This window comes from Maricaulis sp. CAU 1757 (assembly GCF_054482675.1).
Map to the genome: position 1 here is coordinate 173,746 of NZ_JBTLRI010000005.1, position 51,235 is coordinate 224,980.

47 protein-coding genes (1 of these 47 cut by a window edge) are annotated in these 51,235 nt (G+C 66.2%); 32 read left to right on the forward strand and 15 right to left on the reverse strand.

Going from position 1 to position 51,235, the window contains the following annotated elements; translation table 11 throughout:
* A protein-coding gene (aceB, locus tag ACXYMR_RS13410; protein WP_458943404.1) for a malate synthase A crosses the window boundary here: on the forward strand, positions 1 to 1,563 show its 3' portion. Its footprint begins 81 nt before the window's first position; only the last 1,563 of its 1,644 coding nucleotides appear in the window; its start codon lies beyond the left edge, outside the window; its stop codon occupies positions 1,561 to 1,563.
* A 76-nt stretch (positions 1,564 to 1,639) separates the two neighbouring features.
* Here aceB and ACXYMR_RS13415 read toward each other — a convergent pair whose 3' ends face one another.
* The 5 genes from ACXYMR_RS13415 to ACXYMR_RS13435 form a co-directional block, all read right to left on the reverse strand.
* On the reverse strand, positions 1,640 to 2,158 hold the full coding sequence (locus ACXYMR_RS13415; RefSeq protein WP_458943405.1) for a hypothetical protein: 519 nt from the start codon (positions 2,156 to 2,158) through the stop codon (positions 1,640 to 1,642).
* Positions 2,159 to 2,227: 69 nt separating this feature from the next.
* Positions 2,228 to 4,180: an acetate--CoA ligase gene (gene acs / locus ACXYMR_RS13420; protein WP_458943406.1), complete on the reverse strand. Its 1,953-nt coding sequence runs from the start codon at positions 4,178 to 4,180 to the stop codon at positions 2,228 to 2,230.
* Between the two features lie 66 nt (positions 4,181 to 4,246).
* Positions 4,247 to 6,016: a SulP family inorganic anion transporter gene (locus tag ACXYMR_RS13425; protein WP_458943407.1), complete on the reverse strand. Its 1,770-nt coding sequence runs from the start codon at positions 6,014 to 6,016 to the stop codon at positions 4,247 to 4,249.
* Positions 6,006 to 6,875, reverse strand: a complete 870-nt coding sequence (locus ACXYMR_RS13430; protein WP_458943409.1) for an MBL fold metallo-hydrolase — start codon at positions 6,873 to 6,875, stop codon at positions 6,006 to 6,008. The genes ACXYMR_RS13425 and ACXYMR_RS13430 overlap by 11 nt, the downstream gene beginning before the upstream one ends.
* Before the next feature lie 70 nt (positions 6,876 to 6,945).
* On the reverse strand, positions 6,946 to 7,257 hold the full coding sequence (locus tag ACXYMR_RS13435) for an ArsR/SmtB family transcription factor (protein ID WP_458943410.1): 312 nt from the start codon (positions 7,255 to 7,257) through the stop codon (positions 6,946 to 6,948).
* A 292-nt stretch (positions 7,258 to 7,549) separates the two neighbouring features.
* Between ACXYMR_RS13435 and ACXYMR_RS13440 the strand changes: the two genes are divergently transcribed.
* Genes ACXYMR_RS13440 through ACXYMR_RS13480 form a run of 9 tightly spaced genes read left to right on the forward strand, consistent with a single transcriptional unit; the run spans position 7,550 to position 16,579 of the window.
* On the forward strand, positions 7,550 to 7,864 hold the full coding sequence (locus tag ACXYMR_RS13440; RefSeq protein ID WP_458943411.1) for a YerC/YecD family TrpR-related protein: 315 nt from the start codon (positions 7,550 to 7,552) through the stop codon (positions 7,862 to 7,864).
* The gene (hisG, locus tag ACXYMR_RS13445; RefSeq protein ID WP_458943412.1) at positions 7,861 to 8,742 is read left to right on the forward strand and encodes an ATP phosphoribosyltransferase; all 882 of its coding nucleotides are present in this window, start codon (positions 7,861 to 7,863) and stop codon (positions 8,740 to 8,742) included. The genes ACXYMR_RS13440 and hisG overlap by 4 nt, the downstream gene beginning before the upstream one ends.
* Positions 8,743 to 8,752: 10 nt before the next feature.
* Positions 8,753 to 10,648 carry a histidinol dehydrogenase gene (gene hisD, locus ACXYMR_RS13450; RefSeq protein WP_458943413.1) on the forward strand — a complete coding sequence of 632 codons (1,896 nt, stop codon included), beginning with the start codon at positions 8,753 to 8,755 and terminating at the stop codon, positions 10,646 to 10,648.
* Positions 10,645 to 11,244, forward strand: coding sequence for an imidazole glycerol phosphate synthase subunit HisH (hisH, locus tag ACXYMR_RS13455; protein ID WP_458943414.1), 600 nt, complete (start codon positions 10,645 to 10,647; stop codon positions 11,242 to 11,244). Before hisD ends, hisH begins: the two co-directional genes overlap by 4 nt.
* On the forward strand, positions 11,241 to 11,975 hold the full coding sequence (locus ACXYMR_RS13460) for a 1-(5-phosphoribosyl)-5-[(5-phosphoribosylamino)methylideneamino]imidazole-4-carboxamide isomerase (RefSeq protein ID WP_458943416.1): 735 nt from the start codon (positions 11,241 to 11,243) through the stop codon (positions 11,973 to 11,975). Before hisH ends, ACXYMR_RS13460 begins: the two co-directional genes overlap by 4 nt.
* Entirely contained in the window at positions 11,957 to 12,724 is a 768-nt protein-coding gene (gene hisF / locus ACXYMR_RS13465) for an imidazole glycerol phosphate synthase subunit HisF (protein ID WP_458943417.1), read from the forward strand. The genes ACXYMR_RS13460 and hisF overlap by 19 nt, the downstream gene beginning before the upstream one ends.
* Complete coding sequence (hisIE, locus tag ACXYMR_RS13470; protein ID WP_458943418.1) at positions 12,721 to 13,341, forward strand: bifunctional phosphoribosyl-AMP cyclohydrolase/phosphoribosyl-ATP diphosphatase HisIE; 621 nt, start codon at positions 12,721 to 12,723, stop codon at positions 13,339 to 13,341. Before hisF ends, hisIE begins: the two co-directional genes overlap by 4 nt.
* 1 nt (position 13,342) lies before the next feature.
* Entirely contained in the window at positions 13,343 to 15,361 is a 2,019-nt protein-coding gene (locus ACXYMR_RS13475) for a TonB-dependent receptor (protein ID WP_458943419.1), read from the forward strand.
* A 24-nt stretch (positions 15,362 to 15,385) separates the two neighbouring features.
* On the forward strand, positions 15,386 to 16,579 hold the full coding sequence (locus tag ACXYMR_RS13480; RefSeq protein ID WP_458943420.1) for a serine hydrolase domain-containing protein: 1,194 nt from the start codon (positions 15,386 to 15,388) through the stop codon (positions 16,577 to 16,579).
* Positions 16,580 to 16,598: 19 nt separating this feature from the next.
* On the opposite strand, the gene hutC is transcribed toward ACXYMR_RS13480, so the two are convergent.
* Positions 16,599 to 17,342, reverse strand: coding sequence for a histidine utilization repressor (gene hutC / locus ACXYMR_RS13485; RefSeq protein WP_458943422.1), 744 nt, complete (start codon positions 17,340 to 17,342; stop codon positions 16,599 to 16,601).
* A complete protein-coding gene (locus ACXYMR_RS13490) occupies positions 17,342 to 18,721 on the reverse strand; it encodes a formimidoylglutamate deiminase (RefSeq protein WP_458943424.1) in 1,380 nt (459 codons plus the stop codon). Before ACXYMR_RS13490 ends, hutC begins: the two co-directional genes overlap by 1 nt.
* 78 nt (positions 18,722 to 18,799) lie before the next feature.
* Between ACXYMR_RS13490 and hutI the strand changes: the two genes are divergently transcribed.
* From hutI to hutU, 4 genes are read left to right on the forward strand one after another with little or no spacing between them, the layout of a single operon-like run.
* Entirely contained in the window at positions 18,800 to 20,008 is a 1,209-nt protein-coding gene (gene hutI / locus ACXYMR_RS13495) for an imidazolonepropionase (RefSeq protein ID WP_458943425.1), read from the forward strand.
* Positions 19,999 to 21,531 (forward strand): histidine ammonia-lyase, encoded by a 1,533-nt coding sequence (gene hutH, locus ACXYMR_RS13500; RefSeq protein ID WP_458943426.1) that lies wholly within the window; start codon positions 19,999 to 20,001, stop codon positions 21,529 to 21,531. Before hutI ends, hutH begins: the two co-directional genes overlap by 10 nt.
* Complete coding sequence (hutG, locus tag ACXYMR_RS13505) at positions 21,528 to 22,352, forward strand: N-formylglutamate deformylase (RefSeq protein ID WP_458943427.1); 825 nt, start codon at positions 21,528 to 21,530, stop codon at positions 22,350 to 22,352. Before hutH ends, hutG begins: the two co-directional genes overlap by 4 nt.
* A gap of 8 nt (positions 22,353 to 22,360) precedes the next feature.
* Positions 22,361 to 24,037, forward strand: coding sequence for a urocanate hydratase (hutU, locus tag ACXYMR_RS13510; protein WP_458943428.1), 1,677 nt, complete (start codon positions 22,361 to 22,363; stop codon positions 24,035 to 24,037).
* Positions 24,038 to 24,297: 260 nt separating this feature from the next.
* Here hutU and ACXYMR_RS13515 read toward each other — a convergent pair whose 3' ends face one another.
* Positions 24,298 to 24,648: a GIY-YIG nuclease family protein gene (locus ACXYMR_RS13515; RefSeq protein WP_458943429.1), complete on the reverse strand. Its 351-nt coding sequence runs from the start codon at positions 24,646 to 24,648 to the stop codon at positions 24,298 to 24,300.
* Positions 24,649 to 24,999: 351 nt separating this feature from the next.
* On the opposite strand from ACXYMR_RS13515, the gene ACXYMR_RS13520 reads away from it, so the two are divergent.
* The 6 genes from ACXYMR_RS13520 (at position 25,000) to ACXYMR_RS13545 (ending at position 31,551) form a co-directional block, all read left to right on the forward strand.
* On the forward strand, positions 25,000 to 26,202 hold the full coding sequence (locus ACXYMR_RS13520) for a glycine C-acetyltransferase (protein ID WP_458943430.1): 1,203 nt from the start codon (positions 25,000 to 25,002) through the stop codon (positions 26,200 to 26,202).
* A 97-nt stretch (positions 26,203 to 26,299) separates the two neighbouring features.
* Entirely contained in the window at positions 26,300 to 27,733 is a 1,434-nt protein-coding gene (locus tag ACXYMR_RS13525; protein WP_458943431.1) for an amidohydrolase family protein, read from the forward strand.
* 104 nt (positions 27,734 to 27,837) lie between these two features.
* A complete protein-coding gene (locus ACXYMR_RS13530; protein ID WP_458943433.1) occupies positions 27,838 to 28,950 on the forward strand; it encodes an NAD(P)/FAD-dependent oxidoreductase in 1,113 nt (370 codons plus the stop codon).
* Complete coding sequence (locus ACXYMR_RS13535) at positions 28,935 to 29,849, forward strand: hypothetical protein (protein ID WP_458943434.1); 915 nt, start codon at positions 28,935 to 28,937, stop codon at positions 29,847 to 29,849. The genes ACXYMR_RS13530 and ACXYMR_RS13535 overlap by 16 nt, the downstream gene beginning before the upstream one ends.
* A complete protein-coding gene (tdh, locus tag ACXYMR_RS13540; protein WP_458943435.1) occupies positions 29,846 to 30,874 on the forward strand; it encodes an L-threonine 3-dehydrogenase in 1,029 nt (342 codons plus the stop codon). Before ACXYMR_RS13535 ends, tdh begins: the two co-directional genes overlap by 4 nt.
* A 2-nt stretch (positions 30,875 to 30,876) precedes the next feature.
* Entirely contained in the window at positions 30,877 to 31,551 is a 675-nt protein-coding gene (locus ACXYMR_RS13545) for a nitroreductase family protein (RefSeq protein WP_458943436.1), read from the forward strand.
* A gap of 514 nt (positions 31,552 to 32,065) precedes the next feature.
* On the opposite strand, the gene ACXYMR_RS13550 is transcribed toward ACXYMR_RS13545, so the two are convergent.
* Both ACXYMR_RS13550 and ACXYMR_RS13555 read right to left on the reverse strand, forming a co-directional pair.
* Complete coding sequence (locus ACXYMR_RS13550; RefSeq protein ID WP_458943437.1) at positions 32,066 to 32,257, reverse strand: superinfection immunity protein; 192 nt, start codon at positions 32,255 to 32,257, stop codon at positions 32,066 to 32,068.
* A gap of 182 nt (positions 32,258 to 32,439) precedes the next feature.
* Positions 32,440 to 34,092, reverse strand: a complete 1,653-nt coding sequence (locus ACXYMR_RS13555; RefSeq protein ID WP_458943438.1) for a long-chain-fatty-acid--CoA ligase — start codon at positions 34,090 to 34,092, stop codon at positions 32,440 to 32,442.
* Between the two features lie 154 nt (positions 34,093 to 34,246).
* Here ACXYMR_RS13555 and ACXYMR_RS13560 point away from each other — a divergent pair, with 154 nt between their 5' ends.
* The gene (locus tag ACXYMR_RS13560) at positions 34,247 to 35,248 is read left to right on the forward strand and encodes a threonine ammonia-lyase (protein WP_458943439.1); all 1,002 of its coding nucleotides are present in this window, start codon (positions 34,247 to 34,249) and stop codon (positions 35,246 to 35,248) included.
* Between the two features lie 23 nt (positions 35,249 to 35,271).
* On the opposite strand, the gene ACXYMR_RS13565 is transcribed toward ACXYMR_RS13560, so the two are convergent.
* Positions 35,272 to 37,341 carry a lytic transglycosylase domain-containing protein gene (locus tag ACXYMR_RS13565; protein WP_458943440.1) on the reverse strand — a complete coding sequence of 690 codons (2,070 nt, stop codon included), beginning with the start codon at positions 37,339 to 37,341 and terminating at the stop codon, positions 35,272 to 35,274.
* A gap of 145 nt (positions 37,342 to 37,486) precedes the next feature.
* Between ACXYMR_RS13565 and dapA the strand changes: the two genes are divergently transcribed.
* Positions 37,487 to 38,368 carry a 4-hydroxy-tetrahydrodipicolinate synthase gene (dapA, locus tag ACXYMR_RS13570; RefSeq protein ID WP_458943442.1) on the forward strand — a complete coding sequence of 294 codons (882 nt, stop codon included), beginning with the start codon at positions 37,487 to 37,489 and terminating at the stop codon, positions 38,366 to 38,368.
* Positions 38,365 to 38,835: an SsrA-binding protein SmpB gene (smpB, locus tag ACXYMR_RS13575; RefSeq protein WP_458943443.1), complete on the forward strand. Its 471-nt coding sequence runs from the start codon at positions 38,365 to 38,367 to the stop codon at positions 38,833 to 38,835. Before dapA ends, smpB begins: the two co-directional genes overlap by 4 nt.
* A 27-nt stretch (positions 38,836 to 38,862) precedes the next feature.
* On the opposite strand, the gene ACXYMR_RS13580 is transcribed toward smpB, so the two are convergent.
* From ACXYMR_RS13580 to ACXYMR_RS13595, 4 genes are all read right to left on the reverse strand, one after another.
* Complete coding sequence (locus tag ACXYMR_RS13580; RefSeq protein ID WP_458943444.1) at positions 38,863 to 40,884, reverse strand: hybrid sensor histidine kinase/response regulator; 2,022 nt, start codon at positions 40,882 to 40,884, stop codon at positions 38,863 to 38,865.
* A gap of 243 nt (positions 40,885 to 41,127) precedes the next feature.
* Positions 41,128 to 42,126, reverse strand: a complete 999-nt coding sequence (locus ACXYMR_RS13585) for a GlxA family transcriptional regulator (protein ID WP_458943445.1) — start codon at positions 42,124 to 42,126, stop codon at positions 41,128 to 41,130.
* Positions 42,127 to 42,256: 130 nt separating this feature from the next.
* A complete protein-coding gene (locus ACXYMR_RS13590) occupies positions 42,257 to 42,925 on the reverse strand; it encodes a uracil-DNA glycosylase (protein WP_458943446.1) in 669 nt (222 codons plus the stop codon).
* A complete protein-coding gene (locus ACXYMR_RS13595) occupies positions 42,922 to 43,461 on the reverse strand; it encodes a LabA-like NYN domain-containing protein (RefSeq protein WP_458943447.1) in 540 nt (179 codons plus the stop codon). The genes ACXYMR_RS13590 and ACXYMR_RS13595 overlap by 4 nt, the downstream gene beginning before the upstream one ends.
* A gap of 37 nt (positions 43,462 to 43,498) precedes the next feature.
* On the opposite strand from ACXYMR_RS13595, the gene folK reads away from it, so the two are divergent.
* The 9 genes from folK (at position 43,499) to ACXYMR_RS13640 (ending at position 51,074) form a co-directional block, all read left to right on the forward strand.
* Positions 43,499 to 44,005 (forward strand): 2-amino-4-hydroxy-6-hydroxymethyldihydropteridine diphosphokinase, encoded by a 507-nt coding sequence (gene folK, locus ACXYMR_RS13600; protein ID WP_458943448.1) that lies wholly within the window; start codon positions 43,499 to 43,501, stop codon positions 44,003 to 44,005.
* Positions 44,006 to 44,106: 101 nt separating this feature from the next.
* Positions 44,107 to 44,478, forward strand: coding sequence for a DNA-directed RNA polymerase subunit omega (rpoZ, locus tag ACXYMR_RS13605; protein ID WP_458943449.1), 372 nt, complete (start codon positions 44,107 to 44,109; stop codon positions 44,476 to 44,478).
* 6 nt (positions 44,479 to 44,484) lie between these two features.
* Positions 44,485 to 46,716 (forward strand): RelA/SpoT family protein, encoded by a 2,232-nt coding sequence (locus ACXYMR_RS13610; protein WP_458943450.1) that lies wholly within the window; start codon positions 44,485 to 44,487, stop codon positions 46,714 to 46,716.
* Positions 46,713 to 47,297, forward strand: a complete 585-nt coding sequence (pyrE, locus tag ACXYMR_RS13615; protein ID WP_458943451.1) for an orotate phosphoribosyltransferase — start codon at positions 46,713 to 46,715, stop codon at positions 47,295 to 47,297. Before ACXYMR_RS13610 ends, pyrE begins: the two co-directional genes overlap by 4 nt.
* Complete coding sequence (locus ACXYMR_RS13620; RefSeq protein ID WP_458943452.1) at positions 47,294 to 48,043, forward strand: pyridoxine 5'-phosphate synthase; 750 nt, start codon at positions 47,294 to 47,296, stop codon at positions 48,041 to 48,043. Before pyrE ends, ACXYMR_RS13620 begins: the two co-directional genes overlap by 4 nt.
* On the forward strand, positions 48,040 to 48,468 hold the full coding sequence (gene acpS / locus ACXYMR_RS13625; RefSeq protein ID WP_458943453.1) for a holo-ACP synthase: 429 nt from the start codon (positions 48,040 to 48,042) through the stop codon (positions 48,466 to 48,468). Before ACXYMR_RS13620 ends, acpS begins: the two co-directional genes overlap by 4 nt.
* On the forward strand, positions 48,461 to 49,147 hold the full coding sequence (gene rnc, locus ACXYMR_RS13630) for a ribonuclease III (protein WP_458943454.1): 687 nt from the start codon (positions 48,461 to 48,463) through the stop codon (positions 49,145 to 49,147). The genes acpS and rnc overlap by 8 nt, the downstream gene beginning before the upstream one ends.
* The gene (gene era, locus ACXYMR_RS13635; protein ID WP_458943455.1) at positions 49,140 to 50,087 is read left to right on the forward strand and encodes a GTPase Era; all 948 of its coding nucleotides are present in this window, start codon (positions 49,140 to 49,142) and stop codon (positions 50,085 to 50,087) included. The genes rnc and era overlap by 8 nt, the downstream gene beginning before the upstream one ends.
* A 726-nt stretch (positions 50,088 to 50,813) precedes the next feature.
* Entirely contained in the window at positions 50,814 to 51,074 is a 261-nt protein-coding gene (locus tag ACXYMR_RS13640; RefSeq protein ID WP_458943456.1) for an Imm27 family immunity protein, read from the forward strand.
* The last annotated feature ends 161 nt before the right edge of the window (positions 51,075 to 51,235 follow it).

Consider the following 51,235-nt stretch of genomic DNA (forward strand, 5'->3'; position numbering starts at 1 on the left):
CTGACCTTCCTCGCCGGGCTGCACCGGCGCTTCGAGAAACGCCGGCAGTCGCTGCTGCGTCACCGCACGGAGCGCCAGGCGGAACTGAATGAGGGCGCGCTACTGATGTTCCCGCACGAAACCGTGGACATCCGGTCGGGCGAATGGAAAGTGCGGCCGGCGCCGCAGGACCTGCAGGACCGCCGCGTCGAGATCACAGGTCCGGTTGACCGCAAGATGGTCATCAACGCGCTCAATTCCGGCGCCAACTGCTTCATGGCGGACTTCGAGGATGCGACCGCGCCGAGCTGGTCCAACGTGCTGGACGGTCAGGTCAATCTGCGTGACGCGAATGCCGGGGCGCTGTCCTATTCCGACCCGAAGTCAGGCAAGGACTATACGGTGGGCGACAATCCGGCGGTGCTGCTGGTGCGGCCGCGCGGCTGGCATCTCGACGAGCGCCACGTCCAGGTCAACGGGCACAGCCTGTCCGCCTCGCTGTTCGATTTCGGCCTGTATGCCTACCACAACCACGCTGCGCTGGCGGCCAAGGGCAGCGCACCGTATTTCTACCTGCCCAAGCTGGAAACCCGGCACGAGGCGCGGCTGTGGAGCCTGGTCCTCCAACATACCGAGGACGAGCTTGGCCTGGCGCGCGGCACCCTGCGCGTGACGGTGCTGATTGAAACCCTGCCGGCGGCGTTTGAACTGGACGAGATCCTGTACGAGCTGAAGGACCACATTGTCGGCCTAAATTGCGGCCGCTGGGACTATATCTTCAGCTATATCAAGCGCCTGCAGGCGCGGGCCGAGCATGTCCTGCCGGACCGCTCGCAGGTCACCATGGAAACCCCCTTCATGGCTGCCTATGCCCGGCGGGTGGTCAATGTCTGCCATCGCCGAGGCGCCCATGCGATGGGCGGCATGTCGGCCTTCATCCCGGTACGCGGTGACGCCGAGGCCAATGCGGCAGCGCTTGAGAAGGTGCGCCAGGACAAGCTGCGGGAAGTGAAGCTGGGCCACGACGGAACCTGGGTGGCGCACCCGGACCTGGTGCCGGTCGCGCGCGACGTGTTCGACGAGCACATGCCGGCCGCCAACCAGATCGACCGGCCGGCCGATCCGCACCAGCCGCCGGTGGCGGCGCGCGACCTGCTGGCAGTGCCGGAGGGCACCATCACGCGTGCCGGCGTTGCCGACAATATCGACGTGGCGATCCGCTATGTCGCTGCCTGGCTCGGCGGGCGGGGTGCCGTACCGATCCGCAATCTGATGGAGGATGCGGCCACGGCAGAGATCGCCCGTGCCCAGCTCTGGCAGTGGCGCCGGTTCGGATGCGAGACCGTGGAGGGCGATGCCATCGACGCGGCCAGTCTGGACAGCCAGATCCGCTCGGCGATGACCGAGATCCGGGTCGACCTGTCGGCCCGGCCGGACCTGCAGGAGCACGTGGAAACGGCCGGGCGCATCCTCGCCGGGCTGGTGCTGGACGACAGCTTCGCCGAATTCCTGACGGGGCCGGCCTACGAGGTCCTGACCTCGGACCTCAAGGCGCCGATGCGGTTGATGGAGTTCGAGGACTGATCGGCCCGATGCGCAGGGCCGGTTGTGCAGGAAATGTGCGCTCCGACCGGGGGCTTGGTGCCCCCGGTCGGGACCGCTAGCCGGTGACGGGTGTATAGGTACGCGGCGTGTAGCCGCAAAGATCGGCCAGCTTCCAGCCTTCTGACGTCTGCTCGAACCGGCAGGACAGGTAGTCGCGCATGTTGACGCCATAGGGCGGCGGGGCATCGGCGAGCGGGGTCTCGGCGGCCGGGCCGACGCGGTCGAAGCTGGCCTGCGGATAGACCAGAACATGGCGCACGGTTTCGGTGGCCGGCTGGGTCGGATCGTCGAGCACGCACAGCGGCGGGCGTGACAGAAGGCCGAGCATGGTGCCTCGGGTCTCGCCCTGACCCCCCCAGATATAGCTGCGCGTGGTCGGCTCGCGACTGGTGATGGCAGTGCGCATCGGGCCCGGTGCGACGGCCTGGGCGAGGGCGTTTTCGTTATGGCTGATGATGGCGGAAAAGGCCGCCATCTCGTGCGCCTGGGGAGCCCGGCAGGCAGGCACGGTTTCGGTTGCGCAACCGGTCAGGCCGAGGCCCAGGGCGATAAGGGCAGCAGTTTGATAACGCACGATCTTCTCCAATATCAGGTCGACATGTGGCGCGGCCGGCCGGGCTCTGCCAGATAGGGTTTCTCGGTCTCAATCGGCCATTCGGTTGGCCACCAGGTCATCCACCACACCCGGATCCGCGAGGGTCGAGGTATCCCCCAGATTGTCATAATCGTTTTCCGCGATCTTGCGCAGGATGCGACGCATGATCTTGCCCGAACGGGTCTTCGGCAGGGCCGGGGCAAACTGGATGCGGTCGGGCGAGGCCACCGGGCCGATCTCCTTGCGAACCCAGTCGCGCAGGGCCTGTCGGTCCTCGGTTTCAGGATCGCGTCCCCCCATCAGGGTCACGAAACAGTAGATGCCTTGGCCCTTGACGTCATGCGGGAAGCCGACGACGGCGGCCTCGGCCACGTCCGGGTGGGCGACCAGGGCGCTCTCGATCTCGGCCGTGCCGAGGCGGTGGCCGGAGACGTTGAGCACGTCATCGACACGGCCGGTGATCCACCAATAGCCGTCCGCGTCGCGACGGGCCCCGTCGCCACTGAAGTAATAGCCCGGATAGGCGGAGAAATAGGTCTCGACGAAGCGCTGGTGGTCGCCGAACACGGTGCGCATCTGGCCGGGCCAGGAGCGGGCGATGACCAGATTGCCCCGGGCCTCGCCGTCATCAGGCAGGCGCTGGCCTTCGCTGTCCATGAGAGCGGGTTCAACGCCGAAGAAGGGTTTGCTGGCCGAGCCGGGCTTGAGGGCGTGGGCACCGGGCATGGGGGTGATCATGAAACCGCCGGTCTCGGTCTGCCACCAGGTGTCGACGATGGGGCAGCGACCGTCGCCGACGACGTTGTAATACCAGTTCCAGGCTTCCGGATTGATCGGCTCGCCGACCGTGCCGAGAATGCGCAGTGACTTGCGCGAGTGCTTGCGCACCGGGGCGTCGCCCTCGCGCATCAGGGCGCGGATCGCGGTCGGGGCGGTGTAAAAGATGTTGACCTTGTGCTTGTCGACGACCTGCCAGAAGCGGTCCGGCCCGGGCGAGGTCGGCACGCCTTCGAACATCAGCGTGGTGGCGCCGTTGGCGAGGGGACCGTAGACGATGTAGCTGTGCCCAGTGACCCAGCCGACATCGGCGGTGCACCAGTAGATGTCGCCGCGGCGATAGTCGAAGACGTATTCATGCGTCATCGCCGCCCACAGGAGATAGCCGCCCGTGGTGTGCAGCACGCCTTTCGGTTTGCCGGTCGAGCCCGACGTGTAGAGGATGAAGAGCGGGTCCTCGGCCGACATTTCCTCCGGCTCGCAGGTGGCGGGCTGGGCGTCGACGAGCTCGTGATACCAGACGTCGCGCGCCTCGTCCCAGTCGACCTTGCCGCCGGTGCGGCGCACGACGAAAACGGTGTCGACGCCGCCGGCCTTGGCCACCGCCTTGTCGACATTGGCTTTCAACGGGATCGGCTTGCCGCCGCGCAGGCCCTCGTCGGCGGTGATCACGACATGGCTGTCGCAATCGGTGATGCGGTCGGCCAGGGCGTCGGGCGAGAAGCCGCCGAAGACCACCGAGTGCACGGCGCCGATGCGGGCACATGCCAGCATGGCGTAGGCCGCTTCCGGGACCATCGGCATGTACAGCGTGACGCGGTCGCCCTTGGTCACGCCACGCGCCTTCAGCGCATTTGCGAGGCGGCAGACATGGTCGTGCAGCTGGCGGTAGGTGATGCGGTCATCGACGTCCGGGTCGTCGCCTTCCCAGATGATGGCGGTGTCGTCGCCGTGGCGGTCGAGATGGCGGTCGATGCAATTGACCGAGGCGTTGAGCGTGCCGTCGGCGAACCAGCGGATGTGCACGTCGTCAGGCTGGAAAGAGCAGTCGCTGACTTCGCTGAACGGGCGCATCCAGTCGAGCCGCCCGGCTTCGCGGCGCCAGAAGGCATCCGGGTCGGCGAGCGAGTCGCGGTACATTGTCTCGTAGCGCCCGGCATCGATCAGGGCTGCTGCCTGCCAGTCCTCGGGCACGGGATGGATATCATTGCTGGTTTCGCTCATGGCACGCTCCGCGAAGGCCGGTCCCGGCACGTTAGCGCGGCTGCCTGCGGAGTAAAGCGGGAGCCGTCAGCCCGGGTGAGCCGGACCGGCTTCGGCGGATTGGGTGGTGGTCGGGTCTAGGGCTCGCATGGCGGCGTAATGGGACAGGAAGACCTCGCCGCTGAGCTCGTCGAACAGGCCGGCCCCGATCAGGCGGTCGGCCACCGGTCCCTTGACCTCCGACAGGTGCAGGCGGACATCGGCGTCGGCAAGGCGGCGGTTGATGGCGCGCAGGCTGCCCAGAGCACTGGCATCGACGAAATTGACGGCCGGGAACATCAGCACGATGTCGGTGGTGTCCGGGTTGTCGGCGACGGTGCGGGCCAGCAGGTCCTCGAGGAAACGGGCATTGGCAAAGTACAGCGCCTCGTCGATGCGCAGCGAGATGACGTGGGGCGAGACGATGACGTCATGCCGGTTCACATTGCGGAAGTGCTGGGTGCCCGGAACCTGGCCGACGCGGGCCCAGTGCGGGCTGATCGAGGCCTGCAGGACCAGGCCGACGGACACGGCGACGCCGATGGTCAGCCCGATCTCGACACCGAGGAACAGAACACCGAACAGGGTGAGGAATGCGGCCGCGCCATCGGCCTTCGAGTATTGCCAGGCATGCCAGGCAGCGCGGAAATCGGCCAGCTTCCAGATCGCTGCGAGGATGGTGGCCGCAAGGGTGGCCTTGGGCAGATGGTAGAAGGCCGGGGTGAACCAGGCGGCCACTGCAAGGATGACAATGGCGGTGAAAATGCCGGCAAAGGGAGTTTCGGCGCCCGCCTGTTCATTGACCACCGAACGGGCGAAGCCGCCGGTCACCGGGTAGCCTCCGGAAAGGGCCGCAGCGGCGTTCGAGGCGCCGAGGGCGACGAGTTCGCGATTGGGGTTGATGGTCTCGCGGCGCCGGGCCGCCAGGGACTGGCCCACCGAGACGCTTTCCACGAAACCGATCAGGGAAATCAGGGCAGCCGGCCCGATCAGGGCGCGCCAGGTCTCGAGAGGCACCAGCGGCACGGCGAAAGGCGGCAGTCCGGAGGGCAGGTCGCCGACAATGGCGAGGTCACTGCGGGCATTGAGTTGGAAATAGAAGGCGGCCAAGGCGGCAATGGCGACCAGGGCGGCGGGCGCGGCCCGCGAGATGCTGGTGGCGACAGTCCCGGGCACGCCGATACGGGTCAGTAGGGCGGGCAGGCTGGAACGCGCGGCGACCAGCGCCGCGAGGCTGGCCAGGCCGACGACTAGGGCGACCGGATTGATGCCGTCAAAGCCCGCGGCGAAGGAGACGGCCAGTTCGGGCAGGGTCGCGCCTTCCATCTCAACGCCCAGAAAGTGGCGCAGCTGGCTGGCAATGATGAGGACGGTCGAGGCGGTGATGAAGGCCTCGACTACAGGGCGACTGAGAAAGTTGGCAACACTGCCCAGGCGCAGCAGGCCGAAGCCGAGGAGGAAGACCGAGGAGAGCAGGGCCAAAGCGCCGGCTGCGGCGATCTGCTGGGCCGGGTTGTCGAGGCCTAGATTGCCAATGGCCGCAGCGGTCATCAGCGACACCACGGCGACGGGTCCAACCGCCAGCACCCGGCTGGAGCCGTACAGCGCGTAGGCGATCAGGGGCAGGATGGAGGCATACAGCCCGGCCTGCGGCGGCAGGCCGGCGAGCAACGCATAGGCCAGGCTCTGCGGGATCAGCAGGATGGCCGTGACCAGTCCGGCCAGCCCGTCGGCAGTGAGCTGACGGCGGCCATAGCCATCCAGCCAGGTCAGGGCAGGCAGCCAGGCGGCGAAACGGGCGCGCGGATCAGAGCTCATTGAGCGGGATCTTCAGATATCGCCGGCCATTGTCTTCCGGTTCGGGCAGTTCGCCGGCCCGCAAGTTCACCTGGACGGACGGCAGGATCAGCTTGGGCATGCCGAGCGTCGCGTCACGCGCCTTGCGCATGGCCACGAAATCGTCCTCGGCCGTGTCGGCGCGCACATGGATGTTTTTGGCCTTCTGTTCGGCCACCGTGGTTTCCCAGGCGAAGTAATTGCGGCCCGGGGCCTGGTAGTCGTGGCACATGAACAATCGGGTCTCGTCGGGCAGGGCGTAAATCTTCTGGATCGACCTGAACAGTTCGTGCGCGTCGCCGCCGGGGAAGTCGCAGCGCGCGGTGCCGAAATCAGGCATGAACAGGGTGTCGCCGACGAAGGCGGAGTCGCCGATATGGTAGACCATGCAGGCCGGTGTATGGCCCGGCGTCCAGATCGCTTCGGCCTCGATCGAGCCAATGGAGAAACGCTCGCCATCCTTGAACAGGTGTCCGAAGCGGCTGCTTATCCTGTCGAGGCCGGCGCCTTCGCCGAAGAGTTCGCCGAACACGTTTTCCAGCTGGGACACGTTTTCGCCAATGGCGATCGTGCCGCCGAGCTTTGACTGGACGTAAGGCGCGGCGGAGAGGTGGTCGGCGTGAACATGGGTCTCCAGCACCCATTCGACCTCGAATTCCTGCTCGCGCACGAAAGCAATGAGCTTGTCGGCGGAATCGGTGCTCGTGCGACCGGCGGCAGGATCATAGTCGAGCACCGAATCGATCACGGCCGCTTTCCTGGTCGCCGGGTCGGAGACGACATAGCTGACCGTGAAAGTGGCTTCGTCGAAGAAGGCTTTGATGTCGGGTTTGGCGGTCATTTCAGGTCTCTAATTCGCTTGGTCACGCAGACCATATAGGGAATGTGCGTAGTTGCGCAAGTTTGCATATTCATGGCTGCGATGCATCGGGATCGCAATAGGTCCTGTACAGGGTCTGCATGAGCTGGCGGATGCGGGCATCGGCCAGGCTGTAATAGATGGTCTGGCCGTCTCGCCGGGTCGTGACCAGTCCTTTGTTTCGCAGGATGGCCAGTTGTTGCGACATGGCCTGGGCGCGCAGGCCCGTGGTTTCGGCCAGCTCCCCGACAGAGTGCTCCCGGTCGATCAAGGCGCACAGGGCCAGAAGACGGCTGGGGTGGGCCAGCGTCTTCATCAGCTCGGCGACCTCGCCGGCGATCGGGATCATGTCATCGTGCAACATCGAGAAACTGCAAACTCCTGAACTTCTGTATCTACAAATTTCTGCAATTATGACTGCGACCCAGCGGCGTGTCCACTCTGATGGTCTGATTGTAGCGGACTTGGTGACCCGGGCATCGCGGTCACTGGCGAGCATTCCGGGGATTTCGGGCGACCAGATGGCTCCATGGAGGGGCGGCGGACGCTGTGAGATTGAGCCACGCACGCAGGAAAACCCGCCTTTCTGCGATTAATGCACATGTCTTCTTGTGTTAGTGCGCTAATACGTTATATCGGCGCTCAGGAGGCGTGACATGGACGCGAAACCGGACAAATCGACGATGGACGAAGACCTTGCCCTGCTGGGCGAGGCAATCCAGCTGGCCGATACGGGCGAGGAACTGAACCGGTTCCTGCGTGACCTGTTGACGCCGGGAGAAATCAAGACCCTGGCCGAGCGCTGGCGGGTCGCCCGCCTGCTCGACGAGGGCGGCAAGACCTATCGCGAGATCAGCGAGGCGACCGGGGCCAGCACGACCACGGTGACCCGGGTCGCTCGCTTCCTGTCGCAGGAACCCTGGCGCGGCTACCGCACCATTCTCGACCGAGTCAAAGGACAGAATTCATGACCCGTTTGCGTATCGCCGTTCAGAGCAAGGGCCGTCTGGCCGAAGGCGGCCTCGACCTGTTCAAGCGCTGTGGCCTGCGCTTCTCCTATGGTCGCGACAAGCTGCACCAGCGGGCAGAGAACATGCCGGTCGACCTGATGCGGGTGCGCGATGACGATATTCCCAATTTCGTCGCGTCCGGCGCCTGTGATTACGGTATCGTCGGCGAGAACGTGCTGCGCGAGGAGCAGCTGACAGGCACCCGTTCGCAAGGCCTCGAGATCGCCCTGCGCCTCGGGTTTGCCGGTTGCACGCTCAAGCTGGCAGCGCCGCGCGACAGCGATATCCGCAAGGTCGAGGACCTGGCTGGCCGGGCCATTGCCACCTCCTATCCGGCAATCACGCAGCGCTTCCTGGCCGACCGCGGCATCGAGGCGGAAATCGTGGAAATGCGGGGCTCGGTGGAAGTGGCGCCGCGGCTCGGCATTGCCGACGTGATCTGTGACCTGGTGTCTTCCGGTGCGACGCTGGAAGCCAACGGGCTGGTGGCCTTCGAGACGGTTCTCGAAAGCGAGGCGGTGCTGGTGCGCCGGCGTGAAAACCGGTCGCCGGAAGCTGACGCCATCGCCCAGGTTCTGATGCGCCGGGCCGATGGCGTGATGGCGTCGGCCCAGACCAAGTACATCATGCTCAACGCGCCGCGCGACCGGCTCGACGCCATTCGGGCGCTGCTGCCGGGAGCCGACGCGCCGACCATTGCCCAGGTCGCCGGCCGCGAGGACGTCGTCGCCTTGCATGCCGTCTGCCGCGAGCGTGTGTTCTGGGAAACCCTGGAAGCGCTGGAAGCGGAGGGCGCGCGCGCCATATTGGTTCTGCCAATCGAAAAAATGCTGGCCTGAGGACACGTCGATGCTCGAGATATTCAACTGGTCGCAGGCCGACGCAGAGGCGCGTCGGGCCATGTTGCTGCGTGCCGAGGCCGACCTCGGTTCGGCCGTCGACGCGGCGCGCTCGATTGTCGACGCCGTCGAGGCCCGGGGTGAGGCGGCGGTTCGCGCCTATGCGCTGCAGCTGGACGGCTATGCTCCGGAGAGTTTCCGGGTGCCGGCCGAGACCATCGAGGCGGCGCGAGCCGAGCTGGATGACGCGGATGCCGAAGCGATCAAGGCGGCAGCCGACGCCGTGCGCCGTTTTCACACGCCGCAGGGCTACTCCTCCTACAGCGTCGAGACCTGGCCGGGCGTGACGGCCCGGCGGCGGGCCAGTCCGGTCGACGTGGCGGCCCTCTATGTGCCGGCCGGCAGTGCTCCGCTCGTTTCGACCCTGGTCATGCTGGCGGTGCCCGCCCAGCTGGCCGGTGTGCCGCGGATCGTGGTTGTGGCGCCGCCGGAAGGCCCTCAGGGCGTCAATCGCGGGCTGCTGGCGGCGGCCAGCCTGCTGGGGATTGACGAGGTCTATGCCTTGGGCGGGGCCCAGGCCGTGGCCGCTCTGGCGACGGGCTGTGCCGGCCTGCCGAAGGCCGACAAGATCTTCGGCCCGGGCAATGCCTATGTAGCGGCGGCCAAGGCCTATGTGTCGACCCGGTCGGGCGGACCGGCGGCGGACCTGCCGGCGGGGCCCAGCGAGGTCATGGTGATCGCCGACAGCCAGGCCGATGCGGAATTCGTGGCCGCCGACCTGCTGTCGCAGGCCGAGCACGACCCGATGGCGCAGATCATCCTGGTCGCCCTGCGTGCGGACACGGTCGGCGCGGTCACGGCAGCGGTGGAGCGCCAGCTTGCCGACCTGCCGCGGGCCGAGATCGCGCGGACGGCGATGGCTAAGGCCAAGGCCGTGGTCTGCGAGAGCCTCGAGGAGGCAGCCGAGATTGCCAATGAATGGGCGCCGGAACACCTGATCATCCAGGTCGACGGGGCCGAGCGCCTGGCCGGTCTTGTGCGCAATGCAGGCTCGATCTTTGTCGGTCCGTGGACCCCGGAGGCGGCCGGCGACTATGCGGCCGGACCCAATCACACGCTGCCCACCGGCGGCGCGGCGCGCAGCTATGGCGGTGTCACCGTCGAGGCCTTCCAGAAGACCACGACCATCTTGACCGCCAGCGAGGCCGGCGCGGCGGCGATTGCCCCGACGGTTGAGCGCCTGGCGGCGCTGGAAGGGCTGGACGCCCATGCCCGGGCCATGCGGCTGCGGCGCGAAGCGGTCCGGGAGACGGACGAAAAAGCCTCGAAGCGGCGCGCGGCGAGCCGGCGGCGCAAGACGGCGGAAACCGATGTCGTGGTCACGGTCGACCTCGAGCGCACCGGGCCGAGCCGGATTGCCACTGGCATCGGCTATTTCGACCACATGCTCGAGCAGATCGCCCGGCACGGCGGTTTTTCGCTCGACGTCAGCGTCGAGGGCGACCTGCACATTGACGGCCACCACACCATCGAGGACGTCTGTCTGACCCTCGGCGAGGCCCTGCGCGAGGCTCTGGGTGACAAGCGCGGCATCGCCCGGTTCGGGTTCGAGCTGCCGATGGACGAGACACGGGCCGGGGTATGGATTGATCTGTCCGGGCGGCCATTTGCCCGCTTTGAAGGCGAGCTGCCGGCCGGTGATCTGGGCGAGTTCCCGATCGAGATGACCCCGCACGCCTTTCGCTCGCTGGCCGAGTCGATGGCCGCGGCCATTCATGTCCGGGTCGAGGGCGAGAATGCCCACCACATGGTGGAGAGCTGTTTCAAGGCCTTCGGTCGGGCGCTGCGCCAGGCCGTGCGCATCGAGGACGATGTCCTGCCGTCGACCAAGGGCGTGTTGGCATGAGTATCGGTCTGATTGATACCGGGTGCGCCAACCTGGCGTCGATGCGCTTTGCGCTGGAACGGGCCGGGCTGGGCTACACCGTCGGCCAGACGCCGGCGGCGCTGGTCAACAGTGAACGCCTGATCCTGCCCGGCGTCGGCGCAGCCGGGCCGGCCATGCAGCGGCTGGTCGAGCGTGGCTGGCTCAGGGCGCTGCAGCGCGAGCGACGGCCATTGCTCGGTATCTGCCTCGGCATGCAGATGCTGTTCGAGCGGTCCGAGGAGGGCAATGTGGGCTGTCTGGGCCTGTTGCCGGGTGATGTGGAAAGGCTGCCGCGCGGCGAAGGACTGGTGTGGCCGCACATGGGCTGGAATGCCCTGGAATTCGAAGCCGGCGAAGTGCCCTTGCTGGAGGGCCTCGATCCGGGGGCTTATGTCTATTTCGTGCACGGCTTCCAGGTGGCGCCGGGACCGGTCACGCGGGCGATTGCCAATTACGGCCAGCCGGTGTCGGCGCTGGTCGCCCAGGACAACATCATGGGGTGCCAGTTCCACCCCGAGCGCTCCGGCCCTGCCGGTGCCCGTATTCTCACCAATTTCGCGAGTCTGCCCCTGTGATCCTCTATCCTGCAATTGATATTCTCGACGGTCGCGTGGTGCGGCTGGACAAGGGCGAGTTCGACGCCGTCACGGAATATGGCGACGACCCGGTCGCGGCGGCGCGGCGGTTCCGCGAGGCCGGGGCTGACTGGGTGCATGTCGTTGACCTGTCGGGCGCGCGCGACGGCACGCGCCAGCTCGGCGGCAGCGTGGCTGCGATCGCTGACACCGGGCTAAAGCTGCAAACCGGCGGCGGGGTCAGGTCACGCCGCGACATCGAGCGCCTGCTGGACGCCGGTGCCAGTCGGGTGGTGATCGGGTCGCTGGCGGCGACGGCGCCGAACCAGGTCATCGAGTGGCTGGACGAATTAGGTGGCGACCGCCTGACCCTGGCCTTCGACGTTCGTCCTGCGGGAGATGGCTACCAGCCGGCCGTGAAAGGGTGGACGGAGGCCGTCGACACGACGCTCGATGAGGTGCTGGCCGCCTATGCCAGCCGCGGTCTGCGCCATGCACTGGTGACCGATATATCGCGCGACGGGCAGTTGTCCGGCCCCAATCTCGAGCTCTACGCCCGACTGGCGTGCGATTACCCCGATGTCGCCTGGCAGGCGTCCGGCGGTGTCGCCAGCCTTGACGATTTGATCGCCTCCGCGAAAAGCGGTGCGGCCGGGGCGATTTGCGGCAAGGCGCTGTATGAGGGCCGGTTCACCGTCGAGGAGGCGCTGGCATGCTTGCAAGACGCATAATTCCCTGCCTCGACGTGCGCGATGGCCGTGTCGTCAAGGGCGTGCGCTTTCGCGACCACGAGGATGTCGGCGACATCGTCGAACTGGCTACCCGCTATTCGGCCGAAGGGGCTGATGAACTGGTTTTCTATGACATCGCGGCAAGCACGCGCGGGCGGACAGTGGAGCCGGAATGGGTCAGCCGGGTGGCCCGGGCCATTGATATACCGTTCTGCGTGGCCGGCGGCATCCGCAGCGTCGATGATGCGCGGGCCCGGCTGTTCGCCGGGGCCGACAAGATCTCGGTCAACACGCCGGCCCTGCAGGCGCCGGAGCTCGTCGACGCACTGGCCAGCGAGTTTGGCAGCCAGTGCGTGGTGGTCGGTATCGACAGCCGCACCATCGACGGCGTGTGGCGGGTGCACCAGTTCACCGGGGACCCGGACAAGACCGAGGCGGTGCACCGCGCCACGCTGGACTGGATCCCCGAGGTGGTCGACCGCGGCGCCGGCGAGATCGTGCTCAACTGCATGGACCAGGACGGGGTGCGCGAGGGCTATGACATCGAGCAATTGCAGGCGGCCCGCGAGGTCTGCACGACACCGCTGATCGCGTCGGGCGGGGCGGGCCGCAAAGAGCACTTCAAAACGGTCTTCGAACAGGCCAAGGTCGATGGCGCGCTGGCTGCCAGCGTGTTCCACAAGTCGGTAATGACGCCGGCCGGTCTGAAGACCTGGCTGGCCAGCGAGAACATCAGGGTCCGCACATGATTGATGCCACCAGCCTCGACTGGGACAAGGGCGAGGGGCTGATCCCTGCCATTATCCAGGATGCCGCCACGCGGCAGGTCCTCATGCTCGGATACATGAACCGGGAGGCGCTGGCCGAAACCGAGCGGACCGGCAAGGTACACTTCTATTCGCGCAGCCGGCAGGCGCTGTGGAAGAAGGGCGAGACCTCCGGCAACACGATGAAGCTGGTCTCCATGGCCATGGATTGCGACCGCGACACGCTGCTCGTCGAGGTCAAGCCGAAAGGCCCGGTCTGCCATACCGGCACGGTCAGCTGTTTCGGCGATGACCCGGGGCCGGGACTGGGCTATCTGGGCTATCTGCGCAAGGTGATCCGCAAGCGGCGCAAGGAGAACTCAAAGACCTCCTATGTCGGCAGCCTGCTGGCCAAGGCGCCCAAGCGTCCGGCCCAGAAGGTCGGCGAGGAGGGTGTCGAAGTGGCGATGGCGGCGGTGTCGGAGAACAAGGCGGCGCTGACGGCCGAGTCGGCCGACCTCATCTTCCACCTGATGGTGCTGCTGGAATCCAAGGATCTGAGCCTGGATGACGTGATCGAGGTGCTGCGCAAGCGGCATGTCGTTCGGGCCAGCTCGTAGCATGCCGGCGCGCGCGCTTGCCAGCCTGTTGGCTCTTGCCGGCCCGGTCGCACCTGCCATGGCCGCGCAGGCGGTCGACGATGTCATCGTGGTGACCGGGGACCGGCAGGGCGAGAGCCGGGATGCGGCCATCCAGCCGATCAGTGTCATTGACGGTGCCACGATAGACCGGGTGGGGGCCCAGCACCCCTCCGAACTGCTTAACGGCGAGGCAGGTGTATTCATCAATCGTGGCAATGGCGCGGAACACCTCACCTCGATCCGCTCGCCTGTCCTGACCGGCGGTGACGGGGCCGGCTCCTTTCTCTACCTCGAGGACGGAGTGCCGCTGCGCGCGGCCGGCTTCGCCAATGTGAACGGGCTGTTCGAGGATGTCGGCGATCTGGCCGGCGGAGTGGAAGTGCTGCGCGGGCCCGGGCCGGCGCTCTACGGTTCCAATGCGCTGCACGGGCTGGTCAACACGCTGACCCCCGACCCGCAAACGGCGCCGGAGATGGTGGAGGTCGCGCTCGGCAGTCTGGGGCGGACTTCCGGGCGGGCGCGGCTGGTGCGGCGCGGCGAGGCGACATCTGCCCTCCTGGCCGCCAGCTTTCGCCATGAGGCCGGCTGGCGCGATGAGGCCGGGCTGGAGCACGGCCGCGTCCTGGTCAGGGCCGACGGTCAGGCCGGCGAGACGCGCTGGCGGTTGACCGGAGCGTTTGTCCAGCTGCACCAGGAAACCGCCGGCTATGTCGGCGGTGACGACGCCTATCGCGACCGCGAGGCGTCGAAACGCAATGCTGACCCGGAGGCGTTCCGCGATGCGGTCGCCCTGCGTCTGGCGCTGCGGCTGGACCGTCCATTGAGTGAGCACTGGTCGGTGACGGCGACGCCCTATGTGCGCGCCAACGAGATGGACTTCCTGATGCACTTCCTGCCCTCCGAGGCCCTCGAGGAGAGCGGGCATGCCTCGGTGGGGGTCCAGTCGGCGCTGGTGCGCGAGGATGGGCGGACGCGGCTGGCCCTGGGGCTGGATGTCGAGGAGAGCCGGGGTGAGTTGCGCGAGACGCAATCGCGGCCGACGATATTCTCCTTCGTGCAGGGCGAGCATTACGACTACACGGTCGAGGCCCAGAGCCTGGCCCTGTATGCCCAGGGCCGCTGGCAGGTCACGCCGGCGCTGGCCGTGCAGGCCGGTGTGAGGGGCGAGCGGACGGAGTATGATTACGACAACCACCTGCCGGACAACACGGTCGGGCGCTTCCTCAGGCGGGCCGACCGCAGCGATGACTTCGAGACGCTGACGCCGCATGCAGGTTTTACCCTGGCGGTGAGTGACCGGTCGCGGGTCTTTGGTCGGGTGGCGCGTGGCAGCCGTGCACCGCAGACGGCGGAGCTTTACCGGCTCCAGCCGGGCCAGGAAACGGCTCGCATCGAACCGGTCGTGCTGGACAGTGCCGAGCTGGGCTGGCGCTGGGCGCAAGCCGGAACGGGTCGGCTGGAGATCGTCGCCTTCGCCATGGAGAAGCGCAATGTCTTCTTCCGCGATGCCGACGGTTTCAATGTCACCGACGGGGCGACAGATCATGTCGGCATCGAAGTCGACGCGGAATGGGTTGTCACTCCCAAGCTCGTCGTCGAGGCGACCGGCAGCTGGGCCCGCCACACCTACGCCTTCGATCGTCCGGTGGGCCGCGCCGGCGAGAGTATTCGCTCCGGCGATGATGTCGACACGGCACCGCGCTGGCTGTGGCAGGCCGGGCTGGTCTGGTCGCCGATGCCGGACACGACCCTCGACGTCAGCTGGCAGCATGTCGGCGCCTATGCCATGGATGCCGCCAACAGCCGGGAGTATGACGGGCACGACCTGGTCTCAGTCGGCGCCAGCTGGGACATGCGGCCCGGCGCCACCTTGTTTGGCCGGGTGCGCAATCTGGCCGATGTCCGCTATGCTGAACGAGCCGATTTCGCGTTTGGCAATGCGCGCTATTTCCCGGGCGAGCCGCGCGGTTTGACTGTGGGTGTGCGTCTGGTGCGGTAACTCAAGTCGATGGGGAGGCGATCCATGTTGAAGCTTGTCATGGCCGGTTTGGCCGGTCTGGTCCTGGGCGGCGCGGGTGTGGCTCAGGATTACGTGCCGCCGCGTGGGGACGCCAATTGGGAGCGCCGCGACCCGGACGAGCTGGGGCTGGACCCGGTGGCGCTGCAGCAGGCCATCGATTTCGCCATTGCCAGCGAGACCCAGGTGCCGGAGGGGTGGGAGGGCATTGATGTCCGCGACCTCAGCCTGATGGTGCCTCTGCGCTGGGCCCACGAGCCGCATTCCAGCCCGCTGGGCGAACTGAGGCCGCGCGGTGCGCCGTCGGGCATCATCCTGCGCGACGGTTATATCGTCGCCGAATGGGGCGAGCCGGAGCGCGTCGATATGACGTTCTCGATCTCCAAGACCTTCCTGTCCCACGTGGTCGGACTGGCCGTCGATGACGGGCTGATCCCCGGCGTCGACACGCCGGTCTCGGCGTTGGTCGGGGACGAGCGTTTTCATACAGACCACAATCGTGACATCACCTGGGACCAGATGCTGCGCCAGACCTCCGGCTGGTGGGGCGACCTGTTCGGCAAGCCGGCCTGGGCGGATCGCCCGGCGCGGGACAATCCGGCCAGCGACCTGGTCGCCGGACCGCCCGAACCGGGTACCGCCTGGGAATACAATGATGTCCGGGTCAACGCCCTGGCGCTGGCGGCGCTGCATGTCTGGCAACGCCCTCTGCCGGAGGTACTGGCAGAGCGCATCATGGAGCCGATCGGCTCGGACGGGCGCTGGGAATGGCACGGCTACGAGAACTCATGGGTCGAGATCAATGGGGAGGACATGTGGTCGGTCTCCGGCGGCGGGCACTGGGGCGGCGGCATGATGCTCTCGGCCTATGACCAGGCGCGACTGGGTCTGCTGGGAGAACGCCGCGGGCGCTGGGGCGACAGGCAGGTGCTGTCCGACGACTGGTTCGAGGCGTCGCTCAGCCCGACCGACGTCATGCCGTCCTATGGCTACATGAATTTCTTCCTAAACACGCCGGGCGACGCCCGCGCGGCCATTGCGGTGGAGGCAGCGCCGGCTGACAGTTTTGCCTATCTCGGCGCGGGCGCGAACATGATCTACGTCGACCCCGAGCACCGCCTGGTGGCGGTGGTGCGCTGGATCGAGGCGAGCCAGCGCGGGGCCTTCATCGAGCATTTGATGCAGGCGCTGGAAGACTGATCGCGTTTCGCCGCCTGCTTCAGTGCCTGCCCGGCGCGAAACGTTCCGTCATTGAATGGCGCTCGCCGGGATGGGTGAGGCGGGCATAGGTGACCACGACATTGTCGTGGAAGGTGCGACGTTCGAGCACCAGGCAGGCCGCACCCGGCGCGATGTCAAGCGCTTCGGCGAGGGCTTCATCGGCATTGATGGCGGACACGGTGTGCTCCGCTTCCGTCCACGGCGCGGCCTTGAGCAGCCAGCTGCCGGGCGAGACGTCGTTGAAGTCGATGTGGGCGGCTTCGGGCAGCAGGTCGAGATTGATCCAGCGTTCTTCCAGTTCCAGCGGCAGACCGTCCGCGGTGTGCAGGCAGCGCAAGGCCTGCAGGCGTGCGCCACGCGGCAATTGCATGCGCCGGGCGATCTCGTCGTCGGCGGGCACGGTCTGCGAGGACTGACAATCATAGCCATACGCCTGGCCGGCCTTGGGAATGGCGTGTGACATGTCGACGATGCGCAGCAGGGCGGACGGGGGCTCCGGCTGGGCAACGAAACTGCCGGCCCGGCGGCGGCGCACAATGAGGCCCTCCTCGGTGAGTTCGCGCAGGGCCCGGTTGATGGTCATGCGCGAGGTGCCAAGGTGGGTGACCATGTCGGCTTCCGACGGGATGCGGGTGCCCGGTGGCCAGTCGCCGGAGCGGATCAGTTGGGCCACCGCCCGCTTGACCTGGTCGTAGACCGGCCCGTCGCCATCGAGGGTGAGTTCGCTTGGCCAGGCGCGCATCAGGCCATCTCCGACCGCAGGGCGTGCATTGCCGCGCGGTAGCGGGTCTCGATGGCGTCGCGGTCCGGGACCCGGCCCCCGTCAACGCGCAGGCGGCCGCCCACGAAAACGCGGCGGACCTGGCGGCTGTCGCCACAGAACAGCCAGCTGTCGAGCATGGTGTCGCCGCTGCGCCCTTCCAGGACCAGGTGCGACGTGTCGAGTTCGACCAGGTCTGCGCGCTGGCCGACGGCGATCCCGGCGGCCGGCTGGGCCAGCGCCCGGGCCCCGCCGGCCAGTGCCCCCTCGAACAGGTGACGGCCGGTATGGCCACCTGGCAGGGCCAGGACATTGCGCTGGCGGGCGCCGAGGCGGGCGCCGTATTCAAGCAGGCGCAGTTCTTCGGGCAGGTCGATGCGGATGTGACTGTCCGATCCGATCCCGAAACGACCGCCTTCGGCCAGGTATTCGGCAGCCGGGAACAGACCGTCGCCCAGATTGGCTTCGGTCAGCGGGCACAGGCCGGCGACGGCGCCGGAGCGGGCGAGGGCCGAACACTCCCCGGCATCGAGATGGGTGGCGTGTACCAGGCACCAGGCTTCGCCGATGTCGAAATGTTCCATCAGGAAGCGGACCGGGCGACGGCCATTGGCGTCGATGCAGGCCTCGACCTCGGCGGTCTGTTCGGCGACATGGATGTGGACCGGGTCGCGACTGTCCGGGTTTTCCACAAGCGGCAGAATGGCTGAAATGTCGTCGACTGAAGCGGCGCGCAGGGAGTGGGGGGCGATGCCGAGCCGGGCATGGTCCAGCTGCCCGATGTGACGGCGGGCCGCCTCATGCAGCGCGGCGTAGGTGTCGGGCGTGTTGAGGAAGCGGCGTTGCCGGGGACCCGGCTCGGCCTGGTTGAAACCCCCATGGCGGTAGAAGACGGGCAGCAGGGTCAGGGCGATGCCGGTATGCGCCGCCGCGGCGGCGACCCGGCCGGCCATCTCGGCCGGATCGGCAAAGGGCGTACCATCTCGGTCATGGTGCAGGTAGTGGAACTCGCCGACGCTGGTAAAACCGGATTCCAGCATCTCGGCATAGGCCAGGGCGGTGATGGCTTCGACCTGGTCGGGGTCGAGATGATCATTGAAGGCGTACATCGTCTCGCGCCAGGACCAGAAACTGTCCTGGCCGGAGCCGCGGCGTTCGCTCAGCCCGGCCATGCCGCGCTGGAAGCCATGCGAGTGCAGATTGGCCAGGCCGGGGATCACTGTACCAAGGCGGCGGGCCGCCGGCGGCGGCGTGTCGACCCGGTTAAGGCCGGCGATCTGTCCGGTCTCGTCGACGACGAGATGTTGCGAGGATGCCCAGCCGTCCGGCAGCAGGACATGGTCGATGTAAAACTCAGTCATTGCGGTGCGTCCCGGCTGGACAGACTCAATACCCGGCTTTTATGTATAGACAAATAAGCCATTGCAAAGGGTAAAGCCATGCGGATCGACCGCCTGCTCACGGACGCCCGGGTGGCCACGATGGTGCCGGGCGAGACCGCTTTTGGTGCCATGGAAGGCGTTGCCATCGGAATCTCCGGCGATCAGATCGCCTGGATCGGGCCGACCCGCGAGGCGCCCGATAACCCAGATGTGATCGAAAGCCTGGAAGGGCGCTGGGTCACCCCGGCACTGGTCGACTGCCACACACACCTGATTTTTGCCGGCGAGCGCTCGGACGAGTTCGAGCGTCGCCTCAAGGGTGAAAGCTATGCCGATATCGCCCGCTCCGGCGGCGGTATCCGGCGCACCGTTGAAGCGACCCGCAAGGCGGGGGCGGCGGAACTGGCAGCCGGTGCGCTGACGCGGCTCGACAGCCTGGCCGCCGAAGGCGTCGGCACGATCGAGATCAAGACCGGCTACGGGCTGTCCGTCGAGGCGGAGATGACCATGCTCAAGGCGGCGCGCAGCGTCGGCCTGGTGTCGGGCATGCGGGTTCATGTCAGCCTGCTGGCAGCGCATGCCGTGCCGCCGGAATACGAGGGGCGCAGCAGTGCCTACATCGACGAGGTGTGCATTCCGCTGGTGCGCGAGGCGGCCCGGACGGGCCTGGCCGACAGCGTCGACGCCTATTGCGAGGGCATCGGATTCACGCCGGAGGAAACCCGCCGCCTGTTCATTGCCGCCCGCAATGCCGGCTTGCCGGTCCGCCTGCATGCCGACCAGTTGTCGGACACGGGCGGGGCCAGGCTGGTGGCCGAATTCGAGGGCCTGTCGGCCGACCATATCGAGTATTCGACCGAGGACGGGCTGGCCGCCATGGCCAAGGCGGGCACGGTTGGCGTCCTGTTGCCGGGCGCGTTCTACACACTGCGCGAAACCCAGCTGCCGCCTGTGGACAAGATGCGGCAAGCGGGCGTCGACATGGCGATTGCGACGGATTGCAATCCGGGCACCTCGCCGCTGGTCTCGCTGCTGACCGCCGGCAATATGGCGGCCACCCTGTTCGGGCTGACCGTGGAGGAAGTGCTGGCGGGCATGACGCGCAATGCGGCGCGGGCGCTGGGCATGGCCGACACGATCGGCACGGTGGAGGTCGGCAAGCTCGCGGACCTGGCGATCTGGGACATCGAGCGACCCTCCGAACTTGTACAATGGATTGGCAAGCGGCCGCTGCATGGCCGCATCCTGGGTGGAGAATGGCTGTGAGCCGGATAATCATCGAACCGGGCCGCATGAAGCTGGCCGACTGGGCCGCCATCTATCGCGGGGCGGAACTGGAGATCGCCGACAGCGCCAGGGGCCAAGTCGACGCGGCCGCGCGTACGGTGGAAGACCTGATTGCCTCGGGCCGGGCCGTCTACGGGCTCAACACCGGATTCGGCAAGCTGGCGCAGACCCGTATCGCCGATGACGAGCTGGCGGTGCTGCAGACGCGGTTGGTGCTGTCCCATGCGGCCGGCATTGGCGAAGCCCTGCCGGCGCCGATCGTGCGCCTGGTCATGGCGCTCAAGCTGGCCAGTCTCGGACGAGGCGCGTCTGGCGTGCGCTGGTCAACCATCGAGGCCATGCAGGCCATGCTCGACAAGGACGTGCTGCCGGTTATCCCGGCCCAGGGTTCGGTCGGCGCGTCGGGCGATCTGGCCCCGCTGGCCCACATGAGCGCAGCACTGATCGGCGAGGGCGAGGCGACATGGCAGGGCGAGCGCATGCCGGCCCGCGAGGCCCTGGCCAAGGCCGGGCTCGAGCCGGTCGCGCTGGGACCGAAGGAGGGCCTGGCCCTGCTCAACGGCACCCAGACCTCGACGGCGCTGGCGCTGGCCGGCCTGTTCGAGATCGAGCGCGGTTTCCAGGCGGCTCTGGTCAGCGGCGCGCTCAGTGTCGACGCGGCCAAGGGCTCGGTGGCACCGTTCGATGCGCGCATCCACGCGCTGCGGGGCCAGCCGGGCCAGATCGACGTCGCGGCGGCACTGCGCGACCTGCTCGACGGGTCGGCCATCCTGGCCAGCCATGGCGGCTGCGAGAAGATCCAGGATCCCTACTGCCTGCGCTGCCAGCCCCAGGTCATGGGCGCGGTGCTCGACCTGCTGCGCCAGGCCGGCCAGGTGCTGGCCCGCGAAGCCAATGCGGTGACCGACAACCCGCTCATCTTCACCGATAGCGGCGAGGCCATTTCCGGCGGCAATTTCCACGCCGAGCCGGTCGCCTTCGCGGCCGACCAGATCGCCATGGCGGCGTGCGAGATCGGCTCGATCTCGGAGCGCCGCATCGCCCTGCTGACCGATCCTGCGGTGAGCGGCCTGCCGGCCTTCCTGACGCCCAATCCGGGCATCAATTCGGGCTTCATGATCGCCCATGTCACGGCGGCGGCGCTGGTTTCGGAGAACAAGCAGAAGGCCTATCCGGCCTCGGTCGACAGCATCCCCACCAGCGCCAACCAGGAAGACCATGTCTCGATGGCGACGCATGGCGCCTATCGCTTGCTCAAGATGGCCGACAACCTGCACGGCGTGGTCGGTATCGAGCTGTTGTGCGCGGCGCAGGGTGTTGATTTCCACGTCGGGCTGGAGAGCTCGCCCCGGCTCGAGGCGGTCCGCGCCTGCCTGCGACAGGACGTGCCGCCCTATGGCGATGACCGCTATTTCGCCACCGACATCGCCGCAGCCCAGACGCTTGTCGCGTCGGGCAAGCTGGCCGAGACTGGCGGGGTCTTGCCAGGGATCACTTCATGACCGTCTACGACCTCAAGTCCGGGACTTCGCCGCTGATCGTGTCGATGCCGCATTCTGGTACCGCCATCCCCGAGGCGTTGCAGGCCGACTGGGCCGAACGAACGACAGGCGAAGCGCGCGACCTGCCGGACACGGACTGGCACATACCCCGGCTGTACGACTTTCTGGACCGCCTGGACGCTTCCGTCCTCAAGGCGAATTATTCGCGATATGTCGTTGATCTCAATCGTGATCCGACCGGGCAGGCCTTGTATCCGGGGCGCGCCTCCACGGACATGGTGCCGACGACGCTGTTCGATGGCCGGCCCATCTACAAGCCTGGCGAAGAGCCCGACGATGACGAGGTCGAAGACCGGCGCACGCGCTATTGGGACCCGTATCACAAGGCGCTGACCGAGCTCATCGTCGAGACCCGCAAGGAGCACGGCTATGCGGTGTTGTGGGACGCCCACTCGATCGCCTCGCAAGTGCCGCGCCTGTTCGAGGGCACGCTGCCGGAGCTCAATCTGGGCACGTTCGGGGGCGAGAGCTGCGACCGCCTGATCGAGCGCTGGGCGGTCAAGGCGATGATGGATCACGAGGAGTTCTCCTCGATCGTCAATGGCCGTTTCAAGGGCGGCTGGATCACCCGCGCCTATGGCCGTCCGGGCCAGAATGTGCACGCCCTGCAGATGGAATTGTCGCAGGCCGTCTACATGAGCGAGACGCCGCCCTGGACGTTTGACGAGGCGCGTGCCGACATCCTGCGCGCGGCCTTGAAGGACACCCTGCAGGCCGTGCTCGACGCCGCCCGCATCCTCTATTCCGGTGAAGTGAAGTGAGTTCCGACATGTCCGAAAATCCCCGCCTCGACAATTCACGCGTGATCCGGGCCCGCCGCGGTAATGAGCTGGAAGCGACGCACTGGGCCGCCGAGGCCCCGCTGCGCATGCTGATGAACAATCTCGACCCGGACGTCGCTGAAAAGCCCGAGGAACTGGTCGTCTATGGCGGCATCGGCCGGGCAGCGCGTGACTGGGCCAGTTTCGACCGGATCGTGGCGACGCTGAAGCGCTTGAAGGAGGACGAGACGCTGCTGGTTCAATCCGGCAAGCCGGTCGGGGTGTTTCGCACGCACGCCGACGCGCCGCGCGTGCTGATCGCCAATTCCAACCTGGTGCCGAACTGGGCCAATTGGGAGCATTTCCGCGAACTCGATCGCAAGGGCCTGATGATGTACGGCCAGATGACGGCCGGCTCGTGGATCTACATCGGCTCGCAGGGCATCGTGCAGGGCACCTACGAGACCTTCATGGAGGCCGGGCGCCAGCATTATGGCGGCGACCTCACGGGCAAGTGGATCCTGACCGGCGGGCTGGGCGGCATGGGCGGGGCGCAGCCGCTGGCGGCGACCATGGCCGGGGCCTCGATGCTGGCCGTGGAATGCCAGCCGAGCCGGATCGAGATGCGCCTGAAGACCGGCTATCTCGATCGCCGCGCCGACACGCTCGACGAGGCGATGGCGATCATCAATGAAGCCTGCGCGAAGGGCGAGGCCGTGTCGGTCGGCCTGCTCGGCAATGCGGCGGAGGTCTTCCCGGAACTGGTCACGCGCGGCATCAAGCCGGACATGGTCACCGACCAGACCTCGGCCCACGACCCGGTCAATGGCTACCTGCCGGCCGGCTGGTCGCTCGACCAGTGGGAGAAGATGCGCGAGACCGACCCCGACGCCGTCGAGAAGGCCGCCAAACTGTCCATGGCGACCCAGGTCAAGGCCATGCTGGCTTTCTGGGAGCAGGGCATTCCGACGCTCGATTACGGCAATAATATCCGCCAGATGGCCCAGGACATGGGAGTCGAGAACGCTTTCGATTTCCCGGGCTTCGTGCCGGCCTATATCCGGCCGCTCTTCTGCCGCGGCATCGGCCCGTTCCGCTGGGCTGCACTGTCCGGCGACCCGGAGGATATCTACAAGACCGACGCACGTGTGAAGGAGCTGATCCCCGACAATGAGGGCCTGCACCGCTGGCTCGACATGGCGCGCGAGAAGATCCAGTTCCAGGGCCTGCCGGCGCGCATCTGCTGGGTCGGGCTGGGCGAGCGCCACAAGCTCGGCCTGGCCTTCAACGAGATGGTGCGCACCGGCGAGCTCAAGGCGCCTGTGGTGATCGGCCGCGATCACCTGGACTCCGGCTCGGTGGCCAGCCCCAACCGCGAGACCGAGGGCATGATGGACGGCTCCGACGCGGTGGCTGACTGGCCGCTCCTGAACGCGCTCCTGAACACCGCTTCGGGCGCCACCTGGGTGTCGCTGCACCATGGCGGCGGCGTCGGCATGGGCTATTCGCTGCACTCCGGCCAGGTGGTGATGGCCGACGGCACGCCGGAGGCGGCGCGGCGGGTCGAGCGCGTGCTGTGGAACGACCCGGCAACCGGCGTGATGCGCCATGCCGATGCGGGCTATGACATTGCGCGGGAGTGTGCGCGCGAGCAGGGGCTGGATCTGCCGTCGCTCGAGGGTTGATAGCGGAAGACTGGGAGGATCATTCCGAAATCCCCGGGCGTTCGAGATTCTGTCGCGCGATTTCTGACGCTTATGATTTTCGCGACGTGCGAGCGCCGGCAACACAGCCTTTCACCGTCATCCCACGGGGACCGCGGAGCGGGCATCCGGGGGACCTCAGCTAACCGGTCTGAAGGACGAGCGAGGCAGGTGCGGCGGGCTGGATAGCTGAGGTCCCCCGGATCCCTGCTGACGCAGGGACCGTGGGATGACGGTCTTGATCAGCTGCGAGTCCTCCAGGGCTCGAGGTCAATGCCGTCGACTTTGGCCACCGCCCAGAGACTGTCCCACAGGTCCTCCCAGTGCGGATTGGCGGCTTCGATCAGGTTCACTTTCCAACGTCGTGGCCATTTCTTGATGCGCTTCTCGCGGCGGATGGCAGGCACAATGAGGTCATGGGGTTCGTACCAAACCAGGCGGGTGCATTTGTACTTGCGTGTAAAGCCTGATGCTTCGCCGCGCTTGTGCTGCTGGACGCGCCATTCAAGCTGGGCGGTAACGCCGGTATAGATCGGGCCGTCATAGCCGCTCGACATCATGTAGACAGCGATCAGGGTCTCGCGATCAGGCATCGCGACTTATTGGCGATCTTCTTCGCGATTGGCAATCTTTAGTTGAAAGCAATTATGCTAGTTTTACGCAGATTGAACCATTGATCTCTTGTCGGCCGGCGGGCCACAGGGGGTTTTCCAAGTCAAGGACGGCGCAGCCGCTGCTTCGCGGTTCAACACTTGAGTTGGAAAACCCCCTGAGGCTTTATCTCGGCAAGTGATGAATGGGCAGGTGCGGGCGCGCTGGGTCCGCTTTTATATACCGCCCGACGTCCTCTCCATTCGTCTGCAAAGCGTTCGCCGCGACGGGATGACAGCCGCGGCGGAGCGAAATAGAAGGTGGGACCCAAATCCAGCCTTCAGGAGACTTCCATGTCCGACGCCTTTTTCGCCGACCTTCGCGAGGAGCTGAAGCAGATCGAGGCCGACGGGCTTTACAAGCGCGAGCGGGTGATCACCTCGGAGCAGTTTTCCGAGATCGACGTGACGGCGAATGGCGACGAGCGCCATGTGATCAATTTCTGTGCCAATAATTATCTCGGCCTGGCCAACCGGCCGGAACTGGTCGAGGCGGCCAAGGCGACGCTGGACAGTCACGGGTTCGGGGTCGCATCGGTGCGTTTCATCTGCGGCACGCAGGACATCCACAAGCAGCTGGAAGCCAAGGTCGCCCAGTTCACCGGTTGCGAGGATGCCATCCTCTATGCGGCGGCCTTCGATGCCAATGGCGGCGTGTTCGAGCCGCTGCTGGGACCGGAGGACGCCATCGTCTCGGATGCGCTGAACCATGCCTCCATCATCGACGGGGTGCGCCTGTGCAAGGCCAAGCGCTACCGCTACGCCAATTCCGACATGGCCGACCTGGAAGCCCAGCTCAAGCAGGCCCGGGCCGACGGGGCACGGCACATCCTGATTGTCACCGACGGCGTGTTCTCGATGGATGGCTATATCGCCGATCTGAAGTCGATCGTCGGGCTGGCCAAGCGCTATGACGCGCTGACCATGGTCGATGACTGCCATGCGCACGGCTTCATGGGCGCGCATGGCCGCGGCACGCCGGAGCATTGCGGCGTTCTGGGCGAGATCGACATCATCACCGGCACGCTTGGGAAGGCGCTGGGCGGGGCCATGGGCGGCTTCACCGCGGCGCGCCAGGAAATCATCGACATGCTGCGCCAGCGCTCGCGGCCCTACCTGTTCTCCAACTCGCTGGCCCCGAACATTGTCGGCGCCTCGCTCAAGGCGCTCGACATGGTGGCCGAGGGCGATGATCTGCGCACCCGCCTGTTCGACAATGCCAGACGCTTCCGCAAGGGCATGAGCGAGGCCGGGTTCGATCTGCTGCCCGGCGAGCACCCGATCATCCCGGTCATGCTGGGCGACGCCAAGCTGGCCCAGGACATGGCCACGAAACTGATGGATGAGGGCGTCTATGTGATCGGCTTCTTCTATCCCGTCGTGCCCAAGGGCAAGGCGCGCATCCGTACCCAGATGTCGGCGGCGCACACGCCGGAGATGATCGACCGCGCGGTGGCAGCCTTCACCAAGGTGGGCAGGGAGCTGGGGGTTATCTGACCGGCGCTGCAACATTACAGAAGAGAATGTTGCGCGCCGGGGCGAGGCAAAGTTTTCTCCGGGCTGGAATACGCCTTTCAGGATCGGGGGATCTCACATGTTCGTACGTACACTCGCTGCAGCCCTGCTGGCTGCCGGCGGTCTGGATGCCGCGCTGGGCCAGGATCTCCTGATCCGGGACGTGACCCTGATCTCGCCGGAGCGGGCCGGACCGGTGCTGGGACAGTCGGTGCTGGTGCGCGACGGGCGCATTGTGGCGATTGGTGATGCGGCGGGTGTCGTCGACGCCGGCAACGGGGTCGAGATTGTCGAGGGCGAGGGGCGGTTCCTGACGCCCGGCCTGATGGACAGTCACCACCATGTCTCCTTCGTGCCCGGCATGGGCGCGCTTGATGATGCGGTCGCGGCGGGCCAGCCCGAACTGGCCGGGCTCTACATGGCCCAGCAGCCCCGCAGCCTGCTTTATCACGGGGTGACGCAGGTCCTCGATCCGGCACCGCTGCAAACCCATGCCCGCTTCGAGGCGGCGGACCTGCGCCCGGACTATTTCCGCTGCGGTGAAATCCCCACGCCTGAAGGTTATCCCGGCAATCAGCGCCAGTCCGCCGATGGAGAGACGACCTATCGCTACAGGCTGGACGCGACGCCCGATGGCGCGCCGGAAGCGGTGGTCGCGCGGATCGCGGCCGAGGGCGGCCGGTGTGTGAAAGTCTATGTCGAGAACGGCTTTGGTGCGGCGTCGGACTGGCCGCTCTTCGATGACGACCTGCTGGGACAGATCCGCGATGCGGCGCATAGCCACGGCCTGCCGGTGCTGGCCCATGCCAATGCCGTGGACATGATGCAGATCGCCTTGCGCAATGAGCTGGATATCCTCGCCCACGGTATGTGGAACTGGCAGTGGCCGGACGGCGAGGCGCCGGTCGGCGAGACCCTGGACCGGGTGGTCGCAGACGGTACCGGCTACATGCCGACGCTCATGGTGATGGACGGGATCTCCAACCAGCTGCGCGCCGACACGCTGGCCGACCCGGCGCTCGAGGCCGTGGTGCCGGGCGAGCTGATGGCCTGGTACCGGGCAGGCGGCGCGGACTTCTTCGGCGACGAACTGGCGGCCGATTTCCCGCCCGACATGGCGCGCGAGGAGATGGCCGACATCATGCAGTTCGCGGTCGGCCGGGGCCAGCGCGCAGCCGCCTATCTGCATGCCGCGGGGCACCCGCTGCTGCTGGCCAGCGACTGTCCGGGCAGCCCGAGCGTGGCCAACCAGCCCGGCCTGTGCACCTATCGCGAGATGCGCCTCCTGGCCGAGGCGGGCGTGTCGCCGGAGGCCATCCTGGCGGCCGGGACGATCAATAATGCCAGCGCTTTCGGGCTCGACGCGGATTACGGCACGGTCGAGGTGGGCAAGATGGCCAATCTCCTTTTGCTAGAGGCCAACCCGCTGGACAGCGTCGAAGCCTGGGACCGGATCGAGGGCGTGGTCCTGCACGGCCGCCTGATCGAACGGGACCAATTGCGGGCGCACTAGCGGTGCCGTGCCGGACGGTGCGGCTTTCCTGATCCGTCGAGCCCTGTAGGCTGGCCAGTGAGGGTGCGGGTGATTCCCGTCCGGGCCTGATCGGGGAGGCAGCCATGGCCCAGTACGATACCGACGCCATCGTCATCGGGGCCGGGGCCGTCGGGCTGGCGTGTGCCTTTGCGCTGACGCGCAAGGGGCTGGAGACCGTGGTGCTGGAGGCCGAGGCGCAGATCGGCCAGGGCGTGTCGGCGCGCAATTCGGAAGTCATCCATGGCGGGCTCTACTACCCGTCCGGCTCGCTGAAATCGCGCCTGTGCGTGCTCGGCAAGCAGGCGCTCTATGCCTATCTCGAGGCGCACCACATTGAGCACAAGCGCTGCGGCAAGCTGGTGGTGGCGCAGGACGAGGCGGAGATCGCGCGTCTCAAGGCGATCGGGGCTCAGGGCTTTGCCAATGGCGTGCGTGACCTGCGCTGGCTGTCCGGCGAGGAGGCGCGGGCGATGGAGCCGGAGCTGACGGCCGAGGCCGCCATCTGGTCGCCCTCAAGCGGTGTGTTCGATACGCATGGCTTCATGCTGTCGCTGGCGGGTGACGTGACCAGCGGCGGCGGCGCCATTGCCATCAATACGCCGTTTGTCGGGGCGGTACCGATCAAGGACGGCGGTTTCGTGGTGCGCACGGGCGGCGAGGCAGCGACGGAAGTGACGACCCGCCACCTGGTGATCGCGGCCGGGCTCGGCGCGCAGGACGCGGCGGCCAGGGTGGAGACCTATCCGGCCGAGGCGATGCCGAAACTGCACTATGGCAAGGGGCATTACTTCACCATGACCGGCAAGGCGCCGTTCGAGCGCCTGGTCTACCCGATGCCGATCCCAGGGGCGCTGGGCACGCATTACCGGCGAGACCTGGGCGGGCAGGCGCGCTTCGGGCCGGACCTGGAATTCGTCGACAGGCCGGACTACGCCGTCGATGCGGCCCGGGCCGAGGCCTTCTATGCCGCCATCCGGCGCTTCTGGCCGGGCTTGCCGGACGAGGCGCTGGTGCCCGATTATGCCGGGGTACGGCCCAAGCTGCACGGGCCGGGCGAGCCACAATGCGATTTCCGCATCGACGGGCCGGACAAGCACGGTCTCAAGGGGCTGGTGGCACTGTTCGGGATCGAAAGCCCGGGCCTGACCAGCTCACTGGCCATCGGCGGGGAGGTGGCCAGATGCCTGGAGCTCTAGCGGAAGAAGAGCGCGAGTCGGATCACGGGCCGGTGGCCCAGCCGGCGCTCGACCCGGTGCCGCCGCTGCCGGTGGCGAGCTGGCCGGCCTGGCCGTTCAGGCTGTGCCTGCTGTTCGCGTTGGCCACCCTCGTGCTGGTCTATCTGATGAGCCTGCCGCCGCCGCCGCCCGGCGCCGGGGCTATGGTGGCCGGTTTCCAGAGCCCGATGCTGGCGCTGGAATTTGCCCGTGGCGCGGGGGATCTCCTGTTTCTCGAGGGCGAAGCCGGGGCGCCGCTGCGCGAGTGGCTGATGCGGGTGCAGCGGCTCGATGTCTATTTTCCGGTCGCCTATGCCGGCATGGCGATCTTGTTTTTCATCGGTCTCACCCTGAAGGGACGCCGACTGGCCCTGGTCGGCGCGCTGCTGGCACTCATGACCATCCCGGCGGACTGGCAGGAAAACCGGGCCATCGATGCCATCCTGGCCGAGTTGCACAACCCGGTGTGCACCGAGGAGACCCGCCCGGCGGACCCGGACGCGCATGTCTCCCTGTTCGAATGCCTGCCGGAGGGGGCACTGGACGGGGCCTCGCCGGAAATTACGGCGGCGGCCTTCGCGTTTGACAGTTTCGTGCCGCTGCATGTCGAGCTGCTCAAGCACGATACCTGGGTGAAGTGGGGGCTGATCGCGCTCTACGCCGCGGTGATGGCGGTGGTGATGTGGCTGGAGAAACGCCGCCTCCTGGCCCTGCCACCGGCGCTGGCGGCGCTGGCCATCGGAGCGACCTGGCTGAGCGGCGGGGCCGGCCAGGTGGCCGAAGTCATGGGATTGCTGCTCATTCCCTTCATGCTGACTTTCCCTGTTGCGGCAGTGATGTATCTTCGCGCCCGAACAGCCATCAAGCGAGAGGCGCAATGAAAGCCCTGGTCAAAGCCAAGCCGGAAGAAGGCCTGTGGATGGAGGACGTTCCGGAGCCGCAGATCGGCCCGGACGACGTGCTCATCAAGATCAAGAAAACCGCCATCTGCGGCACCGACATACACATCTACAACTGGGATGACTGGGCCGCCAAGAACGTGCCGACACCCATGGTGGTGGGGCATGAATACTCCGGCGAGGTGGTCGATGTCGGCTCCAATGTGAAACGGGTCAAGATCGGCCAGCGCGTGTCCGGCGAGGGGCATGTGGTGGGCGGATCCTCGCGGGCGGCGCGGGCCGGGCGCTTCCACCTCGATCCGGACACGCTGGGCGTCGGGGTCAACATCCCGGGTGCCTTTGCCGAGTATCTCAAACTGCCCGCCTTCAACGTGGTCAAGCTGCCCGACGAGGTCAGCGACGAGATGGGCGCCATCCTCGACCCGCTCGGCAATGCGGTGCACACGGCGCTGCAGTTCGACCTGGTGGGCGAGGACGTGCTGATCACCGGGGCCGGGCCGATCGGCATCATGGCGGCGGCGATCGCCCGCCATGTCGGCGCGCGCCACGTGGTGCTGACCGACATCAATACCCACCGCCTGCACCTGGCCAGCCAGGTTGTGCCCAAGATCCGCACGGTCGACGTCTCCAACACCGACCTCAAGGACGTCATCAAGCAGCTCGACATGACCGAGGGATTTGATGTCGGGATGGAGATGTCCGGGGCACCGCAGGCCTTCGGCGGCATGCTCGATGCCATGGTCATGGGCGGCAAGATCGCCATGCTCGGCCTGCCCGCCAAGCCGGTGCCGGTCGATTTCGGCTCCCTGGTGCTGAAGGCGATCACCCTCAAGGGCGTCTATGGCCGCGAGATGTTCGAGACCTGGTACAAGATGATCGCCATGCTGGAGAGCGGGCTCGACGTGTCGCGCGTCATCACCCACCGCTATGACGCCGAGGACTTCCAGAAGGGCTTCGACGCGATGCGGGCCGGCAAGTCCGGCAAGGTCGTACTGGACTGGGGCTGAACATGAGCGATGAACCGCGCGTGCCATTGCAGGGCTGGGTCGAGTATCCGCCCGAGGACATGGCGGCGCGGGTCCGGGCCTTCACCGAGAACCTCAAGCGCCGGCGCACGGTGCGCGATTATGCCGAACGGCCGGTGGCGCGCGAGATCGTCGAGCAGGCGATCATCGCGGCCGGCTCGGCCCCGTCCGGGGCCAATCACCAGCCCTGGCATTTCGTGGTCCTGACCGATGCCGACAAGCGCAGGGCGCTGCGCGAGGCGGCGGAGGCGGAGGAGCGGGCCTTCTATGCCGGCAAGGCGTCGCAGGAATGGCTGGAGGCGCTGGCGCCGCTGGGCACGGATGCCGACAAGCCGTTTCTGGAACACGCCCCCGTTCTGATCGCGGTGTTTGCCCAGAAGCGCGGCGGTGAGCGGATCGGTCAGGACAAGAAGAATTACTACATCCACGAGAGCGTCGGCATTGCCTGCGGCTTCCTGCTGGCGGCCCTGCACGAGGCCGGCCTGGTGACACTCACCCACACGCCCAACCCGATGCGCTTCCTCAACGAGGTGTGCGAACGGCCGATGAACGAGAAGCCGTACATGCTCATTGTCGGGGGCTATCCGGCGGAGGGCGCGACGGTGCCGGAACATGCGCTGGTGAAGAAGTCGCTGGGTGATATTTCGACTTGGTTGTGAGGGGGGACTCCCCCTGATTCACTTGCAAGTGTCATCCCTGCCGGATGCCCGCGCAGGCGGGCCGCAGGGCAGGGACCCATACGCGCGCTGTCACCGAGTGAGTTTCACCTGTTCGCCACCGGGATGATGGGTCCCGGGCCTTCGCCCCGCCTGCGCGGGGCATCCGCCCGGGATGACATGTGATTGATTGGTTTAGAGAACAAGGCGCTGACGACGCCCGCACCTCCCCATTCATCTCTTGCCGGGATTTCGCCTCAGAGTTTCAGCCGGGTCAAGCGCGCCGCAGGCGCCGCTTCGTGGTTGCACCCTTGATCCGGCTGAAACTCTGAGGCCCGCTGGCTGACAAGAGATCAATGGATGTATCCGCGCCTGGCGTGAATTCCTGACGGCCTGAACAGAAAAAGCCCGGCCGCTTGGGGCGGCCGGGCAGGGGCAGTCTGTCGTGTGCAGGGAGGGAAAGTTGTCCCGGCGGCCGGCCGTGTGAGGTCGACCGGGGCCGGGACGGCGGGCGCCCTCAGGCCCGAACGCGTCGGCGGATCGCAGTGAAGGACCAGATCAGGGCAATGAACCAGCCGATGATGGTCCAGCCGAACAGCAGATTGGTCAGGAAGATGGCAAAGCCATTGTCATGCCCGCGGATCAGCGCGATCAGGGCGGGAATGAAATAGACGATGAGGCTGGCGATTGCGCCTTCGACACCAAACACGGTTTATCTCCTTTTCTGCCGCCCGATTGCGACTTATCGAATTACGATAAATCTATGCCGGGTCGGGCCGGTCCGCAAGGGGAGGCAGGAGGGATTGGACGCGGCGGCGTCCCGCACGGCCAAGAAAGACCGGCCGCTCCCCGGGGAACGGCCGGTCATTCGATCAGTCTGCGGGTGGCGGATCAGGCGTCCACGGTCGGGAACTCGTAGTCCTTGTAGATCTCGCGCAGCTTGGTCTTGAGGATCTTGCCGGTGGCACCGATCGGCATGGCATCGATGAACTCGATGGCGTCGGGCAGCCACCATTTCGGCACCTCGTCGCGCAGATAGTCGAGGATCGACTGCTTGAGCGCCGCGTCGGCGGTCGCGCCTTCCATGGGCTGGATGACCATGAGCGGGCGCTCCTGCCATTTGGGATGCGGCATGCCGACGGCCGCGGCCATGGCGACCTGGGGGTGGCCCATGGCGGCATTCTCCAGGTCGATCGAGGAGATCCACTCGCCGCCGGTCTTGATGACGTCCTTGGAGCGGTCGGTGATGGTCATGAAACCGTCGCCGTCGAGATGGGCGACATCGCCGGTCTGGAACCAACCATCATCGGTGAAGCTCTCGGCCCCCGCCCCGCGGTAATAGGAGGAGGCGACCCAGGGGCCGCGCACCTGGACGTGGCCCGAGGACTTGCCGTCCCAGGGCAGTTCCTTGCCCTCGTCGTCGACGATGCGCATGCCCACTCCGAACACCAGGCGGCCCTGCTTGAGCTGGATCTTGATCTGCTCCTCGCGGTCCTCCCGCAAATGCTTCGGCAGGAGGGCGTTGACGGTTCCAAGGGGCGACATCTCGGTCATGCCCCAACCCTGTTGCATGGTGACGCCGTACTGGTCCTCATAGGCGCGCAGCAGGGCTTCCGGCAGGGCGGAGCCGCCAATCAGCACGCGGTCGACGCTGTCGATGCGCTTTCCTTCCTTCTGCAGGTATTGCAGCAGGCCGAGCCAGACTGTCGGGACGCCGGCGACGTAGTTGACCTGCTCGGTCTCGATCAGCTCGTGGATGCTGGCGCCATCCATCTGCGCACCCGGCATGATCAGCTTGGCACCGGTCATCGGGGCCGTATAGGGAATGCCCCAGGCATTGACGTGGAACATCGGCACGACCGGCAGAATGATGCCCCGGGCGCCGACGCCGATGACGTCGGCGGCAGCACAGGCCATGGCGTGCAGCACGTTGGAGCGGTGCGAATAGAGCACGCCCTTCGGGTCGCCCGTGGTGCCGGAGGTGTAGCACAGGCCGGCGGCGGCATTCTCGTCGAATACCGGCCAGTCGAAATCAGGCTTCTGGTCGGCGAGCAATTCCTCATAGGTCTTGCACTTGGTCTGGACCGCGTCGGCATGGCTCTTGTCGGTCATCAGCACCCAGTTCTTGACCGACTTGCAATGCTTCGAAATGCCGTCGATGAGCGGGGCGAAAGCCTTGTCGAAGAACACGGTCTTGGACTGGGCATGGTCAAGCATCCAGATGATCTGCTTGGGGTCGAGACGCGGATTGACCGTATGGATCACGGCACCGATGCCGGACACGCCGTAATAGAGCTCGAAATGGCGGTGCGAATTCCAGGCAATGGTGGCGACGCGGTCGCCCTCGCGCACCTTGAGCTTCTTGCGCAGGGCATTGGCCAGCTGCTTGGTGCGTTCGTGTGTCTTGGCGTAGCCCTGGCGGTGAATCTGGCCGGTCTCGGGCAGGCGCGTGACGATTTCCTGGTCGCCATGGCAATTGGCGGCATGGACCAGGATGTCCGAAATCATCAACGGGACGTCCATCATGTGAGCGCGCAAGGTCATTTCTCTCCCCTTTGAACAACCGGTATCGGGCAACACTGTTTCGACAATCAAACGGGCTTCGGCGTCGCAGCGCAATCCTTTTGCTGTTTCCGCCTGTTTTGCCTATGGGTTTTTTGAGCCATCGGGCCGGATTGAAGGGCCTGCGACAAAGGAAATGACAAAGATGTCGAAATTCGCCCCTGCCGCGCCCGCCTATGCCGACATCGTCGACGCCGCCGCCCGGCTGGCCGGAAAGGCGGTGCGCACGCCGCTTCTGCGCAGCGATGTGCTGGATGCGCGCACCGGCGGGCAGGTGTTCATCAAGGCGGAATGCCTGCAGCGCACCGGCTCATTCAAGTTCCGCGGTGCCTACAACCGCATCTCCCGGCTCGACGAAACGGAACGGGCGCGCGGCGTGATCGCCTATTCCTCCGGCAATCATGCCCAGGGCGTGGCGGCGGCGTCGAAGCTGGTCGGAACCACGGCCAAGATACTGATGCCGTCCGACGCGCCCCGGGCCAAGGTGGAAGGGGTCGAGTTCTGGGGTGGCGAAGTGGTGCCCTATGACCGTGGCAGCGAAAGCCGCGAGGAGATGGGCCAAAAGATTGCTGCCGAGGAGGGGCGTGTCCTGGTGCCCCCCTACGAGGACAGGTTCATTATCGCCGGGCAGGGCACGGCGGGGCTGGAAATCGTCGAGCAGATGGCCGAGATCGACACCACGCCGGATCTGGTCATTGGCTGCGTGGGCGGCGGCGGGCTGATTGCCGGGACCGGGCTGGCAGTGCTTCAACACCATCCCGACGCTCACATTTGGGCTGCCGAGCCGGCCGGGTTCGATGACCACAAGCGTTCGCTGGAAAGCGGACGGCGCGAGAGCAATGCACAGCTCACCGGGTCGATCTGCGACGCGATCATCACACCGACGCCAGGCGAGCTGACCTGGTCGCTCAACCGCCACCAGCTCGCCGGCGGCGCGGTGGTCACCGATGACGAGGCGCTGGATGCCATGGCCTTCGCCTGGCGCCACCTCAAACTGGTTGTCGAGCCGGGCGGTGCGGTGGCGCTGGCAGCGGTGCTGGCAGGCCGGGTGGATTGCCGTGACCGCACGGCCTGCGTGCTGCTCACCGGCGGCAATGTCGACCGGGCCTGCTTTGCGGAGGCACTGGAGCGGCTGTGAGCGCTTGGCGGGTGTGACCCCGCCTAGTTTGACGGCGGAATGACCGGGCCGCCGGCGCGCATGTCCTGCTCCAGCTCGATCTCCACCGGCGCGTTGTCATTGAGGCGCGAGCGGTAGACCTGCAGGTTTTCCAGCACGCGCTGGACGTAATTGCGGGTCTCCGAGTAGGGGATGCTTTCCACCCAGTCGATCGGGTCGACATCGGGGTCGCGCGGGTCACCGTAATTCTCGATCCACTGGCGGGCCCGGTGCGCACCGGCATTGTAGGCGGCGAGGGCGAGCACATAGGAGCCGTCGAACTCGTCGACCACTTCGGCCAGGTGGTGCGAGCCGAGGGTCAGGTTGTAGTCGAGATCGTCAGTCAGCCAGTTGAAACGGTAGGGCACGCCGACCTGGCGGGCCGTCTGGCGCGCCGTGGCGGGCATCATCTGCATCATGCCGCGGGCGCCGGCGCCGGACACGGCGTGCTGTCCGAACTCGGTCTCCTGGCGGATGACCGAGTGCACGAGGGCGCTCTCGGCCCGGCGGCCCGGCGTGTTCTGCGGCAGGGAAATGGTCGGATAGGCGCTTTCGGCGAGAATGATGCCGCGATTGCGGGCGGCCTTGGCGGCGCGCACGGCCTGGCGGATGTAGAGATAGTCACTGGCCAGCCGTGACAGCAGGACCGCCTCTTCCGGATCCTCCAGCTGGTCATCGAGCCGGTAGCTCATCAGGCGGAAGTAATATTCCTCGTTCTGTTCGGCGAGCAGGCGCATGGCTCGCACCAGCGGCCGCGCCTCGAAGCGCACACGGGTGGCTTCAGTGGGTTCCGGCTGGGGCGGCAGGGCGAGGATGGAATTGCCTTCGGGCAATTCGGTCAGGGCAAGCTGGCCGTAATAGGCGGTCGAGTACTCACCGGCGGCGGCATAGTACTGGGCCGCGGTGGTCGGGTCGCCCATGGCGTCGGCGGCGCGGGCCATCCAGTAGGCGCCGCGCGACCGCGACACCGGCGTGGTGACATTCTCGTACAGCCTGGTGAAGTGGCCGAGCGCGGTTTCCGGCTGATCGAGATGAACCAGGGCGAGCCATCCGGCGACGAATTCGGCATCGGCGAAATCGGCACCGGATGACATGCCATTGTCGCGGGCGAGCTGGTAGGCGGTGCCGTAATCGCCGTCGCGCACGAGGTTCAGGATCATCAGCTTGCGCTCGGTCCACATCAGCTCCAGCGCATCGGTATTGCCGTGCTGGCTGGGCAGTTCGAGCAGCAGGGGCAGGGTGGCGTCGGTCAGGCCGGAGCGACGGCGCCAGCGCGCCCGCTCGAAGACCAGTCCCGGGTCGGCCGAGCGGCTGGCCGGGACGCGGTTGACGGCGCTGTCGACACCGCTCTGGCGCCCGGCGAGGCGCAGGCGGGCATCGGCCAGGGCCCGGTTGGCACCGCTCAGGAGCGGCTCGATGCGGCGTGCCGCGGTGCGCTGGTTGGACCAGATGAGATAGTCGATGCGCGCCACGTGGTCCTCCTCGGTGAGGAAATCACGGTGGCGCTGATAGGTCTCGCTCTGGATCGACAGGGGCAAGAAGTCCTCGCGCCAGGCCTGGCGGATCAGTTCCCGGCCTTGCTGGCTCGACCCGGTGGCAATCAGGGCTTCGCCATAAGCGACGCGGCCGCGCCCGGTGGTTGGCGGATTTTCTTCGAACCAGGTGACAATGAAGGGAGCCGTCAGGCCGGATTCCCCGATGCGCTCCTCGGCCTCGGCCTGGATGTAGCTGTCGCGCGGCCAGTTGGCCAGCTCGCTCAGGGCAAGGTCGAGTTCAAGAAAGGAGGCGCGCTCGTCATTCAGGGCGATCAGCCACAGCAGGATGTTGCGGGCGGTGCTGTCGGTGAGCTCGTCGCGGATCTCGCGGACGCGGCGCCAGTCATTGTCGCTGACAGCATCAAGGCCGGTGCGGAAGCGCGTGAAATCGGCGTCGCTGAGGTGCTGCGAGAAATTCACCGGCTCGGGCCGCATGCGCGGTGTCGGGATGGTTTCACTGGCCTGGGCGAGGACGGGCGTGGCGCCGGCCACGAGGGCGACGGCACCAAGACGTAGAACGCGGAAACTCTGGGCGATCATGGTACGAGGCACACTTTCTGATCGGCTATGATGACTATCCTTCTGCCAAACCCGGGGCACTGTCCAGACTTGACATGAAGGCTTGGCCGGTCCGGTCGCCGTCGATATGGTCGCGCGCCTGTCACGCCGCTTACGGGAATGCATCATGTTCAAAGGGTCCATCACTGCGCTGGTCACGCCGTTCAAGAACGGTGCCGTTGATGAAGAGGCCGTGGCGGCGCTCGCGGAACGCCAGATCAATGCCGGGACGCACGGCCTGGTTCCGTGCGGTACCACCGGCGAGTCAGCGACGCTGAGCATTGACGAGCACATGCGCGTCGTCGAGATCGTCTGCGAGGTCGCCCGGGGACGGGTCCCGGTGATCGCCGGAACCGGCTCGAACAGCACCGCGGTGGCCATCGAGAACCAGAAGCGTGCCAAGGCGCTCGGCGTCGATGCCGGCCTCGTGGTTGCGCCATATTACAACAAGCCGAACGCTGAGGGCCTGTACCAGCACTTCAAGGCCATCCACGATGCGGTGGATCTGCCGATCATTCTTTACAATGTGCCGGGTCGCACTGTGGTCGACATGGACCCCGGTGTCGTGGCGCGCATCGCCCAGCTGAGCCGGGTCGTGGGCATCAAGGACGCCTCGGCCGACATGGCGCGGGTGACCATGACGCGGCGCCATGTGGGCAAGGAGTTCATCCAGCTGTCCGGCGACGACCCGACGGCACTGGGCTTCAATGTCACCGGCGGGGTCGGGGCCATCTCCGTGACCTCGAACGTGGCACCGGAATTGTGCGCAAAGTTCCAGGAGGCGATGCTGAACGGCCAGTGGGACGAGGCGCGCGCCATCAATGACAAGCTGGTACCTCTGCACCAGGCCCTGTTCACCTCGGCCAGTCCCGGGCCGACCAAGTATGCGATGTCGCTGCTGGGGGTCGCCGGAACCGAAATGCGGCTGCCGCTGACCCAGCCCAATGAAGTGTCCAAGACCAAGGTGCGTGACGCGCTGGTCATCGCAGGATTGCTGGACAAGGCATGAGCAAGCCCAAGACAGAAACCGGCGTCGTCGCCATCAACCGCCGGGCCCGCTTTGATTACGAGATCGAGGAGGAGTTCGAGGCCGGCCTGATGCTGACCGGGTCCGAGGTCAAGTCGCTGCGCGAGGGGCGGGCCAATATCGCGGAGAGCTATGTCAGCCCCGAGCGCGACGAGATATGGCTGATCAATGCTGACATCCCGCCCTACGCACCGGCCAACCGGTTCAATCACGAGCCCCGGCGGCCGCGGAAACTGCTTCTGAAACAGAAAGAGATCGACAAGCTGGCAGGCGCGGTGACACGCGACGGGCGGACCATCGTGGCGATGAAGCTGTTCTTCAACCGACGCGGCATTGCCAAGCTGATCATCGGTCTCGCCAAGGGCAAGAAGACGGTCGACAAGCGCGAAACCATCAAGCGGCGCGAGTGGGACAAGCAGAAATCCCGCCTGATGAAGAATTACGGCTGATCCGGTCGCGCCGGGCGCTTGCCAGGGCTAGTGCGGTTGCTTTTGCTTCCGGTTGGCCACGTTGAGGGCAGCCAGCAGGCGGCCCAGGTCGAGCGGCTTGGGCACATGGGCATCGGCCCCGGATGCCAGCAATTCCTCGACATGGTGGCTCAGCGTGTCGGCCGACAGGGCGATGATCGGCGTGCGGTCGAGGAATTCGCGTTGTTCGATGTCGCGAATGGTCCGGATCGCCTCCAGCCCGTCGAGCACCGGCATGTGCTTGTCCATCAGAACGAGGTCGGGCCTGCGCGAGCGCCAGGCCTCGACGGCGGCGAGCCCGTCCTCGACGATGATCAGCTCCTTGCAGCGCTTGTCGAGCAGGGCATGCAGGACGATCTGGTTGGTCACCACATCCTCCGCGGCAAGGATACGGATCTGGCTGATCTCCTCGAGCGATTGCCGACTTGACGTGGGAACCGGAATATCCGGCGGCGGCGCGGCGCTGGCCGGCATCTCCTCCTTGTTGGGAGCCGGGCCGACCCGCTTGATGGGCAGGTCAACCTTGAATACCGAGCCTTCACCGCGCTGGCTTTCCACGCTGATCTCGCCCCCCATGAGGTCGACCAGGGACTTGACGATGGACAGCCCGAGGCCGGACCCGCCAAATCGCCGCGTCGTCGAACTGTCTGCCTGGATGAACGGGTCGAACAGGGTTTCGAGTTTTTCCTTAGCGATGCCGATCCCGGTGTCCTCGACCTCGATCACCAGGCGGTCCAGCTCGTCGGAAACCCCATCAGCCTCCACGCAATGCGCGCGGACGATCACCTGCCCGGATGGGGTGAACTTGATCGCGTTCGACAGCAGATTCTGCATGATTTGCTGCAACCGCACCGGGTCGCCATGGAACATGCCCTTGCAATTGTCCGCGATGTCGATCAGCAGGCGCAGGGTCTTTTCCGAGGCGGCGTAGCGGTGCAGTGAAACCGAACCGCTGAGCCTGTCATGGAGCGAGAATTCCACCGTCTCCAGTTCCAGCTTGCCGGCTTCGATCTTTGACACATCGAGGATCGAGTTGAGGATGTCGGTCAGGTTGCGGCCGGAACTGTTGACCAGGTCCAGCATCTCTCTCTGGTCGGGGCTGAGCTCGGTTTGCTGCAGCGCCTGGGTCATGCCGAGCACCCCGTTAAGTGGCGTCCGGATCTCATGGCTCATATTGGCCAGGAAGGTGGACTTGGCGTGGCTGGCGCGTCGGGCTTCGCGGGATGCCTCTGCAAGGCGTCGGGCCTGGTAAATGTATTCCGCTGCAATGCCGATTACGGGGATGGCGTATTCCAGGACCTTGAGACCGTGAGCCACGTTGAAGTCGCTGTCGAACAGGCGCGTGGAGCCAAACGCCATGTGCAGTTCCAGCACCACGGCAGGGATCAGGGCCAGGAGCACGGAGCCGACGAAAAGGCTGGGGGTCCGCTGGTGCAGCCGCCACAGGAACAGCCCGGCGACGGCAAAGCCCAGCAGCGGAACGATGTCGTACGGGCGTGAGACGAGCTGATCAGGAAACTGGGTCTGCGGCAGGGAGCTGGACGTGGCCACCAGGGAGATGAGCAAGAGCGCGAGCAGACCGAAGGCAAGGCCGATACCGGCGAGGCGCCCGATGGAATGGCGCTCCGGGGTCAGGTTGAATCGATAGGCGAGGATCGCACCGGCCAGCAGGATGAAGGCATTGAAGCCGCGCGCCAGCGCCCAGGTGACGGGAATGAAATTCTCGCTGCCGGAGCGCGGCACGATGATCTCGAGCGCGGCCAGGGTATGGAAAGCGTCCATCAGGCCGGATGCAAACATCGCGAAGGCCAGGATGGGTGCGATCATGTCGCCACTGGTCCGGTAGTGGATCAGCGCCAACAGGACCGCGACCGACGCCAGGATGACCGTGCTCCACTCCAGGAGGGCATGCACGGTGGCACCGCGAAGGCTGGCCAAACCGGTGACGGGCTGGCTCGAACTGGCAAGGCCGAAATCGAAGCCGATGAGCTGCAGTGTTGCGGGCAGAAGCGAAAGGACCAGAACGGCCATGAGGGGCCGGGATCGAAGCAGCGAAGAAAACGAAGTGGTGTCAGACGAGGTCACGCCGGAGTCCTGATTGGTTGCGGGGCGAAGCTGCAAATCCGGTGATTCTGACTCCCAGAACACGTGTCATCGAGCCAGGCAGCCAGTCATAGCATATCGCGAGCAGCTGCCGTGAGAGCGGCTCGGACAGCCAAGAAATGGCATGTTAGGTCCGGCTTGTCCGTACGGCAAGCGTTTGATTTCAAAGCCTCATGCGGTTTCCAGAGAGAACCGTTCGCGCCACGCCTGGGGTGACAGGCCGTGCGCTCGCAGGAAGCTGCGGCGCATGCGCTCATCACTGCCAAAGCCGGCCTTGATGGCCACTTCGCGAACGCTGGCAGCGTCGTTTTCCAGCAGGGCCATCGCAGCCTTGAGGCGGGCTTCCTCAACCGCCCGGGCCGGAGTGCGACCGGTCTCCTCGGCGTAGAGGCGGGCAAAATTGCGCGGGCTCATGCCGCAGCGTGCCGCCAGGGCCTCGACGCGCAAATCGGCCGTGAGATTGTCGGCGAGCCAGAGGTGGAGGGCATCGAAACGCCCGCCGGCCAGCCGCGGTGCCGGACGGCCGGTCGGGGCAAACTGGCCCTGGTCGCCGGGACGGTTGGGGTAGACAAGGTGGCGGCGGGCCAGCTCGAGGGCGAGCGACCGGCCGTGGTCGGATTCCACCAGCGCCAGGGCGAGGTCGAGCGAGGCGCTGCCACCGGCGCAGGTCCAGACGCGCGGGCAACCGATTTCCACCAGCTCGCGGGTCAGCGCAAGCTCGGGATAGTCGCGCGAAAGCGCGTCGTGTTCGCTCCAGTGCGTGGTGCAGGGGCGGGCGTCGAGCAGGCCGGCTTCGGCGAGCAGGAAAGCGCCGCCGGCGCTTGCCACCATGCGCCCACAGCGCTCGCTGGCGCGTTGCAGACCGGCGACCAGGCGCGGGTCACGCCGGGCGGCGCGGGCACCGGGGCCGCCAGCAATCCATACCGTGTCCGGCTCGTCGAGGCCGATCCCGGCCAGGCGCTGGGTGGTCAGCACGACGCCGGTCGCGGTCTCGACCGGCCCGCCGTGCAGTGAGGCAAGGGGGGTGGTGTAGGCATTGTGGCCGAGCACCTGGTTGGCATCGGAGAACACCTGGAGCGGGCCGGCGATGTCGAGCAGGCTGGCATCGGTATAGGCAAGGAAGGCGACGCGGCGCTCTGACGGACCTGTTCTGGCGGGCTTTGCGTTCATCAATCGATTTCTGCCATTCCGGGAGGTGCGGCGGGGGCCGCTTCGGGACGCTCGCAAAAAGGTTAACGCGGCGCGTCGGGCCTGGCCAGTCGAAACTGGTCGCCCCCGGTTTTCCACAAATGGCAGGCGGTTATCGGGCGTCGAGGTGAGCCCGGATATCGGCGAAGACCTGGTCGAACATCGCTTCGGTCAGGCGTCCGGTATTCGTGTTGTAGCGTGAGCAATGATAGCTGTCATAGAGCCGAACGGGACCGTTCGGCCCGGCCAGGTCGGCTTGCGCTCCATGACCGAATGGTGCGTCCTTGAGGCGCACACCGAGGGCGCGCAGCGTGTTGTCGTGGGCGATCTTGCCGAGTGCCAGGATGGTGGTCAGGCGGGGCAGGGCGGCGATGCGCGACACCAGGTAGGGGCGGCAGGCATTGGCTTCCGCGCCGGTCGGCTTGTTCTCCGGCGGCACACAGCGCACCGCATTGGTGATCATCGCGTCGACCAGTTCCAGACCGTCATCGGCATGGCCGGCATAGGTGCCGCGGGTGAAGCGGAAACGCTCGAGCGTGGCGAACAGGAGATCGCCCGCCCAGTCACCGGTAAACGGGCGACCTGTCTGGTTGGCGCCGCGCAGTCCGGGCGCCAGGCCGACGATGAGCAGGCGCGCATCCTCCGGCCCGAAGGACAGGACCGGCGCGTTGTGCCAGTCCGGATACAGGTCCTCATTGCGGTCCCGGAAGGCGACGAGGCGCGGGCAGAGCGGGCAGTCGAGCGGCGGTTCGGCGGGCAGCACCCCAGACCCTGCCGTCACGAACCCCCTCCGTTGCGGCCCACAAGGGTTTCAAGGTCCGCCAGCTCGATGAAATTGTCGGCTTCCCGGCGCAGGTCATCGGAGATCATCGACGGGCTGGTCTTCAGCGAGGACACCACCGACACCCGGGCGCCCTTGGCACGCGCGGCGGCCAGGGCGCGGCGAAAGTCGCCATCCCCGGAGAACAGGATGATGTGATCGAGATAGCTGGCCGCCTCGATCAGGTCGACGGCGAGCTCGATATCCATGTCCCCCTTGATGCGACGGCGCCCGTTCTCGTCGGTGTACTCCTTGGCCGGCTTGGTGATCACCGAGAAGCCGTTGTAGTCGAGCCAGTCGACAAGCGGGCGCAGGGGGTTGTATTCCTCGTGCTCCAGCAGGGCGGTGTAGTAATTGGCCCGCACCAGCTTGCCGCGCTTGCGGAATTCCTCGAGAAGACGCTTGAAGTCGATGTCGAAATCCAGCGCCTTGGTGGTGGAAAACAGGTTTGCGCCATCGATGAAGAGGCCGATGCGTTCGTCCGGATAAAAGGCCAAGTGTGTCTATCCCCATGAATATGCGTGACATGAATCGATGAAGTCTGGCGGCATCTATATCGCGCTTGGTGCCAATCTGCCACTGGGCGATGCCACACCGCGGATGACCCTCGCGGCGGCACTGGAGGCCCTGGCCAGCGAGGGCGTGGAGCTGGTCGCGCGGTCGTCGGACTGGCACAGCCCGGCCTGGCCGGACCCCTCCGATCCGCCATATGTGAATGCCGTCGCCGAAGTGCGCACCAACCTGTCGGCGGATGAAGTGCTCGAGCGCCTGCTGGCAGTGGAGACCCGCTTCGGGCGCCAGCGCGAGGTTCGTTGGGCGTCGCGCACGCTGGACCTCGACCTGATCGATTACAGGGGGCAGGTGCGTACCGGCGATGAGCGCCTGATCCTGCCTCATCCGCGGGCCTCCGGGCGCGCTTTCGTGCTGTTGCCGCTGGCCGAGATCGCGCCGGACTGGACCGACCCGCTGACCGGGCAGCCGATCCAGGCGCTCGTCGAGGCCTTGCCGGCGACCGAAAAGGCGCCCATGTTACGACTGTAAACGGGTGTGATTGCCGCGCCGCACTGCCTTGCTTTTGCCAGACGGTGACGATAGGAAACGCGGTTCCAAATCCCCAGCGCTGGTTCAAGGAGATCGCGCGCATGGCTCGCGTCACCGTCGAAGATTGCATCGAACAGATTCCCAACCGTTTCCGGCTTGTCCTGCTGGCCGCGCATCGGGCCCGGAATATTTCCGCCGGCTCGTCGCTGACGATCGACCGGGACAATGACAAGAACCCGGTTGTGGCGCTGCGCGAAATCGCGGACCAGACGCTCGACCTGGACGGTCTCAAGGACAGCCTGGTCAACGGTCTGCAGCGCGTGCTGCCGAGCGAGGACGAGGAAGAGGCTGCGGAGTCCAAGCCGCGCGCCGAAGTCGAGGCTCTGCCGGCCCCGCAGGTGGAGCTGGACGAAGCTGAGATGCTCAAGGCCCTGCAGAACGACCGGGATGGCGCCCCAGACGGGCGTCTGTAGCCGCCCTTGACCCTCGGCGCGACGTCATCCGACCTGGCATCGCGGCCGCCCGCCATACCGAGTGCGGACGAGCTGGTCGCCCGGATTCGCCGATATTTCCCCAAGGTTGATGCGGACTTCGTCCGCCGCGCCTACGACTTTGCCGAAGAGGCTCACCGACCGCAGCGCCGGCAGTCGGGAGAGCCCTATTTCGCCCACGTCGCCGAAGTGGCGATGATCCTCGCCGATCTGCGCATGGATGTGGCGACGGTCTGTACGGGCCTGCTGCACGACACCGTCGAGGATACGCCGGCGACCCTGGAGGACCTGACCTCCCAGTTCGGCGAGGAAGTCGCCAACCTGGTCGACGGGGTGACCAAGCTGGGCCAGATGCAGTTGCGCTCGAAGCGCACCAAGCAGGCGGAAAACCTCCAGAAACTGGTCGTGGCGATCTCGTCGGACGTGCGCGTGCTGATCGTCAAGCTGTGCGACCGGCTGCACAATATGCGCACGTTGGATGCCATCCAGCGCATGGACAAGCGCGAGCGGATCGCCCGCGAGACGCTGGAAATCTACGCCCCGCTGGCCCGCCGCATCGGCATCAACCGGGTCTGTGTCGAGCTGGAAGACCTGGCCTTCGAGCATATCAATCCGGCGGCTCACGAATCGATCACCAAGCGCCTGAAGCTGCTGCGCATGCAGCATGCCGAGGAAGTGGCGGCGGTGTCCGGAGCGATCACCGACCATCTGGCCCGGGCCGGTATCGACGCGCGCATCTTCGGGCGCGAGAAACGGCCCTATTCGATCTGGCGCAAGCTGGAGAGCAAGGGCCTGACCTTCGAGGAAATCGCCGACATCTACGCCTTCCGCCTGATCGTCGACACGGTGGACGAGTGTTACCGCTCGCTCGGCGTCATCCACCAGGCCTGGCGTTGTGTGCCGGAACGCTTCCGCGATTTCATCTCGCTGCCCAAGCCGAACAATTACCGCTCCCTGCACACCACGGTGATCGGCCCGAACAATGTCCGCGTCGAGCTGCAGATCCGCACCGAGGAGATGGAGGCCATCGCGGAAAGCGGTGTGGCGGCCCACTGGCGCTACAAGAATTCCCGCTACACCTATGACCCGGATGCAGCCCAGGCGGCCGGCGGAGACCCCCTGGAGCGGCTGCGCCCCTTCGTGGAAATTCTCAACCAGGGCGGCGATCCGGAAGAATTCCTCGAGCACGCCAAGCTCGAGATGTTCGCCGACCAGGTCTACTGCTTCACCCCGCGTGGCGACCTGATTTCGCTGCCGGCCGGGGCGACCCCGCTGGATTTTGCCTATGCGGTGCACACCGAGCTGGGTCACACCACGGTGGCCGCCAAGATCAATGGCCGCGAACGCCCGCTGCGCACGCCGTTGCGCAATGGCGATGTGGTGCAGATCATCAAGGGCGGCGTGCGCCAGCCGCCGCAGGGCTGGGAGCACCTGGCCATTACCGGCCGCGCCCGCGCCGCCATCCGCCGCCTGATCCGCGAGAGCGAGCGCGAGGAATTCATCCGTATCGGCCGCATCATGGCGGAGCACGCTTTCCGCCGCGAAGGGCTGCCGCTGGTGGAAAAGGATCTGGGCGAGGCTTTGGCGCGGCTCGAAATCAAGGATGCCGAGGAGCTCTACGAGACGCTTGGACGCGGGCGCGTGTCGACCAGCAATCTGCTCAATGCCGTGTTCCCGGGGCGGCTGGACGAGCGCGAGCATGTCACCTCGCGCGAACTGATCGAGGACGAGAAGGCCCGGCTCTATGTGCACGGGCGCGGCCTGACCCAGGGCGTGACCCTGCATTTCGCCGATTGCTGTTCGCCGTTGCCGGGCGACCGTATCGTCGGCCTGCTCAAACCTGATCGCGGCATCGAGATCCACACCATTGACTGCGAGATCCTGGCCCAGTTCGAGGGCGGCTCGATGGACAATTGGCTGGACCTGGCCTGGACGGCCGAGGCCGGCGGCAATGCCGTGTCGATCGCCCGCATCCACGCGGTCATGCACAACGAGCCGGGCGCCCTGGCGGAGATTGCCAAGGTTGTCGGCGAGAACCGGGCCAATATCGCCAGCGTCAAGACGCGGCGCCGGACGCCGCAATTCTTCGACATGGAATTCGACGTCGAAGTGTTCGACACCCGCCACCTGGCCAATATCCTGGCCGCCATCCGGATGTGCCAGCCGGTCGTTTCGGCCGAGCGCATGCGGGCCGAAATCGAGGAGATCAAGGACCAATGACCCGCGACGAAGTGCTCGCCGAATTCCGTGCCGCTGGCGCCCTGCTCGAAGGCCATTTCATCCTGTCGTCCGGTCTGCGCAGCCCGGTTTTCCTGCAGAAGGCCAAGGTGTTCGCCGAACCGGAGCGCACCGAGCGCCTGTGCAAGGCGCTCGCGGACAAGGTCAAGGCCGAGCTCGACGAGCAGCCGACCGTGATCGTGTCGCCGGCCGTGGGCGGTATTGTGCCCGGCTATGAGACGGCGCGGCAGATGGGTCTGAAGGCCCTTTATGTCGAGCGCGAGGGCGGCAGCTTCACCCTGCGCCGCGGCTTTGAACTGTCCGAGCAGGATCGGGTTCTGGTGGTCGAGGACATCGTCACCACCGGCCTGTCATCGCGCGAATGCATCGAAGCGATCAATGCCACGGGCGCAACGGTGATCGCCGAGGCTTGCCTGGTTGACCGTTCGGGTGGCGAGGCCGATGTCGGGGTCAAGCTGATCAGCCTGACCCAATACAAGGTGCCGGCCTACGAGGCCGACAATCTGCCGCCGGAACTGCAGAACATCCCGCCGGTCAAGCCGGGCAGCCGGGGGCTGGCATGAGCATCCGTCTCGGCGTCAATATCGACCATGTCGCCACCATCAGAAATGCCCGCGGCGGCGAGCATCCCGATCCGGTGCGTGCCGCCCGCCAGGCGGCGGAAAGCGGCGCCGACGGTATCACGGCGCATCTGCGCGAGGACCGGCGCCACATCACCGACCGCGACATCGACCGGCTGATGGCCGAGATCGACCTGCCGCTCAATCTGGAAATGGCGGCGACGCCGGAAATGCTCGACATCGCCCTGCGCCACAAGCCGCACGCGGTCTGCCTGGTGCCGGAAAAGCGCGAGGAACGCACCACCGAGGGCGGGCTGGACGTGGCGGCCGGACACAATCACATCGCCCGCTATGTGCGCCAACTTGGCGAGGCGGGCTGCCGGGTGTCGCTGTTCATCGAGCCGGACCCGGTGCAGATCGCGGTCGCCGAAGCCATGGGCGCTGCGGTGGTCGAGCTGCACACGGGCGCCTATTGCGAGGCGCACGCCCGTGGCGACACGGCGGAGACCGAACGCCTGCTGCAGCGGCTCACCGAGGCGACCCAGATTGCCCATGGGCGCGGGCTGGAAGTGCACGCCGGGCACGGGCTGACCTATGACACGGTCAAGCCGGTGGCGGCGATCCGCGAAATCGCCGAGCTCAATATCGGCCATTTCCTGATCGGCGAGGCCATCTTCCGAGGCCTGCGCGAAGCGGTGAGCACGATGCGCGGCCTGATCGCCGAGGCGCGGGCGGAGGCGGGGCTTTGATCATCGGCCTGGGATCCGACCTGATGGATATCCGGCGTATCGAGCGCTCGCTCGAGCGTTTCGGCGACCGTTTCGTGCAGCGCTGCTTCACCGATATCGAGCAGGCCAAGTCGGAAGCCCGGCGCATGCGCGCGGCCAGCTACGCCAAGCGCTTTGCCGCCAAGGAGGCGGGCGCCAAGGCATTGGGCACCGGGATTGCGCGCGGCGTGTCGTGGAAGGAGATCGGCGTGGTCAACCTGCCCGGCGGCAAGCCGACGCTGGCATTCTCCGGCCGGGCCCTGGAGCGGCTACAGGCGCTGACTCCGGACGGCATGGACGCGGTGGCCCACATCACCATCACCGACGACCATCCCTACGCCCAGGCATTCGTCGTCATCGAGGCGCGCATCATCGGCCACCATCTGGAGGGCCTGGCGCATGCCTGACGTGATTGCCCAGCTGGAAGCGCGCATCGGCTACACGTTCAAGGACCGGTCGCTGATCGAGCGCGCCATGACGCATGCCAGCTTCGGGGACGGCAAGGCCGACGTGCGCAGCTATGAGCGCCTGGAGTTTCTCGGTGACCGCGTGCTCGGCCTGATGACGGCGGAAGCGCTGTTCAGGGTCTATGACAAGGCCAAGGAGGGCGGGCTGGCGCCGCGGCTCAACACGCTGGTGTGCAAGGAGACGTGCGCGGAAGTGGCCGAGGAAGTGAAGCTCGGCGAAGCGCTGCGGATGGGCAAGTCGGAAGACAAGGGCGGCGGCCGGCGCAAGAAATCGATCCTCGGGGATGCCTGCGAGGCCCTGATCGCGGCGCTCTACCTGGATGGCGGCCGCGATGCCGCGCAGGGCTTCTACGACACCTACTGGGAGAAACGCATCACCGCGCTTGATGCCAAGCCGAGCGATGCCAAGTCTGCGCTGCAGGAATGGGCGGCGAAAGCCGGTCACGCCTCGCCGCGCTACACCATGCGCGAGCGCTCCGGGCCGGACCACCGGCCGATCTTCACCGTGGAAGTGAGTGTCGCTCCGCTCGATCCGGCCGTCGGGGAGGGCGGCTCCAAACAGGCGGCCGAACGGGCCGCAGCCACAGCCCTCTTGCAACGCGAAGGACACGATGTCTGACACCGCCCCCCAACGCTGCGGCTTTGCCGCCATCATCGGATCGCCGAATGCCGGCAAGTCGACCCTGGTCAATGCCCTGGTCGGCGAGAAGGTGACCATCGTCACCCACAAGGTCCAGACCACGCGCTTTGCCGTGCGCGGCGTGGCCATGGCCGGCACCGCCCAGATCGTTCTCGTCGACACGCCCGGCGTGTTCGCACCCAAGAGCCGGCTCGACAAGTCGATGGTGGCGGCCGCCTGGTCCGGCGCGGCCGAGGCCGACACCATCGTGCACGTCATCGATGCGGGCGCCCGGGTGCGCCTCGCCGAAGGCAACCCCAAGTCCGGCGACAAGCGCATGGTGGAGGATGACGAGCGCGTCATCGAAGGCCTCAAGCGCTCCGAGCAGACCGCCATCCTGGCCCTGAACAAGATCGATCTGATCAAACGTGAGCAGCTTTTGGCGCTGTCCCAGGAGCTTTTTGAAACAGGGGTTTATTCGGAAATCTTCATGATTTCTGCGAAGACGGGGTCGGGCGTGGAAGCGCTGCGCTCGCGGCTCGCCGAAGCGATGCCGGAAGGTGTCTGGCACTATCCCGCCGACCAGGCCGCCGACCTGCCGGCGCGCATCCTGGCGGCCGAGATCACCCGCGAGAAAGTCTATCTGCGCCTGCACGAGGAATTGCCCTACGCCTCGATGGTCGAGACCGAGGTTTGGAAAAAGCTGCGCGACGGCTCGCTGCGCATCGAGCAGTCGATCATCGTCGAGCGGACCACCCAGAAGCCGATCGTGCTCGGCAAGGGCGGCAGCGCCGTCAAGGCGATCGGCGAAGCGGCGCGCAAGGAGATGGAAGAGGTGCTTGGCTGCAAGGTCCACCTCTTCCTCAACGTGAAGGTCGATCCGAAGTGGATGGCGCGGCGGAGTCACTACAAGGATGTCGGACTGGACTTTGATGTGTGATTTTCTGACCACGATGTCGCTCTAGTTCTGTCATCCCGCATGGATGCCCCGCGAATGCGGGGCGTAAGTGCGGGACCCATCATCCCGGTGTCTGACTTTGGTGCGCGCTGGAGTGGGACCGGACGTATAGGTCCCGGCCCTCCGCCCTGCCTGCGCAGGGCATGCGGCCGGGATGACACGGGTTTTCCTTCTTATCTCTGGCGTCATCCCACGGGGCCGCGGAGCGGCATCCGGGGGACCTCAGCTATCCCTTTTGACCTGAACAGCGAGACCGACGCCGCCAACGTGTTGGCCGAGGTCCCCCGGATCCCGGCTGTCGCCGGAACCATGGGATGACGACGGGATGCGTGCTAGCTCGGCCGCTTCAGTGTATGAGTGATCCGTCCGGATACCTTACCTCCCCGCTTTGCGGGGAGGGGGTGCCGGGCGCCATCCCGGCAAGGTCCTAGACTCCGGCCCCTCGCGGGCTGGCGCCCGCGACCCCTGGGATCTTGCTTCGGCAGCGTCTTCTCCGCGTTGCGGAGAAGACGCTGGGTCTGCCCTGTATCTTCCGGCCTAGGTGAAAACCGGTCGGTGCTCGTTATCTACATGGATTTACTGTCTTGTGAGTGAATGTTCACTTACGCCCAGCAGTAAAAAAGTATCCATTTAATTTTGGGGTGGCTTGGAAATTTGGGTGACACTACAACGCGATCATTCCACTCGGACCTGAGGATGCGGGAAAAAATGACACAATTGCTCTCATCCGAAACCAAACTTGAGGGAAGTTGGGTCTTCCGGAATGGGAAGCATGAGGAAGACGAAACCTGCCGACGAATTAAGTGGCTCATACGCGAGTGTCTCGAACAGGTCGAGGCAGGCAATTGGGAGGCCACCTATCGTGATCCAAAGGACGGGCGGTGTTGGCTACTCTGCTACCCAAAGGCGGAAATGCATGGTGGTGGCCCCCCGTGTCTCGAGGTCATTGAGCGACCACACTCAAAATAAGCATCGCCGAACAGGTTATTTACAATCGAATGTTGCCGCCGGGACGATTGGATGATGACGGTGTGTGGGGATCGCGCCACAGCGCGGGAAGAGCCATTGATCTCTTGTCAGCCAGCGGGCCTCAGACAGGGTTTCAGGTCAAAGGCGCGGTAGCGCCGCTT

Excerpts from the sequence above, each read along its gene's own strand:
- smpB (WP_458943443.1), top strand. The coding sequence starts at position 38,365 with ATGAGCAAGCCCAAGACAGAAACCGGCGTCGTCGCCATCAACCGCCGG.
- hisD (WP_458943413.1), top strand. The coding sequence starts at position 8,753 with ATGCTCGAGATATTCAACTGGTCGCAGGCCGACGCAGAGGCGCGTCGG.
- folK (WP_458943448.1), top strand. The coding sequence starts at position 43,499 with ATGAAGTCTGGCGGCATCTATATCGCGCTTGGTGCCAATCTGCCACTG.
- ACXYMR_RS13430 (WP_458943409.1), bottom strand. The coding sequence starts at position 6,875 with ATGACCGCCAAACCCGACATCAAAGCCTTCTTCGACGAAGCCACTTTC.
- ACXYMR_RS13585 (WP_458943445.1), bottom strand. The coding sequence starts at position 42,126 with ATGAACGCAAAGCCCGCCAGAACAGGTCCGTCAGAGCGCCGCGTCGCC.
- hutG (WP_458943427.1), top strand. The coding sequence starts at position 21,528 with ATGACCGTCTACGACCTCAAGTCCGGGACTTCGCCGCTGATCGTGTCG.
- ACXYMR_RS13560 (WP_458943439.1), top strand. The coding sequence starts at position 34,247 with ATGACAAAGATGTCGAAATTCGCCCCTGCCGCGCCCGCCTATGCCGAC.
- ACXYMR_RS13490 (WP_458943424.1), bottom strand. The coding sequence starts at position 18,721 with ATGACTGAGTTTTACATCGACCATGTCCTGCTGCCGGACGGCTGGGCA.
- hisF (WP_458943417.1), top strand. The coding sequence starts at position 11,957 with ATGCTTGCAAGACGCATAATTCCCTGCCTCGACGTGCGCGATGGCCGT.
- ACXYMR_RS13520 (WP_458943430.1), top strand. The coding sequence starts at position 25,000 with ATGTCCGACGCCTTTTTCGCCGACCTTCGCGAGGAGCTGAAGCAGATC.
- ACXYMR_RS13435 (WP_458943410.1), bottom strand. The coding sequence starts at position 7,257 with ATGTTGCACGATGACATGATCCCGATCGCCGGCGAGGTCGCCGAGCTG.
- ACXYMR_RS13515 (WP_458943429.1), bottom strand. The coding sequence starts at position 24,648 with ATGCCTGATCGCGAGACCCTGATCGCTGTCTACATGATGTCGAGCGGC.
- hisG (WP_458943412.1), top strand. The coding sequence starts at position 7,861 with ATGACCCGTTTGCGTATCGCCGTTCAGAGCAAGGGCCGTCTGGCCGAA.
- era (WP_458943455.1), top strand. The coding sequence starts at position 49,140 with ATGTCTGACACCGCCCCCCAACGCTGCGGCTTTGCCGCCATCATCGGA.
- hisIE (WP_458943418.1), top strand. The coding sequence starts at position 12,721 with ATGATTGATGCCACCAGCCTCGACTGGGACAAGGGCGAGGGGCTGATC.
- ACXYMR_RS13565 (WP_458943440.1), bottom strand. The coding sequence starts at position 37,341 with ATGATCGCCCAGAGTTTCCGCGTTCTACGTCTTGGTGCCGTCGCCCTC.
- ACXYMR_RS13535 (WP_458943434.1), top strand. The coding sequence starts at position 28,935 with ATGCCTGGAGCTCTAGCGGAAGAAGAGCGCGAGTCGGATCACGGGCCG.
- acs (WP_458943406.1), bottom strand. The coding sequence starts at position 4,180 with ATGAGCGAAACCAGCAATGATATCCATCCCGTGCCCGAGGACTGGCAG.
- ACXYMR_RS13480 (WP_458943420.1), top strand. The coding sequence starts at position 15,386 with ATGTTGAAGCTTGTCATGGCCGGTTTGGCCGGTCTGGTCCTGGGCGGC.
- ACXYMR_RS13640 (WP_458943456.1), top strand. The coding sequence starts at position 50,814 with ATGACACAATTGCTCTCATCCGAAACCAAACTTGAGGGAAGTTGGGTC.
- ACXYMR_RS13555 (WP_458943438.1), bottom strand. The coding sequence starts at position 34,092 with ATGACCTTGCGCGCTCACATGATGGACGTCCCGTTGATGATTTCGGAC.
- ACXYMR_RS13425 (WP_458943407.1), bottom strand. The coding sequence starts at position 6,016 with ATGAGCTCTGATCCGCGCGCCCGTTTCGCCGCCTGGCTGCCTGCCCTG.
- ACXYMR_RS13545 (WP_458943436.1), top strand. The coding sequence starts at position 30,877 with ATGAGCGATGAACCGCGCGTGCCATTGCAGGGCTGGGTCGAGTATCCG.
- hisH (WP_458943414.1), top strand. The coding sequence starts at position 10,645 with ATGAGTATCGGTCTGATTGATACCGGGTGCGCCAACCTGGCGTCGATG.
- rnc (WP_458943454.1), top strand. The coding sequence starts at position 48,461 with ATGCCTGACGTGATTGCCCAGCTGGAAGCGCGCATCGGCTACACGTTC.
- hutC (WP_458943422.1), bottom strand. The coding sequence starts at position 17,342 with ATGCGCGCCTGGCCAAGCGAACTCACCCTCGATGGCGACGGGCCGGTC.
- rpoZ (WP_458943449.1), top strand. The coding sequence starts at position 44,107 with ATGGCTCGCGTCACCGTCGAAGATTGCATCGAACAGATTCCCAACCGT.
- ACXYMR_RS13525 (WP_458943431.1), top strand. The coding sequence starts at position 26,300 with ATGTTCGTACGTACACTCGCTGCAGCCCTGCTGGCTGCCGGCGGTCTG.
- hutI (WP_458943425.1), top strand. The coding sequence starts at position 18,800 with ATGCGGATCGACCGCCTGCTCACGGACGCCCGGGTGGCCACGATGGTG.
- ACXYMR_RS13620 (WP_458943452.1), top strand. The coding sequence starts at position 47,294 with ATGAGCATCCGTCTCGGCGTCAATATCGACCATGTCGCCACCATCAGA.
- dapA (WP_458943442.1), top strand. The coding sequence starts at position 37,487 with ATGTTCAAAGGGTCCATCACTGCGCTGGTCACGCCGTTCAAGAACGGT.
- ACXYMR_RS13440 (WP_458943411.1), top strand. The coding sequence starts at position 7,550 with ATGGACGCGAAACCGGACAAATCGACGATGGACGAAGACCTTGCCCTG.
- hutU (WP_458943428.1), top strand. The coding sequence starts at position 22,361 with ATGTCCGAAAATCCCCGCCTCGACAATTCACGCGTGATCCGGGCCCGC.
- ACXYMR_RS13530 (WP_458943433.1), top strand. The coding sequence starts at position 27,838 with ATGGCCCAGTACGATACCGACGCCATCGTCATCGGGGCCGGGGCCGTC.
- pyrE (WP_458943451.1), top strand. The coding sequence starts at position 46,713 with ATGACCCGCGACGAAGTGCTCGCCGAATTCCGTGCCGCTGGCGCCCTG.
- hutH (WP_458943426.1), top strand. The coding sequence starts at position 19,999 with ATGGCTGTGAGCCGGATAATCATCGAACCGGGCCGCATGAAGCTGGCC.
- ACXYMR_RS13475 (WP_458943419.1), top strand. The coding sequence starts at position 13,343 with ATGCCGGCGCGCGCGCTTGCCAGCCTGTTGGCTCTTGCCGGCCCGGTC.
- ACXYMR_RS13580 (WP_458943444.1), bottom strand. The coding sequence starts at position 40,884 with ATGGCCGTTCTGGTCCTTTCGCTTCTGCCCGCAACACTGCAGCTCATC.
- tdh (WP_458943435.1), top strand. The coding sequence starts at position 29,846 with ATGAAAGCCCTGGTCAAAGCCAAGCCGGAAGAAGGCCTGTGGATGGAG.